This is a genomic window from Pseudovibrio sp. Ad46 (assembly GCF_001623065.1).
Lineage (GTDB): Bacteria > Pseudomonadota > Alphaproteobacteria > Rhizobiales > Stappiaceae > Pseudovibrio.
On record NZ_LMCG01000027.1, the window covers coordinates 170,546 to 228,216 of the forward strand.

At 51.2% G+C, this 57,671-nt stretch carries 50 protein-coding genes and 1 tRNA gene (1 of these 51 cut by a window edge); 29 read left to right on the forward strand and 22 right to left on the reverse strand.

Translation table 11 applies throughout. The features are described 5' to 3' along the window. Positions 1 to 211: 211 nt before the first annotated feature. The 9 genes from PsAD46_RS05885 to PsAD46_RS05925 form a co-directional block, all read right to left on the reverse strand. Positions 212 to 1,300: a TRAP transporter substrate-binding protein gene (locus PsAD46_RS05885; protein ID WP_063286857.1), complete on the reverse strand. Its 1,089-nt coding sequence runs from the start codon at positions 1,298 to 1,300 to the stop codon at positions 212 to 214. A 116-nt stretch (positions 1,301 to 1,416) separates the two neighbouring features. Beyond that, positions 1,417 to 1,968 (reverse strand): TetR/AcrR family transcriptional regulator, encoded by a 552-nt coding sequence (locus tag PsAD46_RS05890; RefSeq protein ID WP_063286955.1) that lies wholly within the window; start codon positions 1,966 to 1,968, stop codon positions 1,417 to 1,419. A gap of 403 nt (positions 1,969 to 2,371) precedes the next feature. Beyond that, positions 2,372 to 2,584: a cold shock domain-containing protein gene (locus PsAD46_RS05895; RefSeq protein ID WP_057461006.1), complete on the reverse strand. Its 213-nt coding sequence runs from the start codon at positions 2,582 to 2,584 to the stop codon at positions 2,372 to 2,374. 336 nt (positions 2,585 to 2,920) lie between these two features. Continuing rightward, positions 2,921 to 3,976 carry a branched-chain amino acid ABC transporter permease gene (locus PsAD46_RS05900; RefSeq protein WP_063306358.1) on the reverse strand — a complete coding sequence of 352 codons (1,056 nt, stop codon included), beginning with the start codon at positions 3,974 to 3,976 and terminating at the stop codon, positions 2,921 to 2,923. A gap of 12 nt (positions 3,977 to 3,988) precedes the next feature. Next, positions 3,989 to 5,017 (reverse strand): branched-chain amino acid ABC transporter permease, encoded by a 1,029-nt coding sequence (locus PsAD46_RS05905; protein ID WP_063304187.1) that lies wholly within the window; start codon positions 5,015 to 5,017, stop codon positions 3,989 to 3,991. Further along, entirely contained in the window at positions 5,014 to 5,739 is a 726-nt protein-coding gene (locus PsAD46_RS05910) for an ABC transporter ATP-binding protein (RefSeq protein ID WP_063306359.1), read from the reverse strand. The genes PsAD46_RS05905 and PsAD46_RS05910 overlap by 4 nt, the downstream gene beginning before the upstream one ends. Beyond that, positions 5,732 to 6,529 (reverse strand): ABC transporter ATP-binding protein, encoded by a 798-nt coding sequence (locus PsAD46_RS05915; protein ID WP_063291414.1) that lies wholly within the window; start codon positions 6,527 to 6,529, stop codon positions 5,732 to 5,734. Before PsAD46_RS05915 ends, PsAD46_RS05910 begins: the two co-directional genes overlap by 8 nt. 11 nt (positions 6,530 to 6,540) lie before the next feature. Further along, positions 6,541 to 7,440 carry a bile acid:sodium symporter family protein gene (locus PsAD46_RS05920; protein ID WP_063306360.1) on the reverse strand — a complete coding sequence of 300 codons (900 nt, stop codon included), beginning with the start codon at positions 7,438 to 7,440 and terminating at the stop codon, positions 6,541 to 6,543. A gap of 173 nt (positions 7,441 to 7,613) precedes the next feature. Then, on the reverse strand, positions 7,614 to 8,816 hold the full coding sequence (locus PsAD46_RS05925; RefSeq protein ID WP_063306361.1) for a substrate-binding domain-containing protein: 1,203 nt from the start codon (positions 8,814 to 8,816) through the stop codon (positions 7,614 to 7,616). 885 nt (positions 8,817 to 9,701) lie between these two features. On the opposite strand from PsAD46_RS05925, the gene PsAD46_RS05930 reads away from it, so the two are divergent. After that, positions 9,702 to 10,097, forward strand: a complete 396-nt coding sequence (locus PsAD46_RS05930) for a hypothetical protein (protein ID WP_153039676.1) — start codon at positions 9,702 to 9,704, stop codon at positions 10,095 to 10,097. Positions 10,098 to 10,151: 54 nt separating this feature from the next. Here the strand turns inward: PsAD46_RS05930 and PsAD46_RS05935 are convergent, their stop codons facing one another. Next, complete coding sequence (locus tag PsAD46_RS05935; protein ID WP_063306362.1) at positions 10,152 to 10,565, reverse strand: rhodanese-like domain-containing protein; 414 nt, start codon at positions 10,563 to 10,565, stop codon at positions 10,152 to 10,154. Positions 10,566 to 10,788: 223 nt separating this feature from the next. Here PsAD46_RS05935 and ftrA point away from each other — a divergent pair, with 223 nt between their 5' ends. Further along, on the forward strand, positions 10,789 to 11,778 hold the full coding sequence (gene ftrA, locus PsAD46_RS05940; RefSeq protein WP_063306399.1) for a transcriptional regulator FtrA: 990 nt from the start codon (positions 10,789 to 10,791) through the stop codon (positions 11,776 to 11,778). Here ftrA and PsAD46_RS05945 read toward each other — a convergent pair. Continuing rightward, positions 11,769 to 13,001, reverse strand: a complete 1,233-nt coding sequence (locus PsAD46_RS05945; RefSeq protein WP_063306363.1) for a TIGR03862 family flavoprotein — start codon at positions 12,999 to 13,001, stop codon at positions 11,769 to 11,771. The two genes, ftrA and PsAD46_RS05945, sit on opposite strands and share 10 nt — an antisense overlap. 218 nt (positions 13,002 to 13,219) lie before the next feature. On the opposite strand from PsAD46_RS05945, the gene PsAD46_RS05950 reads away from it, so the two are divergent. From PsAD46_RS05950 to PsAD46_RS05960, 3 genes are all read left to right on the forward strand, one after another. Then, a complete protein-coding gene (locus tag PsAD46_RS05950; RefSeq protein ID WP_208981689.1) occupies positions 13,220 to 14,347 on the forward strand; it encodes a glycosyltransferase family 4 protein in 1,128 nt (375 codons plus the stop codon). A 61-nt stretch (positions 14,348 to 14,408) separates the two neighbouring features. Continuing rightward, the gene (locus PsAD46_RS05955) at positions 14,409 to 14,846 is read left to right on the forward strand and encodes a VOC family protein (protein WP_063306364.1); all 438 of its coding nucleotides are present in this window, start codon (positions 14,409 to 14,411) and stop codon (positions 14,844 to 14,846) included. A gap of 169 nt (positions 14,847 to 15,015) precedes the next feature. Next, entirely contained in the window at positions 15,016 to 15,933 is a 918-nt protein-coding gene (locus tag PsAD46_RS05960) for a tetratricopeptide repeat protein (RefSeq protein WP_063306365.1), read from the forward strand. A 59-nt stretch (positions 15,934 to 15,992) separates the two neighbouring features. On the opposite strand, the gene PsAD46_RS05965 is transcribed toward PsAD46_RS05960, so the two are convergent. Further along, positions 15,993 to 16,955, reverse strand: a complete 963-nt coding sequence (locus PsAD46_RS05965) for a glycosyltransferase (RefSeq protein WP_063306366.1) — start codon at positions 16,953 to 16,955, stop codon at positions 15,993 to 15,995. Positions 16,956 to 17,078: 123 nt separating this feature from the next. Next, a complete protein-coding gene (locus PsAD46_RS05970) occupies positions 17,079 to 17,993 on the reverse strand; it encodes a glycosyltransferase family 2 protein (protein WP_063306367.1) in 915 nt (304 codons plus the stop codon). Between the two features lie 376 nt (positions 17,994 to 18,369). Here PsAD46_RS05970 and PsAD46_RS05975 point away from each other — a divergent pair, with 376 nt between their 5' ends. The 3 genes from PsAD46_RS05975 (at position 18,370) to PsAD46_RS05985 (ending at position 22,491) form a co-directional block, all read left to right on the forward strand. Continuing rightward, the gene (locus tag PsAD46_RS05975; RefSeq protein ID WP_063286869.1) at positions 18,370 to 19,533 is read left to right on the forward strand and encodes an acetyl-CoA acetyltransferase; all 1,164 of its coding nucleotides are present in this window, start codon (positions 18,370 to 18,372) and stop codon (positions 19,531 to 19,533) included. Between the two features lie 172 nt (positions 19,534 to 19,705). Then, positions 19,706 to 21,958, forward strand: coding sequence for a hypothetical protein (locus PsAD46_RS05980; protein ID WP_063306368.1), 2,253 nt, complete (start codon positions 19,706 to 19,708; stop codon positions 21,956 to 21,958). Between the two features lie 134 nt (positions 21,959 to 22,092). Continuing rightward, positions 22,093 to 22,491, forward strand: a complete 399-nt coding sequence (locus PsAD46_RS05985; protein WP_063286871.1) for a RidA family protein — start codon at positions 22,093 to 22,095, stop codon at positions 22,489 to 22,491. 20 nt (positions 22,492 to 22,511) lie between these two features. On the opposite strand, the gene PsAD46_RS27870 is transcribed toward PsAD46_RS05985, so the two are convergent. Next, positions 22,512 to 24,230 (reverse strand): autotransporter outer membrane beta-barrel domain-containing protein, encoded by a 1,719-nt coding sequence (locus PsAD46_RS27870; RefSeq protein ID WP_153040699.1) that lies wholly within the window; start codon positions 24,228 to 24,230, stop codon positions 22,512 to 22,514. Between the two features lie 566 nt (positions 24,231 to 24,796). On the opposite strand from PsAD46_RS27870, the gene cysG reads away from it, so the two are divergent. The 5 genes from cysG to PsAD46_RS06015 are packed head-to-tail and all read left to right on the forward strand — an operon-like array spanning position 24,797 to position 29,534. Further along, a complete protein-coding gene (gene cysG, locus PsAD46_RS05995; RefSeq protein WP_208980824.1) occupies positions 24,797 to 26,266 on the forward strand; it encodes a siroheme synthase CysG in 1,470 nt (489 codons plus the stop codon). Between the two features lie 11 nt (positions 26,267 to 26,277). Further along, positions 26,278 to 26,583: a DUF2849 domain-containing protein gene (locus PsAD46_RS06000; RefSeq protein ID WP_057460990.1), complete on the forward strand. Its 306-nt coding sequence runs from the start codon at positions 26,278 to 26,280 to the stop codon at positions 26,581 to 26,583. Between the two features lie 24 nt (positions 26,584 to 26,607). Further along, complete coding sequence (locus PsAD46_RS06005) at positions 26,608 to 28,263, forward strand: nitrite/sulfite reductase (RefSeq protein ID WP_063306369.1); 1,656 nt, start codon at positions 26,608 to 26,610, stop codon at positions 28,261 to 28,263. Further along, the gene (locus PsAD46_RS06010) at positions 28,253 to 28,996 is read left to right on the forward strand and encodes a phosphoadenylyl-sulfate reductase (protein WP_063306370.1); all 744 of its coding nucleotides are present in this window, start codon (positions 28,253 to 28,255) and stop codon (positions 28,994 to 28,996) included. Before PsAD46_RS06005 ends, PsAD46_RS06010 begins: the two co-directional genes overlap by 11 nt. Before the next feature lie 7 nt (positions 28,997 to 29,003). After that, the gene (locus tag PsAD46_RS06015) at positions 29,004 to 29,534 is read left to right on the forward strand and encodes a DUF934 domain-containing protein (protein ID WP_063306371.1); all 531 of its coding nucleotides are present in this window, start codon (positions 29,004 to 29,006) and stop codon (positions 29,532 to 29,534) included. Between the two features lie 59 nt (positions 29,535 to 29,593). Here the strand turns inward: PsAD46_RS06015 and PsAD46_RS06020 are convergent, their stop codons facing one another. Further along, on the reverse strand, positions 29,594 to 30,802 hold the full coding sequence (locus tag PsAD46_RS06020; protein ID WP_063306372.1) for a hypothetical protein: 1,209 nt from the start codon (positions 30,800 to 30,802) through the stop codon (positions 29,594 to 29,596). A 249-nt stretch (positions 30,803 to 31,051) separates the two neighbouring features. Between PsAD46_RS06020 and PsAD46_RS06025 the strand changes: the two genes are divergently transcribed. The 3 genes from PsAD46_RS06025 (at position 31,052) to PsAD46_RS06035 (ending at position 35,271) form a co-directional block, all read left to right on the forward strand. Continuing rightward, positions 31,052 to 32,920 carry an ABC transporter ATP-binding protein gene (locus PsAD46_RS06025; protein WP_208981690.1) on the forward strand — a complete coding sequence of 623 codons (1,869 nt, stop codon included), beginning with the start codon at positions 31,052 to 31,054 and terminating at the stop codon, positions 32,918 to 32,920. An 89-nt stretch (positions 32,921 to 33,009) separates the two neighbouring features. Next, positions 33,010 to 34,488 carry an aldehyde dehydrogenase family protein gene (locus PsAD46_RS06030; RefSeq protein WP_063306373.1) on the forward strand — a complete coding sequence of 493 codons (1,479 nt, stop codon included), beginning with the start codon at positions 33,010 to 33,012 and terminating at the stop codon, positions 34,486 to 34,488. A gap of 30 nt (positions 34,489 to 34,518) precedes the next feature. Next, the gene (locus PsAD46_RS06035) at positions 34,519 to 35,271 is read left to right on the forward strand and encodes an SDR family oxidoreductase (RefSeq protein WP_063306374.1); all 753 of its coding nucleotides are present in this window, start codon (positions 34,519 to 34,521) and stop codon (positions 35,269 to 35,271) included. Between the two features lie 19 nt (positions 35,272 to 35,290). Here PsAD46_RS06035 and PsAD46_RS06040 read toward each other — a convergent pair whose 3' ends face one another. Both PsAD46_RS06040 and PsAD46_RS06045 read right to left on the reverse strand, forming a co-directional pair. Then, positions 35,291 to 36,574 (reverse strand): diguanylate cyclase, encoded by a 1,284-nt coding sequence (locus PsAD46_RS06040; RefSeq protein WP_063306375.1) that lies wholly within the window; start codon positions 36,572 to 36,574, stop codon positions 35,291 to 35,293. A gap of 463 nt (positions 36,575 to 37,037) precedes the next feature. Continuing rightward, the gene (locus PsAD46_RS06045; RefSeq protein WP_063306376.1) at positions 37,038 to 38,438 is read right to left on the reverse strand and encodes a glutamine synthetase family protein; all 1,401 of its coding nucleotides are present in this window, start codon (positions 38,436 to 38,438) and stop codon (positions 37,038 to 37,040) included. A 720-nt stretch (positions 38,439 to 39,158) separates the two neighbouring features. Between PsAD46_RS06045 and PsAD46_RS06050 the strand changes: the two genes are divergently transcribed. The 10 genes from PsAD46_RS06050 (at position 39,159) to PsAD46_RS06090 (ending at position 46,850) form a co-directional block, all read left to right on the forward strand. Beyond that, positions 39,159 to 40,250, forward strand: a complete 1,092-nt coding sequence (locus tag PsAD46_RS06050; protein WP_063306377.1) for a polyamine ABC transporter substrate-binding protein — start codon at positions 39,159 to 39,161, stop codon at positions 40,248 to 40,250. Positions 40,251 to 40,324: 74 nt separating this feature from the next. Next, on the forward strand, positions 40,325 to 41,494 hold the full coding sequence (locus tag PsAD46_RS06055) for an ABC transporter ATP-binding protein (RefSeq protein ID WP_063290784.1): 1,170 nt from the start codon (positions 40,325 to 40,327) through the stop codon (positions 41,492 to 41,494). A gap of 10 nt (positions 41,495 to 41,504) precedes the next feature. Continuing rightward, positions 41,505 to 42,506: an ABC transporter permease subunit gene (locus PsAD46_RS06060; protein WP_063306378.1), complete on the forward strand. Its 1,002-nt coding sequence runs from the start codon at positions 41,505 to 41,507 to the stop codon at positions 42,504 to 42,506. Further along, positions 42,506 to 43,327, forward strand: a complete 822-nt coding sequence (locus PsAD46_RS06065; protein ID WP_063286886.1) for an ABC transporter permease — start codon at positions 42,506 to 42,508, stop codon at positions 43,325 to 43,327. The genes PsAD46_RS06060 and PsAD46_RS06065 overlap by 1 nt, the downstream gene beginning before the upstream one ends. Positions 43,328 to 43,629: 302 nt before the next feature. Further along, positions 43,630 to 44,325, forward strand: coding sequence for a CoA transferase subunit A (locus PsAD46_RS06070; RefSeq protein ID WP_063290782.1), 696 nt, complete (start codon positions 43,630 to 43,632; stop codon positions 44,323 to 44,325). A gap of 15 nt (positions 44,326 to 44,340) precedes the next feature. Further along, a complete protein-coding gene (locus tag PsAD46_RS06075) occupies positions 44,341 to 44,970 on the forward strand; it encodes a CoA transferase subunit B (RefSeq protein ID WP_063306379.1) in 630 nt (209 codons plus the stop codon). Between the two features lie 71 nt (positions 44,971 to 45,041). Further along, positions 45,042 to 45,755 (forward strand): YrbL family protein, encoded by a 714-nt coding sequence (locus PsAD46_RS06080; protein ID WP_208981693.1) that lies wholly within the window; start codon positions 45,042 to 45,044, stop codon positions 45,753 to 45,755. Between the two features lie 17 nt (positions 45,756 to 45,772). Continuing rightward, positions 45,773 to 45,916, forward strand: coding sequence for a hypothetical protein (locus PsAD46_RS28250; RefSeq protein ID WP_206599612.1), 144 nt, complete (start codon positions 45,773 to 45,775; stop codon positions 45,914 to 45,916). 9 nt (positions 45,917 to 45,925) lie between these two features. Next, positions 45,926 to 46,150 (forward strand): RidA family protein, encoded by a 225-nt coding sequence (locus PsAD46_RS28255; protein ID WP_206599613.1) that lies wholly within the window; start codon positions 45,926 to 45,928, stop codon positions 46,148 to 46,150. Positions 46,151 to 46,223: 73 nt separating this feature from the next. Next, a complete protein-coding gene (locus tag PsAD46_RS06090) occupies positions 46,224 to 46,850 on the forward strand; it encodes a LysE family translocator (RefSeq protein WP_063306403.1) in 627 nt (208 codons plus the stop codon). An 80-nt stretch (positions 46,851 to 46,930) separates the two neighbouring features. On the opposite strand, the gene PsAD46_RS06095 is transcribed toward PsAD46_RS06090, so the two are convergent. The 4 genes from PsAD46_RS06095 to PsAD46_RS06110 all read right to left on the reverse strand — a co-directional run bounded on the left by PsAD46_RS06095 (position 46,931) and on the right by PsAD46_RS06110 (position 54,303). Further along, positions 46,931 to 48,670: an iron ABC transporter permease gene (locus PsAD46_RS06095; protein ID WP_208981695.1), complete on the reverse strand. Its 1,740-nt coding sequence runs from the start codon at positions 48,668 to 48,670 to the stop codon at positions 46,931 to 46,933. Between the two features lie 33 nt (positions 48,671 to 48,703). Further along, positions 48,704 to 49,690, reverse strand: coding sequence for a Fe(3+) ABC transporter substrate-binding protein (locus tag PsAD46_RS06100; protein WP_244273179.1), 987 nt, complete (start codon positions 49,688 to 49,690; stop codon positions 48,704 to 48,706). A 359-nt stretch (positions 49,691 to 50,049) separates the two neighbouring features. Beyond that, positions 50,050 to 51,018: a threonine dehydratase gene (locus PsAD46_RS06105; protein WP_063306381.1), complete on the reverse strand. Its 969-nt coding sequence runs from the start codon at positions 51,016 to 51,018 to the stop codon at positions 50,050 to 50,052. A 39-nt stretch (positions 51,019 to 51,057) separates the two neighbouring features. Then, on the reverse strand, positions 51,058 to 54,303 hold the full coding sequence (locus tag PsAD46_RS06110) for a PAS domain-containing sensor histidine kinase (RefSeq protein WP_063306382.1): 3,246 nt from the start codon (positions 54,301 to 54,303) through the stop codon (positions 51,058 to 51,060). Positions 54,304 to 54,867: 564 nt separating this feature from the next. Between PsAD46_RS06110 and PsAD46_RS06115 the strand changes: the two genes are divergently transcribed. The 3 genes from PsAD46_RS06115 (at position 54,868) to PsAD46_RS06125 (ending at position 56,366) form a co-directional block, all read left to right on the forward strand. After that, positions 54,868 to 55,254 carry a phasin family protein gene (locus PsAD46_RS06115; protein WP_063286892.1) on the forward strand — a complete coding sequence of 129 codons (387 nt, stop codon included), beginning with the start codon at positions 54,868 to 54,870 and terminating at the stop codon, positions 55,252 to 55,254. A 300-nt stretch (positions 55,255 to 55,554) separates the two neighbouring features. Further along, positions 55,555 to 56,058: a phasin gene (locus PsAD46_RS06120; protein ID WP_057464801.1), complete on the forward strand. Its 504-nt coding sequence runs from the start codon at positions 55,555 to 55,557 to the stop codon at positions 56,056 to 56,058. A 231-nt stretch (positions 56,059 to 56,289) separates the two neighbouring features. Beyond that, a tRNA-His gene (locus PsAD46_RS06125) sits at positions 56,290 to 56,366 on the forward strand. A gap of 82 nt (positions 56,367 to 56,448) precedes the next feature. Here the strand turns inward: PsAD46_RS06125 and PsAD46_RS06130 are convergent. Next, on the reverse strand, positions 56,449 to 57,671 hold the 3' portion of the coding sequence (locus tag PsAD46_RS06130) for a carboxylesterase family protein (RefSeq protein WP_063306383.1). The gene runs 598 nt beyond the window's last position; only the last 1,223 of its 1,821 coding nucleotides appear in the window; its start codon lies beyond the right edge, outside the window — the gene reads right to left on this strand; it ends in the stop codon at positions 56,449 to 56,451.

Consider the following 57,671-nt stretch of genomic DNA (forward strand, 5'->3'; position numbering starts at 1 on the left):
CTTATTCTCACCTAAGTAATATAAGTAGGTGAAATACTTAGTTCCTAAGTATATGTGTAGATTGCAATTGATTACTATTTCGGAAATATACTTGAGTTTTCAGCGAGTACAAGAGCATCGACGATAATTAGTGAGCTTTTGATGATTCGTTTAAGCAGTCTATGGAAAGGGAAGCAAAACTCCCCATTCCAAAATCTCGGTCAAGTGATGCTTACGTAGACCACACCTGCGCACGGTCCTGATAAAGCTGTCCCTCCATGCGCGCACCGTACAGAGAACAAGCTTTCACGTAGTCCATGTAGGAACCGTGGATTTTCTCGCTCATCGCGTCCCCGGCAGGATACGCCGCAATCACTTCACGCGCAGCCGCGCCAATCGCTTCAATCACATCCGGTGGGAAGGAGGAGAGAATGGCACCGCGCTCCACCAGTGTGGAAAGAGCGATGGTGTTGTTATAGCGGAATTCCGCCGTGCTCTCTTCAGCCTGTGCTGTCGCCGCTTGCGCCAGAACTTCCTTCAGCCAAGGGCTCAGGTTCTCATAGGTGTTCTGGTTTACGATCATTTCCAGACCCGGACCCGGCTCATGGAACGCTGGCAAATGGTAGTACGGCGCAATCTTGTAAAGGCCGAGAGCAAGATCGTTCCACGGGCCAACAAACTCAGCCGCATCAACCACACCAGACTGCAGGGCAGGGTAGATTTCTGGTGGAGGTGTGACAACAGTGGTCGCACCCACTTTGCGCAGAATGTCGCCGCCAAGGCCGGCAATACGCATCTTCAGCCCGACAAGATCATCCAGAGACTTGATTGGCTTCTTGAACCAGCCACCTGCCTGAGCGCCTGAGCTGCCCGCATAAAATGGTTTCACACCATGCGGTGCATACGCTTCGTCCCAAAGCGCCTGTCCGCCGCCATGACGCAACCAGCCGGAAAGTTCGGTCGCATCCAGGCCAAACGGGAGGGTGGTGAAGTACATGGTCGAGCGGATCTTGCCCACCTGATAATAAGGCGCGTTGTGACCGATATCAGCAGTGCCAGAGGAAACGGCAGAGAATGTTTCGAACGGAGGAACCAGTTCGCCGCCACCAAAGTACTTGATGGAAATCTTGCCGTCAGAAAGCGCCTCAATGCGTTTGCCCAGTTGCTCAGCTGAGGTGCCCACGCCCGGGAAGCCCTTTGGGAAAGAGCCGACGAGTTTCAGGTTCAATGTGGCGTTTGCAAGTGCTGGCGCAGCAAGGACAGAAGCGCCGCCTGCAGCACCAGTTGCCATTGCTGTTTTCAGAAAGTCACGGCGTTTCATCTGCCCGTCTCCGCTAATTCATAAAATACGTAGGTATTAATGCTAGCAGAGGGCAGGTGGGTCTGGCGATATATTTCAGCAGTCAGGGCTGAGAAGAAATCAAGTCAGAGAGAGCTTTACTTGAGTATCTCGAACATGCGCTCGAGTTGCTCTTCCACATTCAGCTGGTCCTCATCAAGTACCTGAAACATCCCGTTGCTGTGAATGCCTTCAACAGCCAGATAGACAAGGGTTGCCAGCTCTGGGTCTTCAGACTCGTCCTGAATGCGCGCGTACATGTCTTTGTGGAAGACGCGGACGGGGTCAAGCAGGCTCGGGTCGTCTGCAATGGCGGCCAGCATACCGGAGGCTGCCTTGTTGTCTTCTTTGAACTTGCTGCAAAGCCCCTTCAGGAATGCCCGCATAAGTTTATGACGATAAGGATCATCAGCAAGCTTCTGCTCTTCTGTGGCAATGTTATCGCGCGTGCCATCTACATGGTATTGAACCATGGAGCGGATAAGAGCTTGTTTGCTTGGGAAGTTATAGAGCAGCCCACCTTTGGAAACACCTGCATGCTTGGCGATTGCATCCAACGAAAACTGCCCACCGCCTTGTGCTTGCACATAGTCGATGGCCGCTTCAAGAATGCGATGCTGCGTTCTGCTGGCTTTGGTCGTGCCCTTCACAATGAGTCCCTTGCCCAATTCTGCGAGAGGTCGCAGAGAAAAAAGTTGTTCTTATAAGCGCAGATCTGCGACTTTTGTCAGTATAGGCCATCAGTGGCAACTTTGCGAGGCCAAGTCGTCATGTGAACCACGAAATTTATGAAGTGAAAACAACGATGTTCGTTGAGCCAGATAAAATAGCCGTGATTGCGGCTCTTTTAAGAAGTTCTCAGCTGAAAGATGGGGGAGAGAGAGCATTAGGCAAGCTCTGATCAGAACAAGGAGACGGCTGGTCTGATGTAAAAAATAAAAGGCCTGACGGCGCCTGGCAATTGCCGGCGCGCATCAGGCCAATTATGTGGCGGTCACAAAGTTCATTCAGCTTGCGCTGAAACAAACTCTGGAGCCTCGCAAATCGTACAGATTAAGCAAGCTCAATCTGGGAAGCCTGCAAACCGCGGCCACGACGATCTTCTTCAGCAACAAAAGTGATCGCTGCACCTTCAGCAGGAACTGCGATGCCAGAGCGTTCGAAAGCTGTGATATGAACAAAGATGTCTTTGGAACCGTCAGCTGGAGTAACGAAGCCGTAGCCTTTGTCGTGGTTGAAGAATTTGAGGGTACCGTCTTGTCGCATGGAAACGTCCTTTAAGCCAAAAAAGTCAACTCGCCTGGTTAAGGCGGGTCAGTCGTGACGAGCAATGTAATCAAAGGCAGAAAAGGACATTGTTCCGATACATGCACCGCAACATTGCCAGCCGTGTCTCTAATAACAGCCCGCAGTCATAAGGTCTGAGCTCTCATTCTTTCTAAAAGAAATCAGTCCTAATGGTTCATATAGGGAGGCGGGTCATATGTCGCCCCTCTAATACTACGGGATAAGCAAATCTCTTAGCTTGCTCGTCCCTACCGATGTAGTTGCTCCTTAAGAAATCCACAAGGTGCAATTTAAAAAAAGAGCCCAATTGAGGCATTATGTTCCTCTTAAACGGCCCACGATGCCCTTAGGGAACCAGTAAATACTGCAGATAAATAACATTCCCAACCAAAGCAGCCAGCGTTCCGGTGAAACCACCTCTGACACTATAGGCAGACTACCCAGCGATTCCTGAAGGAGGCCCAAGAGGTTCTGCAAATAAGACTGGGTGAGAAGGAACAGGACAGCCCCGATAACGGCGCCGTACATGCTCCCCATTCCGCCAATCACAACCATCAACAGAATGTCCACCATTATATCCATGGAGAGCGTTGTCGCTGGTCCAGTGTAGCGCAGCCAGAGGGCCATCAGCGAACCTGCAAGTGCTGCCATCACCGCAGACAGAATTGTCGCCACACTGCGATATCGCACCACCTTGTAGCCAATCGCTTCCGCACGGAATGCATTCTCTCGGATAGCTTGCAGAACACGGCCAAACGGAGAGTTCACCATGCGTAGCAAAACAAGGAACAGACACAGGCTGCTGAAGAAGACCACATAGTACGTGATCAGCTTGCCATTGAGACGAACCCCGAGCACCTTCTCCTTCACCACCTTGAACGCAGGCGTCATCTCCCGCGGGATACGATAGCTCAGCCCGTCCTCGCCACCAGTGAAGCCGGAAAGTTGCGAGACCAGCACCAGAAACGCACTCGCTACGGCCAAAGTCATCATGGCAAAGAAGATTGCTTTGACCCGTAGTGAGAACAGCGCAATCACAAACGCAAAGGCCCCGGCAACCAGCGCACCGCACACAGTGCCAAGTGCAATCGCACTGTAAGAGGCGCCCATGTTCACCAGTGCAATGGCCGTCCCATAAGCCCCGATGCCAAAGAACATCGTATGCGCAAAGGACACCACGCCCGTATACCCCAGCAACAAATCATAACTGGCCACCAGCACAATGAAGATGCAGATGCGAGCAGCCGTATCTAACGAACGCGTGCCGGGAAACAGAAAGGGCGCAAACAGCAACCCAAACAGAATGAGCAGCAGAACAGCACTAAGCATTTTGCTGCGTGGACGGTCACCGGAAAGGAGCTTCACAATCATCAGACAAACTCCTCAATGCGCTTTGACGACGGGGTAAAGCCCCTGAGGTCGCCACATCAGCACAGCCCCCATCAGCAGAATCGTTGAAACCAACGCCAGTTTGGGGATCAGGAAGCCGGTGTAGTTGGTCAATAAGCCCACCAGCATCGCGCCGATGAAACAGCCTTCAATGGACCCAAGCCCGCCGATGATCACCACGATAAACACGGAGATCATCACCTCAGCCCCCATATGAGCACTAATGGTTTCCTGATACATGCCCCACATCACACCGCCGAGCCCCGCTAAAGCACAGCCCACCATGAACACCGCCAGAAACAGCTTCTCTATCGGATACCCCAGAGCTTCCACCATCTCGCCATTCTGAACCCCAGCCCGCACCAGCAACCCGATGCGTGTCCGGTTCAGCACCAGCCGCATGGCAACAAACAAAGCCAGCCCGATTACAATGGCCAACACACGGTATTTCTCAATGGCAGCTCCCAGCACCACAAAAGAACCCTGAAACGCAGCAGGCCGCGCCAGCACGATCTCATCCGGCCCCCAGATCACATAGATCAGCTGCTGCGTCACAACCAGCCCGCCCATGGTCACGAGGATCTGCTTCAGATGTTGCCCGTACACCGGCTTCACAATCAGCCGCTCAAAGCCATAGCCCGCAAGGCCCGTCACCAGCATGGCAAACGCCACAGCAAGCAGAACAGCCCCCAGATTAAGCGCAATACTGGGGCTCTCAATCCAGCCACCCAGCAGACCCAAAATGGTAAACCCTGCAAAGGCTCCAAGCGAAATAAACGCCCCATGCCCGAAGTTGATCACGTCCATCAGGCCGAAGATGACAGTAAGACCGGATGCCATGATGAAAATCATCATTCCCATCGCCAGTCCCGCCGCCGTCAGCGTCAACCAGGTGGAGCCGGAACCAATCGCGAGCAAGCCGATCACCATCAGCACAGGCACAAGCAGCAGCGGTGCCTTGGCTTCGATAGTCTGAGAGAGAGAAGGGCGCTCGATGCGCGGTTTAATCAGGCTGTCGCTCACTGGTGTGCCTCCAGTGAAAGTCCCATCAGCCTCTCCTGCAATCCTGCATCAGCTGCCAGCTCTGCCATGGCGCCGGAATAAACAATCCGCCCGTCATCCATCACGGCAACGGTGTCTCCCACTGCGCGCGCCATGGAAAAGTTCTGCTCCACCAGCAAAATCGTGGTCTGCATCTCTTTCAGTTCTTTCAGGGCTGCAATCATGGCGTTGATGATTGCAGGAGCCAGCCCCTTGGTTGGCTCATCAATCAGGATCAACTTCCTCGGCTCAATGATTGCGCGAGCCACCGCCAGCATCTGCTTTTGCCCGCCGGAAAGATTACCCGCAGCACTCTGCCAGAATGTTTTGAGGGGAGGGAACAGGCCAAAGATCCATCCCAGCCGTTCCTCATCAATCGCACTGTTCCGTGCAGCCAGAAGCATGTTTTCATGCACGGTCAAATCGGTGAAGATGCCCATATCCTCCGGCACAAAAGCAATCTCACGCTGGGCAATGGCAGGTGTCGTCTCTTTCTGGATCTCCGCTCCATCAAACTGGATCGTCCCTTTTGAGGCCTGCCACAGCCCCATGATGGTCCGCAGCGTTGTGGTCTTGCCAGCGCCATTCCGCCCCAGCAGAACCGTGACACCACCGCGTGGAACTTCCAGATCAACGCCCTGCAAAATGTGGTAGGGGCCAATATGCGTGTGAACGCTGTTTAGACTGAGAAGAGCATCAGACATGCGCACCCTCTGTTTTCTCTTCAGGTGCAACACCTAGATAAGCCTGCTGAACCACCGGAGAGGCGATCACTTCAGTAGGATCCCCATCTGCCACCAGCTCTCCGTTGTGCAGCACAATTATCCGGTCAGCCAATGAGCGGATCACATCCATCTTGTGTTCAACCAGCAAAATCGTGCGGTCCTTGTCCTGCTTCAACTCACGGATCAGGTCCAGCACAACCGGCACTTCATCAACGCTCATGCCTGCTGTCGGCTCATCAAACATCAGCACCTGCGGACCAATGGCAATCATCAGCGCCACCTCCAGCTTGCGCTGGTCTCCATGTGACAGCTCGGATGTGATCTGCTCGGCCTTATCCAGCAAATGCACCTCTGCCAGAATGTGCTCTGCTCGTTGGATCAGCTCCACATGGCTGTCCGCCATGGAAAACAAATCCATACCCATCCGCTGATGAGCCTGCACCGCCAGCCGAGCATTCTCCCGAACGCTCAGGCCGGGAAACAGATTGGTCATCTGAAACGCCCGCCCGATGCCCCGCAGGGTCCTGTCGGCAACTGAAAGGCGCGTGATGTCTTCGCCATTAAACCAGACATGACCAGCACTGGCGGCTAATTGGCCGGAAATCAGGTTGAAGTAAGTGGTCTTGCCAGCACCATTCGGCCCCACAATGGCAGTCAGCGTTCCGCGATGAAAATCACAGGACACAGTATCTACAGCCACATGCCCACCAAAACGAATGGTCAGACCATGCGTACTCAGAACCGGCTTTTCGTCTTTCTGTAATTCCAAAGACCTGCCCTTTATGAGAGTTCATTTTGGGCGCGAAGGCTCGGGTTTGCCCGCGCTTTCCGCCGTGCCCAGAGGATGAAGAGGAAGGCACAGCCATACATGGTGATGCCGTAAATACCGGAGGCCAGACTGTATGGCGGCAATGCTTCGCCGTTCATTGCGATCAAAGCCCCAACGGTGATCCCAAGCGTGGCATTTTGGATGCCCACCTCCATAGCAATCGCAACACTGTCAGGATGCGAGAGCTTCATAAGCTTGGCGCCGCCATACCCAACCAGCAGCATCACAACATTCAGCAAAATAAGGACTGGCCCCAGTTCCAGAATGTTGGCCGTCAGCACAGACCAATTGGTGGCAATGGCTCCAAGCACGATCACTACAAACAGTACGGAAGCCAACAGCGACACTACTTTGGAAATTGCGGCGGTGAACGATGGCGCCATATGATTGACGAGAACCCCAATCGCAACGGGAACAGCCGTAATCAGTGCCATGGAAATGCCAATAGACGTCACATCAATCTTGGGCATGGCCGCACCAAGAAAGTAGTTTGCGGATGCCGCTGCAAAAACCGGCACCGTCAACACACACAGCACACTGGTCACGGCTGTGAGCGACACCGCCAGCGCGACAGAGCCGCCGCTGAACCGTGTCAGCATGTTGGAGGTGACACCACCCGGGGCGAAGGCAAGCAGCATCACGCCAAACGCCATGGCCGGCTCCAACTCCACCACCTGTAAAATGAGAAAGGCAACAACGGGCAACAAAAGCAACTGCCCCAGCATGCCAATGCTGAACGCACGCGGCATCTGCACCACGCGTTTAAAGTCCTGCAGTGTGAGGGAGATGCCGAGAGAAAACATGATGAACGCCAGCGAAAGCGGCAAAAACAGCTTTAAGAGAATGTCCATGGTCTTGTACTTCGCTCTTTGAGGCCCTGATATTCCGTAAGCGGGACAATCTGCAACTGAGGATGAGGTCAGTAATCCTGCAAAACCCCCTCACGGCTCCAAAGCGTTATCTTTTGCGATTTAGGAGAGCGAGCGAGTAGCCCGCTCCCTCTCTGAGCTATGAAAACGGGGACCTACTGGTTCTGAACTGGGATATCCATGTCCTCAATCTTGAGTTCGCGCACCAGCTCAGGAATGCCCCATTCAACCTCTGGATCCACACGGATCTTGAAGTGATACATGGACTGCAATGCCTGATGATCCTCAGCGCGGAATTTCATCAGCCCCTTCGGACCTTCAAACTCCATGCCTTCCATCGCGGTGATCAGCTCTTCCGTATCCGTGGAGCCAGCTTTACGGATCGCCTCGACAGCAGCAATACCTGCCGCCATACCACCCGCCGTAAAGAAATCTGGCGGCGAGCTGTAACGAGCCTCATGTTCCTTCACCAGCCAGTCATTCACTGGGTTCTGAGGGATCTCGTAGTAATAGTAGGTGGCGCCTTCCATACCCGGCATGGCCTTATAGGCTTTCAGGGCCGCCAAAATGTTGCCACCCGTTGCGATCTCAATCCCGTGGCGTTCAGGGTTCATCGCGTTGATCTTCGCCAGCGGGTTTCCGCCACCAGCCCAGATCACAAACAGGAACTTGCGTCCTTCCTGACCCTTCAGAGCCTCAAAGATGCGCTGGGCACTCGCGGTGAAATCCTTGGTGTCTGTCGGTGCGTACTCCTCAAACACCAGCTTGGCATTGGTCTTTTCAATCGCATTGCGGAAAGCAGCCACACCATCACGCCCAAACGCATAATCCTGCGCCAGCGTGGCAATAGACGCACCATCTTGCCCAAGGGCAACAGCATTTGCAATCGCATCCTGAGAGGAATTCCGTGACGTGCGGAAGATGTAGCGGTTGAAGTTGGCTCCCGTGATGCTGTCAGCAACGGCAGGCTCCACGATCAGCAGCTTCTCGTATTCCTCGGCTATCGAGAGCATCGCCAACGCAACACCAGAGGAGACCGGCCCAATTGCCAGATCAACCTCATCGTCGCCGTAAGCCTCGGCCAGCATGGCACGTCCAATATCGGGCTTGAGCTGGCTGTCTTTTTCGATGACCTCAATTTTGCGGCCATCAATCTCCATGGTTCCGCCGGTGGCATATTCCAGCCCCATCATCAAACCCACATGAGATTGCTTGGCATAGGCCTCAAAAGGACCGGTTTTACCATAGACGTGGGCAATCTTGATCGGCTCTGCCGCAGAGGAAATATTTGATGAAACAGAAAGCGCAAACGCGCTGGCCGCCAGGCTAACCGCCGCGGCCCTAAGTAATTTTTGCATAATGAAACCCCTCCCACGTTGCCCAGGGGCCTCCGTAAACGCAAACACCGTCTCAAAAGACTTCGCAAGCCTGCCCTCAAACAACGTAAATAGAGTTGACGCATGTATTCAGGAAGGAGTCAATGATTCCAGATTGAGCCAAATTGTTAAAATTTGAACGGATCACTTGTATTTGCTTATCCGGAAAATAAATTTCAGCTGTCCAGAATTTTATATCAAAAAATCGATTTTCATGATCGAAGCATCAGTCCAATATTTGCAAATACTCTTTGCAGCTTCAGTTTAAAGAGATGCTTCTTGCGACTTACTGTAAGTCGTTGTGACTACTCCTGCTTTCACTGCGACAAGCTGACGGCCATACGCCATGGAAAAGCCGTATTTCGCCCTGTTTACACCTCAATTAGCCGTTAGGCCGCGTCTCTCTGCAGGTGTGTCAGATAAGTGTTTGTTCACCATCTCTGAAAACCTGATGATAACAAGATCCTGATACCTTCAATAGCAATAAGAACACTGGTTTAACAGGGCGTCATTAAGTACTGAGTGCGTAGCAGTCAGTATTACCAAAATAACAATAAGTCCTGAAAAGGGATTATCTGCATATCACTATGCGGACAACTGAAGGGTGACCCGTTTCCATTGCTTGGTGGGTCCTCCTTGTTTCAAGGCAGGTTGTCTTGCCCCGACGATTTTAAAGGCCGTACCTCCCCCTCCCAATCGGCCTTTTTATGCCTGCTTTGTTTGGCACCGAGGTATCCTCCCACCTCGGTGCCTTTTTTATGCACAGATGCAACCTTTGAATTAAATGGAAGCATCCTATTCATCTTAAAATTGCAAAATGTTCCTAATGCATCTAATTAGCTCTAACTTACGATAGGAGCTAATATTTTGAAAAATTATCTAAAATTATTTGTATTGCTAGGTGCTGCAGTTCTGTTGAGTGGGTGTGTAACCACACGATCTTCCTTGCCGGATTTATTCGTTGAGCAGGCGGATGATGTTGCGCGAGCAAATTACATCGACAAACATTGTCCTTCCATGGAGATGAAGAACCAGGACTTGCTAGCTCAATCCGCGCTGCTTGTGTGCCTGACCAGCAAAAAGGCAAATAGGAAATGTGCTGTTAAAGAGTACATTACGATCTATGCAAAGCGGTATGAGCACTACACCAAAACGTACAAGGGAAAGACGTCAGCTCAGCTCTGCAAAATGGCGCGTGATGACGCTGAAATGAAGACCATGTTTCAAAAAGCCCGCAAGAAGAAAGCTAAGAAGAAAAGCTAGGCTTGGCGTAGTAAACTAATGGTGGCACCGAGGCTAAGCCTCGGTGCTTGTAATTTAAGCGAGCTCTGAAGCTTTCGAGGAAACCAACTCAAAGCCTTCGTCGATCCAGCCGGTCATACCGCCCAGCATAATCTTCACGGGACGTCCCAGCCGGGAGAGGTTATAAGCCGCCTTGTCTGCCCCGTTGCAATGCGGCCCAGCGCAATAGACCACAAACACGGTGTCCATCGGCCACTTGGCAAGGTTCTGTTCGGTCAGATCGCGGTGATGCAAACAGATCGCACCATCCACGTGTCCTTTTGCAAAGCGGGTAGCACCGCGAACATCAATCAAAACGAATTCTGCAGTGCCATCGGCCAAATCTGCCTGCACATCAGAGCAGTCTGTTTCGAACTGCAGGATTGAACGGAAATGCGAGAGTGCCAGCTTTGGGTCAGCTGGCGAATATTCGAGCGCGCGTGAGGACATGTATTTCTCCAAATCTGCGAGGATGCTCCTGATTAGGGAGAGGAGCACCAAAAACACTTATTTTAAAGCAGTTTGCAGGAGAGATGCCTCCGCAAACAGCCTTGGGTGATGACAGGAATTTCGCCTGCCCCCGTAATCTGAAGAATTTCCCAGTTGCGAAAAACTGGCTCAAATGACTATATTCGTAAAAAATACGCCAATCTCTTTCGAGTTGAATTTCCCGATGGTCCAGCCCACACCCTGCAGCCCAGAAGGCCCACTTGTCGCAACGCTCATCTACGACGGCTTGTGCACCTTCGAGTTCGGTCAGGCTTACGAGTTGTTCGGCCTGCCAAGACCAGAGTTCGGCGCGAACTGGTACAGGTATGAGACGGTCGCCATCGAGGACGGCCCTATCCGTGCTGCGGGTGGTCTGGAGATCAAAGCCGAAAAACAGCTGGATGCGCTGGATCACGCCGACATCATCCTCATCCCCGGCTGGCGTGGCATTGATACCCCGGTGCCGGAGGACCTGATTGAGGCGCTCTGTAAGGCCTACAATCGCGGAGCCCGTGTTGCTTCCATCTGCTCCGGTGCTTTTGTACTGGCGCGCTCTGGCCTGCTCAATGGCCGCACAGCCACAACGCACTGGCGCTATGCCGAAGCGCTGCAAACCGGGTTCCCGTCCGTCAACGTGGAAGAAGACCGGCTCTACTCTGAGACCGACAGGGTATTCACCTCCGCAGGTAGCGCAGCAGGCATTGACCTTGCACTTCACATCATCCGGCAGGATTACGGCTCACAGATCGCCAACAGCGTTGCCAAACGATTGGTTGCACCTCCGTTCAGAGAAGGAACGCAAACCCAGTTTGCAGAACAGCCTGTACCCGAGGAACGGGAAAGCAAACGCTTCGCCTCGCTTTTTGAAGAACTGGAGAAGAAGCGCGCCTACACCATGTCCGTGCCAGAAATGGCAGACCTAATGGGTATGAGCCAGCGCACCTTCATTCGCAAATTCTCAAAGGTAACCGGACTTGCACCCGCAGAGTGGCGGCGCACCAAACAATTGGAAACAGCCAAGCACCTTTTGGAAGCGGAAGAGGCGATGGACATGGAGAATCTGTCTCACCTCTGCGGGTTCGGCTCAGCAGCAACCTTGCGGCATCACTTCAGAAGCAAATATGGCACCACGCCAACAGCCTACAGGCGCCAGTTTCAAACCCGTCAGTCCTGAAGGTACGCGTTCATGCCAAGTGCAGCTGAGCGACCTGTGGCAAACACCGCCTGCAGCAGATAGCCACCCGTCGGCGCTTCCCAGTCCAGCATCTCGCCTGCCACAAACACACCCGGCAGTTTGGTGAGCATGTAGTGCTCGTCAACCTCGTCAAACGAGATACCGCCCGCGCTGGAAATCGCACGGTCAATGGGGCGCGGAGCAGTCAACTGCAATGGCAGAGCTTTGATATGCGCCGCCAGTTCATCCGCCTCAACCGGCAGCGGCCCTACTTCCCACATCAAAGCGATGGCGGCAGCAGGCAGACCGGTTGCTTTGCGCAGGAAGTTGCTCATGGATTGCTTACCACGTGGCCGCGCCAGCTTGGCCGCGAGCTTGTCAGCAGAGACATCCGGTTTCAGGTCAATCTCAATCTGTGCCGTCCCTGTTGCAAGGATTGCATCACGCAGATCAGCTGAGAGCGCATAGATCACGCCGCCTTCAATCCCACAGGCATCCAGCATGGCATCACCAACAACACGGCGCTCTCCGTGAGAGACAGCTATCTTCTTCAGGGGAGTACCTTTGTGGCGGTCCTTGAAGTGATCCGAAAACGCGATCTCGAATCCGCAATTGGCAGGGAGCAGCGCGTTCACGTCAATCTGCTTGTCACGTAAAGTCGAAACCCACGCGCCATCAGAGCCAAGCTTCGCCCAGGAGCCGCCTCCAAGCGCCAGCAAGACCGCGTCAAACACCTGTGCTTCAATGGACTCATCGCCTTTTTGAAGCAGGACTCCTCCGGCTTCATCAAATCCGTGCCATCGGGTGTTCGCATGCAATGTTACGCCTTGCTGATCAAGCAATTTCAACCAGTTACGCAACAGCGGAGAGGCTTTGAAGCTTTTAGGAAACACCTTGCCGCTGGAACCTTCAAAAGTCGGCTGCCCCAACTCTGCGCTCCATTCCCGTAGAGCAGAAGGAGGAAAATCCCGCACCGACTGCAGCAGTTGCGCATGTGCTTGACGGTAGCGGCTCAGAAAAACCTCCAGATCCTCACTGTGAGTTAGATTGAGACCACCAAGCCCAGCCATTAAAAACTTGCGGGCAGGGGACGGGCGTTGATCAAAGAGGCTCACGCGCACTCCGGCTTCTGCCAGATGTTGAGCAGCAAACAGTCCGGCAGGGCCTGCTCCGATGATTGCAACATGCTTTGTCAAAGATCCATCCAGTCCGCTTATGGTCATTGAGGCTCCTGCCAATGACATTTACAGCTCTAATGCCTTTGTTTTCCGCCAATTACAAGCCGGAAGAGCGCTACATCCCACAGATGGAGAGCAGGGCACATCAGGGATTTTCACCTCCTTAAAGAAGCACCCCTGATATTAGAAGGAAGACTTCTAAGGAATGTACAGTCCCCGCACTTCAAGCTTTGCTGAATGCAAACAGTAAAGTGGGGGCCGCATTGAGAACTGCAATCGTAATGCCGCGTAATATGCATTTTTGCCAGTCTCGAGCCACATCAATAGATCTGTGCGCTCATGATCTTGCGCTTCATAGCCAGAACAAAAGCAACCTGCGTATTTTTGCAGGCGGCGAGGAGGATCTGTTTGAAGACGTTGATGTTTTTGCAGTGACAGAACCGGGTAGAAAGCCGACGCCCGCAAAGTTCTATGATCCGCTGTCAGAGTTTGGACCGCAACTGATCGTCGTGCATCAGCATCTAGAAACGGCGTTTCAGATCATCACCGACTTTCCCGGCACCCCTGTAATCTTGCACAGGCATGGCAGGTTTGAGCGCAACAGCGCGTTCAAACGCTGGAAGTACACCCGCAAAATGAACCGCCTTGCAGGCATCATCTGGGTTGGCGAAGATGCCCGCAATAACTTCTGCGAAAATTTCACGGGTGTAAAAGCCCGCAGTGTGGTGGTGCCCAACGGCATAGATTGTGAGCTCTGGTCCCCAGTCCCCAAAGAAAACTCTGTGATCTATGTGGGTCGGGCAAGGGAAGACAAAGGCGTGTTCGATCTGGCGCAGGCTTGGCTTGCCTGTGCAGACCGTTTGGATCGGACGGGGTGGAAACTGAACCTGGTACTGGCCGTTACCGACGAGGGAGAGCAATCAACAGCAAACTCTCTCCGGCAGATGCTTTCAAGCCACGCGGACAGTGTCTCAATTGAGACCAACCTCAATGCCTCAGATGTTCAAAAACGCCTCGCAAGATCATCCATCGCAGTGGTGCCCTCCATCGTGGCAGAAGGTTTTGGCCGCACCGCGATTGAAGCCATGAGCTGCGGCGCTGCGGTGATCACCACACACTCTGGCGGCTTATGGGAGGCGGTGGGCGAAACTGGCAAGGTGATCAACCCAAGATCCCCCAAAGAGATTGCATCTGCACTGCTCGATCTAGCTGATAACCAGCCCCTGCGCGAAGACATGGCAGAAGCAGGACGGGAGAGAGTGCTTCGTCTCTTTAACATTCACCAGATCGCAGAAAACTACGACGACATGCTCATGAGCCTGTGGGATGACTTTGTCAGCGGCTCCGATAAAACACAGGGCCTCATCGACCACATGCTCATGTCAGAATGAGGACCGGGACTGGTACAGCAGGGCGAAAATCAGATCGGCCGCAACCCAGGAGATCAACAAAATGCACCCTGATCATGTGACAGTGGTTGTCCGCAATCTGGATGAGGCGTGTGCTTTCTTCAACCTGCTTGACTTTGAAGAAGCAAAATCCCTCGTTATCTCCGGTCCCGTGTTTTCAAAGTACATGGGCATTTCGAACCTGGAAGCAGAGCACGTCACGTTGGTTCTGAAAGGCCATAGCCCCAGGTTCGAAATCCAACTGCTACACTACCGCTATCCAGAGCCACGCAGCGAGCCTTACCCTGAAGACCTCTGCCGAACAGGCTACAATCACTTGTGTTTCGCGGTCGATGATCTGGAAGACAGACTGTCAAAACTTCAAGCCGCCGGGTTCAAAGCCCGTTCCGAAGTCATGGAGTTTAACGACAGAAAACTGGTGTTCCTGTTCGGGCCAGAAAAGATCACGATAGAATTAGCGCAGTGGACCAAGCCCACCTAAAGCGCAGCCCCGAAGAAGAGCCTTCTCGGTTCCAAACAGGCTATGCTGCAGGCACTAAACTGCGCAAGCACCGTGAGCGCAACGTCCCACCAGCAACGTCTTAACCGAACAAGAGATTTGATTAGTAAGGTGCAATCTTTGGTAGTTAAAGTCAGTGGTAAGGGAAGTTATGTTTCACAACAAATTACTATTCTTGCTTTCTCTGTTTGCTTTTATTGGCTGGAAAACAGCAGTAAGTTCGCAAACTCTTGAAGAATGTCGACGTGATCCTGTGGGGGGGAATAGAGAAAATCTATCATCCTGCATCAAACTGGCGAATGCAACTGGTGATGGTCGTCTTCAATTTTGTCTTGGAGTAATATTTGCCAATGGTGAAGGGGTGCAGCAGGATTATGTTAAAGCACTTGAATGGTATCGCCAACCTGCAGCACAGGGCTCTTCTGGTGCACAATACAATATAGGTGTCATGTATCACAACGGTCAAGGAGTGCAGCAGGACTACGCAAAAGCGCTTGAGTGGTTTCGCGCAGCAGCTACGCAGGGGCATTCGAAAGCGCAGTATCATATAGGTTTTATGCATTACTATGGCCAAGGGTTGCCTCAGGATTACGCTAAAGCCTTTGAATGGTATCGCAAAGCCTCAGTTGATGGCCTAAGTCGGGCACAGAATTATTTAGGTTTTATGTACTCTAACGGCCAAGGTGTCCCGCAAGATTATGCCAAAGCCCGTGAATGGTATCGCAAAGCTGCCACCAATGGTCATCCGAAAGCGCAGAATAGCTTAGGCTTAATGTATGTAAACGGTGCCGGAGTGTACAAAGACTATGCAAAAGCGTTTAGTTGGTTTCGCAAGGGCGCAGAACTTGGTGATAGTGAAGCCCAGAGCAATTTAGGTGTCATGTATCAATTAGGTGATGGGATACCAAGAGATTATGTAATGGCTTATATGTGGCATAGTCTTGCTGCAAAGCAGGGTAATAAATTAGCGATAAGAAATCGCACTGAAATCGTGAAGCATCTTACCCCCGAACAAATCACTGAAGGACAGCGCATGGTTCGTGACTGGATTAATGCCCACAGTGATTAAAAACTAAACCGCCTAGAGTTCACATAAGCACAACTCGCCCAAATATCGTGAGCGCAGCCTCACACCAACAACGCCTTGGCCGCTTCCTTGTAATTCTGTGCCTTTGCGTTCTCAACAAACAGCAGTCCTTTCAGGTACTCCAATCGTGCCTTGGCTTTCTTGATACGTTGTGTCATGTGCCGTGCCACTTTGGGCGAGATCTGTGAGAAGCCGCGTTCCCGAAGTTCGGCACGCAGGGCTTGGCCCACATCATTCGCCAGCGTGTCCTTGCTGAAACTCGGCTCCTCTTCATCGTACAACCGCGCAACAGCACAGAGCAAAGCCATATCAGCCACCATCCGATAAGGGCGACCACTGCGTGCTGTCACCTGACCGGGATGCAGCCGATACCGGACAAGCCGCTCGTTGAGAGCACCAATCTTCCCATACTCCAGCAGGCGCAGATAAAGGTCATAATCCTCCGCGCCATCAAAATGCGGACGATAGCCGCCAAGGGCCAACACAGCATCACGGCGAAACATAATGGTCGGGTGGTACAAACAGCACTTCTCAAAGAGGCGCTTGCGGATCTCAACCGAGCTTTTCGGGCACTCCATCTGGTCAATGATCTGCCCGGCCTCATCAATCACAGAGACTTCTGTCCCGCACAACTGCCAGTCAGGGTTCCGGTTCATAATCCGAACCTGCCGTTCCAGACGAAGCGACTCTGACAAATCATCCGCATCTAGGCGGGCAATCAATGGGCTCTCAATCACCGCAAGCCCGGTATTAAGCGCGTTTGAGATACCCTGACCTGGCCCTTCAAGAATCTGAAACCGGCCCTTCGGAAAATGGCCTGCAAAATGCTCCGCAATTTCCCGGGTTTCATCGGTGGAGGCATCATCCACCAACACAACAGCAAAGTCTGTGAAGCTTTGTGCCAACAGGCTGCTCAGCGTCTCTCCAAGCGTGTTTGCGGCATTGCGTGCAGGGATCAACACGCTGACAAGAGGGGCGGGATCCTGCTGTTGCTTTTCAGCCATTGAATAAGCCACCTATCTGCTTAAGCTCTTTTTGCCTTCCAGCTCAGGCTGCGAAGGAAGCTAAGCGTTTGTTGTGTTGCGTCGTTTCTTTGAAAAATCAGGAACATCGGGTGGAAGGCTGGGTCAGGTCTTATCCTGCCGTGCAGCAGTCGCCCCCCTCTGAGATGAATGGGTCTGTTCCAGAAGATCTGCTTCAATGGATTTCGCGACCCGCAGATATCGCCCAACCGCATAGTTGGTGGAGGCAATCAAACCCCACCAGCCATATCGGCAGTACCCGCGCACCAGATAGCCCTTCAGAAAGGCTGCGGGAAACTCATAGAGCAGTCGCGACTTCGGCATCTTGCGACCCCGTCCACGCATCTCATGCACTTGCATGGTGGAATAGCGGTTCATCTTCTCAAAGTGGAAGGCAACGCTGGGAATGCTGCGGTGGTCCATATGCCCCTTCAGCATGCCTATCTTGGCATCGCTGGGCGGACGAACCGTGTCATGCACCGAGCTGGCAGAAAAACGGCCTACACTCCTGCGGTAAAGCCGGATTTGCTTATGAGAGTAGGCGTGTTTTGCAGCGGTCGTTTCGTGAGGCCACACATCGCAGATGTCCACCTCCCAAAAATCGTTCTGTGCAAGAACAGAGGTCTGGAACAAGCCCAATATCTCATCACGCAGTGCAGGTGTGACCACCTCATCGGCATCAATGTTCAGGATCCAGTCATTCCGGCACTGGTCCTCGCCAAACCGCTTTTGCAAGCCATAGCCATTCCAGTCATTGTGCAGCACACGGGCGCCCATGCGCTGGGCAACAGTGAGGGTCTGGTCCGTAGACCCGCTGTCAATCACGATGACCTCATCAGCCCAGTGAATGCAGCTGGCAATCGTCTGCCCGATCCGGTCTTCCTCATTCTTCGCGATGATGAAAACAGACATCGGAATGCGGGCCTCATCAGATCGCTCATTAGCGGTTGGCTTTCCTTGCTGGGCCCGCTTTGCTGCAATGTCGATGATTTTGCTCTGGGTGGAGATATCGGGCCTCAAACTCTTGGATTATCCGCAATAATCTAGAGTTTACTCCCCCCTACACATTCCGAAATTCGTCCAATATGAAGGACTGTTTTCACCCAATAGAAACCCATCAATATCAAATAAGGGGAGATGACTGAGAAAGTCGCCGCGCACCGCCAGTCAAACCCTGCTTATGCGGAGAAGCCAGACCAATACCCATCACTCAGCTTGGGTGAAAAGGACTGCCAGATCGACAAAACCTAGCATAAAGTCCCTCGGATAGCCCCGTTCACTACAACTTCCGTATGATTGCATCTCGCGCGCAGGGGTGAAACGATTTGCGCGCATTTGAGAGCCGGGTTTGAGGCGAGACTTTCGGCACCCACTTTAATTTCTTTGGGAGAAGAAAATGGCCGCAATTATTGGTTGGGCACACACACCGTTTGGCAAACTGGCAGATGAGACTGTAGAGACACTCGTCACAAAGGTTGCCAAGCAAGCGATTGCCGATGCCGGTCTCGCCGCTGAAGACATTGATGAGATCGTTCTGGGTCACTTCAATGCAGGTTTTTCCAAGCAGGATTTCACAGCAAGCCTCGTGCTTCAAGCAGATGACAAGCTGCGCTTCAAGCCAACCACCCGTGTTGAAAACGCATGTGCGACTGGCTCAGCAGCCGTGCATCAGGGCGTCAAATCCATCAAAGCAGGCGACGCTAAGTTCGTGCTCGTCGTTGGTGTTGAGCAGATGACCACCACGCCGGGCCGTGAAATTGGTGCAAACCTGCTCAAAGCCTCTTACCTGCCAGAAGATGGCGATACTCCGGCTGGTTTCGCTGGTGTCTTCGGCAAAATCGCAGGCATGTATTTCCAGAAGCACGGCGACCAGAGCGAAGCGCTGGCCCACATCGCTGCGAAGAACCACAAGAACGGCGTGGAGAACCCATACGCACAGATGCGCAAGGACCTCGGCGTAGAGTTCTGCCTCAATGAGAGCGAGAAGAACCCGTTCGTGGCTGGCCCGCTGAAGCGCACAGACTGCTCACTTGTGTCTGACGGCGCAGCAGCCATCGTCCTCACGGACACCACCACAGCGCTCTCTGCCAAAAAGGCTGTTGCCTTCCGCGGCATGGGTCATGCACAGGACTTCCTGCCAATGTCCAAGCGCGACATCCTCAAGTTCGAAGGCTGTACGGAAGCTTGGAAGCGCGCGCTCTCCATGGCCAACATCACCGTTGAGGACCTGTCCTTTGTTGAAACCCATGACTGCTTCACCATCGCAGAACTGATCGAATACGAAGCCATGGGGCTTGTGCCAGAAGGTCAGGGCGCGAAAGCCATCCTAGAAGGCTGGACCCAGAAGGACGGCAAACTGCCGGTCAACCCATCTGGCGGTCTGAAAGCCAAAGGCCACCCAATCGGTGCAACCGGCGTGTCCATGCACGTCCTCACATCCATGCAGCTGGTGGGCGAAGCTGGCGGCATTCAGGTGGACGGCGCAGAGCTTGGTGGCATCTTCAACATGGGCGGTGCAGCCGTTGCCAACTACGTTTCTGTCATGCAGCGCCTCAAGTAAACCCGGCAAAACCAGACAAATGAGTATCAGAGCCCCGGTCCGCCGGGGCTTTTCTTTTGCATTGTGGCCTTGCAGCTCACCAATCGCTAACTAAGCCCTCAAACCAGCATCATCACGCCAATGTGATCGTGGTAAACCTCTTGTCTGACGCAAGGTTAGGAGAGGTGTGTCGATGCCAGGACAAGAGTCAGCCCCCAAGTACGATGATTGGCTGAAAAAAGTCTATTCAGAGATGAACTGGAAGTTCCATGATCTCGTTGGCGGTGGCCGGAAGAAACGCTCTGCAAGCGTCACCAGCAAAACCTCTGAGGCAAGCGCGGCGATTGGCTCGCAAGTGGACGAAGACACACCAGAGTGGACCACAGAACCTGATATCGCAGATTACATCGTTGAAGGCACACCGGCTGCGGAACGTAAGAAACGCCCTCTCTCAGCAGCTTTGAAAGACGCCGGCATCAAATCCACCGAAGGCTTCACCCAGCGCCTCAACTCCTACCAGTCCCAAAAATCCCATTATGATGAAGACCCGTTGGGCGCAGCCTACGCAGACCCGGAGGCGGTCAAATGGGATCGGCTGGTTAAAGGCACTCTGGGGGAGAGCGATAATAAAGCCCGGCAAATGGTGCTGATGCAGCACGAAATCGAGCTGAAAAAACAATCCCGTCAATTGACCCGCGAAGTGTTTCAGGATCAGTCAACTGCACCTGAGTTCAGAGCCTATCTCCGTCAGGCCAGCGATACCCCCTCCAACCAGATGGACACAGCACAGCGTGAAACCATCATGTTCTTCAGCCAGAACATGAAGGTGTTGGGCAATGAGCTAGTAGCCTCAACCAAAGAGCTGATGCGCGAAAAAGCCTTTGGCGACACCATGATGAAGACCCTGCATGAAGCCAAAGCCAATGCGGTGTCTGAGCGTGAAAAGAAACGACTGGCCGAGCTGGAAGAAGAGGCCATCGCCTATGGCACCGCCACCTCCAAGCAAATGGCCTTCGCGCTCAATTGCACCAACTGTGTGGAAGCTGCAATTAACCGGGGAGCTGAAGTCGAAGCAGCCGTCCTGCAATTGTCAGATGAGCGGCCCAAAGCCGTTTTCGCCACCTCTGGCTTACAGCGCACGGCAGAAGAAATGGTGCTGGCTCATCTGGACAAAAGCAACAACATGAAGAAGAGCCTGGCCTGGGCAGAAACGCAGCCATGGGCCCAGATGGTGAAGGTCAATATTAAAAAGGAAGGCCGCAACTTTTCCATCACATCAGAGACGCGAAAAGCACCGGAAATACCGGCAAGCACCGGTGACCCGATGGTCGATAACCACGTGGACATGCCTCACAAAGCTGTAACCAAAACCGAGCTCGCAACCACGCCGGAGCTGGTCTTCAACGGCCTTCGCTCAGGCCAGATGATGGCCTCCATGTCTCACCGCGAGACTGGTGAAACAGGACCGGACGGCAAACCATTTGTGGGCATTCCCAGTGAGGCCTCCATGGCATGGGCAAAAACTTTGCTGACAGCTCAAAAAGAAGGACAGGACATATCGGATCAACTGCCAGACTATATGGAAGTGAAGGAAGTCTGGTACCGCGAAAACCGCTCTGGCCTCAAAGGGAAACTCAAACGCGGCAAGCCTGAAAAGAAAGTCCATGTGGTGACGTATAAGGAGACCTCGGAGTCTGTTCAGGCGGCCCAAAAGCTTCGCGCAGCACCCAAAAACATGGCTGGAGATCTGGCAGAGCTCGCAGATAACATTGCTGACCTGAAGGCAGATCAGGCCCGCAAAGCTGAAAAGCTGAAAGCACATAAAGAGGAACTGGAGAAATTCCTCAGCTCCAAAGGCGAGGGCATGCTGGAAAGTTTCGGTGAAGCCCATGAAGCCTTCAACGCCCTGCAGGAAAACATTCTCCAGCAGGTGATCGCAAAAATGAGCAAGGGCACCAGTCTCAAGAACATCAAGAAATGGGCCAGCAAACAGCCTTGGGTAATGATGTTCGAGATCGAGTTCAAGCCTGACGAAAGTGGCAAGAAGAACCATTACAACGTCGTCGTTAAAGAAAAAGAGGAGGAAGTAGAAGAGACCGACGGAGCACCAGAAGGGGGCCGTACAGAAGCAGACGGCAGAACAAAAGACCAGGAAGCCTCACTGACAGGTGCATTAGCAGCCCTCTCAAAGCCTGCAGTTCAAAAAGAACTAATCCTCAAATACACTGGCGAAAAGCACAACGGCGTACCTATCGTCGAAAAACCAAGTGACCTGGCAAAAAAATGGGCAGATATGATTATGAAGGTCTATGGCTCCAACGCCAAACTACCAGCCTATCTGGTGCTCAAGGATGTCGTCTACAAATCAGCTTCCCGAAATCTGATCCGGCGCGGTAAATACATCTCTTGCAAGGCCGTGGAGTTTATTCCTTCCGCCTTCAAGTAAAAGAAGCAAGCCAGTCTCACGACAACATCATTTGGATTTTCACCGCCCTCTGCTAGGTTCTGCGGGCGGTTTTATAGTTTGCATGTCTTCTGTTCGTTTGAAGCTCCCGAAGGCACGTGCAAGAAAGGTATTTCATGGTCAAGCGTTTAGTGCTCCCACACGAGTTTCAATCCGTTTCAGAACAGCTCAACATGTCACCAGCCATCTTCTCGGGAAACCACATCTTCCTGAGTGGCATGACCGGTGCGGATATGAGCGGCCAGATGCCGGAAGACCCCGAAGCCCAGTTCCGCAACACCTTCAAAAAGATCGAATGCATCCTGCGTGAAGCCAACGTCGATATGGATGCCGTTGTTGAGATGACCAGCTACCACATCGGCCTGCGCGATCACTTCGAGCTGTTCGACTCCATCCGCCTCGAGTTCTTCTCCAAACCCTACCCAGCCTGGACCGCCATCGAAGCCGCCGGCCTCCGCCGTGAAGGCGCCCTGGTAGAAGTCCGCGTCATCGTCAGCGCACACTATGGCGGGTGAGGTGGACTCCTTTACCAATTCTAGAATGGAACGTTGAGACGTAAGTCACCTCCATAATTGTAGAAGTTAGCGATACCAAAGCCGTCATAGTAGCCTTTGACGCCAAGGCTCACCCCACGACGGAACACACCAGTTAAGCCACCATCAACACGTGCTCTTATATCTCCAGACTCCAAAACAGGGCTGGCTATGGAACTTGGATTTTCAACGCCGAAGTTCCACCGTCCGGTAATCCCGATACTGGGCAGGAGGAAAGTGTCTTCATCCAAACGATAGGTGTATCTGACATAAGGGCCAAACAGGACTTCGCCTTGTGCTGCTGTTTGGCCAGCGATATGAGTGCCCGCACTATCAAAGAATCCATCTGCTTCTTCACGAAAGTAGCTGACACCTACTTCTGGAGTGAAACGCCAATTCTGATAATCTATAGGCCCGGATAGCTTGCCTGCGATCAGCCAACGATAACTATCAAAGTTGCTTTCTTCATTCGTTCCAATCGCACCAACATCATTACTTCCCCGCCCCCATGAGGCGTTGAAGTCCAGATAGAGGCGCTGGTCAAAGAAACGGGCAGCAGCATACGGGCCGATCATCCACCCGCCGCCACGTCCTTGTTGACCAATTGAACTATCGCTGGTGCTCACCCAATCCAGTTGTAGAAGGCCACCTACAATAAAGTCTGGATTTAAAAATACATGGCCACCTACATGCCCAATCCAGAAGTTGGATGAGGCATCTCCGTTCTTTCCTCGGTTTCCTGAAAGGCGGATCCAGACATCATAATCAGCACCATAAGGCACTGCAGTGAATGGTTCAGGTTCAGGCTGTATCTGTCCTGAAGGGCTGGGACTATCCGATTCGCCTATCGCATTCTCAATAGCGGCTTGTTTGGTATCTTGTGCTCTGGGAGCCATTGTCAGAAGTGGGGCAAATGCACCTGTGCTGAGTGATTTCTGAGAAAGAGGAGCAAAAGCAAGTGATGGATTAGCTTGGTTGGACCTCTGGTGATCAGCTGGTTTTCGCTCTCCTGCCGCCATGCCAATGCGTATCCGATTCAAACTGGTCATGAAGAAAACATTTTGCCCAGTCTCCGATCCATTAAGCGCAAGATACCCCATCGGGTTGGCTGACCTTGAGGGAGGCTGCTGCATTAGGCTGGAAAAACTGGGTTGATTACCAAGAATGAGCGTCGTGCGAGCAACAGAAAGATTGGCCGCAGCAGTTGCGGAAGGAGAAGCATTTCCTTGAACACTCGCACGGGTGATTATGACACTCGAGTTTACAGCAATGAATGATCCAACGGGTAGGCTCGCAGAGAAAGTGTATCGATCTCCATTCTCTGTTTCATCCGAAAATGAAAAATTACAATCACTGGTGGAGTTGTTACATGTCTTGGAGTGTCCACTGCCATAGTTAGTCCAATTCCCAGAGCTAATAGTAAAAGCGGAATCTGCTGCTAAAGCACCGTTTTTCCGTAGTTGAATTATGAATGTTCCCGGGCCTGAGTACTCCAATACAAACCCATTTTGAGAATTGGAATACGTGGAGTAGACATCGTTGCATACCTCGGTTTCCAAACTAAAAGTAATACGGCCATCATCTGGGCAGGTAACCGTTTGAGCATGGCTCACAGTTAAAAAGCCTCCAGTGAGTTGAAGGCCCGTAATTATGAGTAGATTAAAGAAAAGTGCCTTGATGACTTTGAACATGCCAATGTGGTTTGGAAGGGCAACTTGCATGCAATCACCTGCTCTATGAAATCTGATAAGAAGGCTAAGTGCTAAATGAGCGAATGGTCCGTAAAGTCGTCTGTTAGTCAATCATAAGCTCAACTGACTTTAACCTGACGAAAGCCCGGGAAATAATTCCTAAATATCAGAGTTCCCACCACTAACTATTGGAAACTAAAGGATAATATGCGGGGCGTATACATTTTCAGATGATTGAGCAAAGCTCTTGGCCACAGAAGTTGGGGACCTCTCTCACGTGACCCGGAGATGTAGTGAGATTGGCCTTTTCTCAGTTGAGAACATCCCGGCCGCTACTGAAGCAAAACGTACTAAACTTGGTCAGTATCTGTGATGTAAGTGAAGATAGAATCGAATTACCGAGAGTTTTTGTAGAATAATTTTCTCATGGGGAATGGCATGTTTCCCGCATTTATGCGCTCGCACTTTTCTGCATTTTCTGTTTGAGAAAAAATCTTTTCTACGCAGTCATCCAGCTTTGGAATGCCATACCGAGCTTAGAGGAACTCTACTCTGTAAACTCGCTCCCAATGATCCCAAAACGCTTGGAGAGCGCAATGGCTTTGGTAGAGAGCTTCAACACACAGCAGGACGAGAGCAATAAACTCGCTGTCTTTCCAACCTTTCACAAGGTTGAAGGCAAAATGGTTGTTGTTGTTGGCTGTGGTGATGAAGCTGCTGCGAAGGTGAGGCTTCTGGCGCAAACCAAAGCGCACATCCGCGTTGTCAGCCATGAGCGCCCTAGTGCAGCTTTGGCCGAAGCGGTGGCAGACGCGGACGGCGTCTTCATGCTTAGCGTGTTCAACCCGGCTTATCTGGATGGCGCAGCCCTGGTGTTTGCTGCCACTGATGAAGAAGAGCTGGATCGTGAGATCGTAGAAGCTGCTCGTGAGAAAGGCATCCCGGTCAACGCGGTGGACCGTCCTGAACTTTGTGATTTTTACACCGGTGCGATGGTCAATCGCGCACCTGTTGCCGTAGCGATCACCTCAACAGGCGTTGGCCCTGTTTATGCCCGCCACATCCGCGCACAGGTTGAAGCTCTGTTACCACGTGAAGCCGGTCAACTCGCAAGGTTGGCAGACAGCTTCCGTGCTACAGTTGGTAAGCTGATGCCTTCGGGAAGTGCGCGTCGTCGCTTTTGGGCTGAATTTTTTTCAGGGACTATAGCTGCGAACATTTTTGCTGGTGAGACACAAAAGGCTCTGACCGAAGCGCATCGCTTGCTGAACAGTGAGCAGGATCAGCGGGGATATGTCTGGCTTGTGGGTGCTGGCCCAGGAGCAGAAGACCTGCTGACCCTGCGCGCACAGCGTGTCCTGCAGGAAGCAGATGTTATTTTCTATGATGCATTGGTACCGGATGCCGTGGTTTCCATGGGCCGCCGCGACGCAACACGCATCAGCGTAGGAAAACGCAAAGGAACGCACAGTTCAACGCAAACGCAAATCAACCAGTTATTGGTCTCCGCTGCCAAGTCCGGCAAACGGGTTGTCCGCCTGAAAGCAGGGGACCCAATGGTGTTTGGCCGCGCTGGAGAAGAGATCGCCGCGCTGCGTGAGCATGATGTGGACTTTGAGATTGTACCCGGTGTCACCGCAGCGTTTGCTGCCGCCGCCAGTGCGCAAATTCCTTTGACATTACGGGGTGTTGCCTCCTCACTGGTGTTTGCTACAGGGCATAACCAGCATGGTGATGTCCTCCCGGACTGGGCGGACCTTGCTCTGAATGGAGCGACAACCGCTGTCTACATGGGGCGCACCGTTGCAGGAAAAGTTGCCAACTTGCTGGCAAAATCCGGGTTGGACTTATCCACGCCCGTCATGGCGATTGAGAACGCAGCCCAGACAAAAGAACGCAATTTTGCAGGCACCCTGCAAGACCTTTGTAATTTTGAGCAGCACGACAGTGTCACCGGACCCACACTTATCATCATTGGTAAGGCAGTGGCCCACGCAGATCAGTCGCGCTCGCTCCCTCTAAGTCCAATTAAATTCGAGAAGTTACCGGCTGTTGTCGCAGCCTAGGGAGAGACCCGATGAAAACTATTACCGCCAACAGACTGGTCGATGGTGATGTCGTCTGGCTCGGCCACAACGGAGAGTGGGTCGAGTTTGTTGAGGCCGCCTGGATCCTTAACACCGACGAAGACATGGCCTCAGCTCTGGATTTCGCGAAAGCCGGTGAAGATAAACAGTACGTTCTCGGCACCTACGCGATTGATCTGGAACTGAAAGACGGCCATTTGCAGCCAAAGAGCCTGAAAGAGCGCATTCGCGCACAAGGGCCAACCACTCGTCTCGACCTCGGCAAACAAGCCGAACGCCATCTGCGTTCGGCCTAAGTCCTTTTAGATTCAGGAGTTTCCATGTACCGCTACGATGAATTTGATCGCGACTTTGTTAATCAGCGCGTGAGCCAGTTCGAAGATCAGGTCCGCCGCCGTATGTCTGGCGAGCTGACCGAAGACGAGTTTAAGCCGCTCCGCCTGATGAATGGTCTTTACCTGCAGCTGCACGCTTACATGCTGCGTGTCGCAATTCCATACGGCACGCTCAATGCAAACCAGATGCGTAAACTTGCCCATATCGCAAGGACTTACGACAGAGGTTACGGCCACTTCACAACGCGCCAGAACATCCAGTTTAACTGGCCAAAGCTCTCTGATACACCGCAGATTCTACATGAACTTGCCGACGTCGAGATGCACGCCATCCAGACCTCCGGCAACTGTATCCGCAATGTCACCTCAGACCAGTTCGCAGGCGCAGCCGCGGACGAGTTCGCAGACCCACGCGTTTACGCCGAAATCCTGCGTCAATGGTCCTCTCTGCATCCGGAATTCCTGTTCCTGCCACGCAAGTTCAAGATTGCGATCACAGGTGCTGAACATGACCGTGCAGCCGTACAGGTCCATGACATCGGCCTGCAGCTGACCCGTAACGAAAACGGGGAAATCGGCTTTGTGGTCTTCGTGGGTGGTGGCTTGGGTCGTACGCCGATGGTTGGCCGTAAGGTACGGGATTTCCTACCAGAAAATGACTTGCTGGCATACAGCGAGGCGATCCTGCGTGTCTACAATCGCTATGGTCGCCGCGATAATAAGTACAAGGCTCGCATCAAGATCCTGGTTCACGAAACCGGTCTGGAAGAGCTGAAGCAGGACATTGAGACTGAGTTCGAGGCAACCAAAAACGGTATCCTCGATCTGCCAAATGAAGAAGTCGTTCGCATCAACGAATACTTCGCCCCACCATCTTTTGAAGCCCTGCCGAAGATCAGCACAGAGCTGGAAGCAGCCAAGCGCGAAGACCGCGATCTGGCCTTGTTCTCCAGCCGCAACCTGCATGCGCACAAAGCTGAGGGTTACACATCTGTCACCATCTCACTCAAGCCAATTGGTGGTGCGCCGGGGGATGCAACAGCCGATCAGATGGACGTAATTGCTGATGTAGCACAACGGTTTGGGCATGATGAATTGCGCGTTACACATGAACAGAACCTCGTTCTGCCACACGTAAAGCTGCAAGATGTCCCCACTGTCTACAAGATCCTGAAGGCAAACGAGCTCGCAGATTCAAACGCTGGCCTGATCACCGACATGATCGCTTGCCCGGGTCTGGACTATTGTGCTCTGGCAAATGCTCGCTCTATCCCAATTGCTCAGGAAATATCCAAGCGATTTGAAGAGGTTAAGCGCCAGAACGAAATTGGTGATTTGAAACTGAAAATCTCCGGCTGCATCAACGCCTGTGGTCACCACCACGTCGGCCACATCGGCATTTTGGGCGTAGACCGTAAAGGCGAAGAGCTCTATCAGATTACACTGGGTGGTTCTGCGGATCAGAACACATCTATCGGCAAAATCATCGGTCGCGGCTTTCCGGAAGCAGAGATCACCGATGCTGTTGAGACTGTTGTCGATACCTATTTGGCGAACCGTCTGGATGAGGAAGAAAGCTTCATCGAAGCCTATCGCCGCCTGGGTGATCAGCCATTTAAGGACGCTCTTTATGGAGCATAGTCAATCACATAAGGCCTCTTTGGAGGCACAGGTGAAGCTGCTGAACCGGATGTATTCTGAGCGCGATGCTCAGGACATCCTGCAGCACGCGCTCACAGAGCAATTCTCTGGAGAGATAGCTCTGGTGTCCTCATTTGGCGCGGACAGCTCCGTGCTGCTGCACATGGTCTCTCAGATCGACGTGCGTACACCGGTCCTGTTTGTCGACACCGGCAAACTGTTCGGTGAAACAAAGCGCTATCGTGACGAACTGGTTGAGCAACTTGGGCTTTTAGACGTACGTGTCATCACGCCTGAACCAGAAGATCTTGTTGAGAAAGATCCAAAAGGTGCTCTCTGGGCGTCTGATACTGATGCGTGCTGTCACATCCGCAAAGTGGTTCCACTCGCAAAAGCGCTTGGTGGCTTCGAAGCTTGGATCTCTGGTCGCAAACGCCATCAGGCTGACACTCGAGCCAGTCTGGAGCATTTTGAGGTCGAAGAAGGCCGTATCAAAGTGAACCCGCTGGCCAACTGGACCGCTGCCGAAGTCCTTCAATACGCAAAGGATAATGGCCTGCCACCACATCCGCTGGTCGCAGAAGGGTATCCCTCCATCGGGTGTATGCCTTGCACAGACAAGGTTGCTCCGGGCGAAGACCCACGCTCAGGCCGTTGGCGCGGTCAGGACAAAACTGAATGTGGAATTCATTTCTCAAGTGCGTCCAAGGGCGGCGCAGCCCAAAGCATCTGAGGTTCAAATGACAACAGAACTCAAAAAGACCACTGAGATCTTCAAGAACGACGAGATCGTTGCTGATGACTGGGCTTACACCACCGAGGATGAAGCCCTGCCAGCCGAGGGGAAGTTTATCTTCTCTCTGGAGCGGTTTCTGGCGGAAGAACAACAGCTTAAGCAGACAAACCTGACTTTGGGTGTTGTTCTTCGTGCTGGTGAAAAAGCGGAAAAGCTGGCTGATCATCTTGAGGCGCTGGAACTCATCGCAGTGGACTTCCCAAGCTTCGCAGATGGCCGAGGTTTCTCTGCTGCCCGCATCCTGAGAGATGGATTGCGCTATGGTGGCGAGATCCGTGCAGTTGGTCCGTTCATTCTCGATCAGATCGGCTTCATGCTCCGCGTCGGCATCAACAGTTTCGCGCTGGACAACCCACGTCTACGCGCTGATTTGGAGTCCGGCAACCTCAATGAGGTCACCGCCTATACGCAGCCAGTCTTTGCGCGAAAAGAAGCGCCCGCTGGTACGAGACCATGGGCGCGACGTCCGATTTGATTTTAGAGCAAGATACTCAAACTCAATGAGAAAAGGCGGGTCAAACACCCGCCTTTTTCTTATTCCGCGGGTTGAACCTGCAACTGGTTGGACGCTGAAAGCATCTTTCCGTTGAGTTTAAGGAACAGCCAGACTGTTGCGATCTGGATTACAATCAGCGGGGCGTACAGCGCGAAGTAAGCGATGGACATGGAGCCAAGAACACCAAGCTTCACAAGACCCGCATTGATCACGAAATTACCGAAGACGAACAGTGCAACACCAGGGCAAACCAGCGCGTAAGAACCTGGAGACTTGTCCGGACCAGCAATCCAGCGGTCATAGTAGCCAACCCGCTTCATGACTGCCCAGCCGATCAGACCGAACAGGATCTGGATTGCGAACAGGCTGATCAGGAAAACATAGATACCGCCAGCAGTTACCGGTGCATCGAAGTTATGTGCAAGGCTCATTTTTATGCGGTAGATTGCAATGCCAACAACGGTCAGGAATGGGATGATGATCCAGAGTGTTGGTGTGGTCTCACCCGCAGCCTTGTGTTCCATCATAGAACGGAAGCCGAGGATCAGTTTGATTGTCCCCATCACAATCGCTGCACCGATGAACAGGGCACTACCAGCAATGCCGATTGCCGCAATCACCTTGGTTTGACTCATAGCTGCCGGAGCAGAGAAGCCAACGCCAATCATGGCAAATGCGAACACGGAGATCATCTGACCGAGGCTGTTGTTCTTTGCGCACTCATATCCACCCTCTGTCAGGACACGGGAGATGAAGTCCAGATAGATGCGGAAGCCCAACACTCCGATGGCTGCAAATGCCAGCAGGGAGAAGGGGAACAGGATTTCGCGAATGCTCCAAAGGCCTGGCACAAACACCGCACCCGCGATGAAGCTGACATTGACTGTCATGGCAAGAGCCAGTGGAATAGTCATCAGTTGGCTTTCCGCGTTGGAGTTTTTAAAGCCTTCAAAAACCTTGGTTTGCTTCCACTTTCCGTACTCGGAAAAATTCCAGAACAGCAAGCGAAAGTGCAACACTGAGAAGAAGATAATACCAACCGCGGCGACAACAATCAGCGCCTGCATAGCGATGGAACCGTTGTTGAAGGCCTCAGTCAAAGAGGCAACGTTGGCGATAGGAGATCCCTTATGTGGTGTCATCCACATCAGGTACATAAAGAAGCTAATTGCCAAGCCACCTGCACCAACGGCGGACAAAAAGTACAGAGGAGAATACCGCTCACCTAAATTAGAAAGATAACGCATTGGGCTAATCCTTTTTTGAAGTTGAAATTAATATATTAGAAAATACTAAAATAACAATACATAAAATTAGAAAAATCTAATATAGAGATAATGCATTGAATTTAATAAGATAAAATATGCGTAATGCTAGAACCTCCGCAAAATGACACAGTCTCGAGTTCAAATTTGAGTAGATGAATTCTTCTGGGTTTTCACAAGCCGAGTCGCACGATAGTCTAAGTGTTCTCTTTTTGTCTCCCGGAGCAGATCGTGCTGAATGCGCTTTATGAGTGGGCAACCAATCATGTTGACCCATTTGCCAAAAATCATATGGAATGGGAGAGCAAAACGCATTTGCAACAACTGCGTTCTCTCGTGTTCATCTTTCCAAAGCACACTCTGGTTCTATTGCTGGTGGTGCTGGTCGAAACCATTCTGACTGTCTTCCTGCTGTCATTTGTTGGCTTCCTGATTGATCAGATGGAAGCGAGTGGACCAGAGCTGTTCTGGCAGCAGAATATGTGGCTGATTGTGACTGCTGCGGTCGCATTTCTTATTGCAAAGCCAGTATTTTCAATTGCTTATGAAGTTCTGATTTCACTGACACTTCACGTTAATATTCTCACCTCATCGCGTGTCACGTTCTTTGATCGACTGCTCAATCAAGACATGACGTTCTTTCAAAAGGAGTTTGCGGGAAACCTCGCCAGCAAAACCTTTGGAGGTGGGCGAGAAGTTGCAGAACTGTTCTGGGCGGGGATTGGAATTGTCATCCCAAACTTTTTCTTTGCAGGGTCGCTCCTGATCGCATTGTCATGGCTTCATTGGTATCTTGGGGCAGTCATGCTCGTTTGGATCGGATTGTTTGCTGTCCTTGCGTATATCCGCGTGCCAATCATTCGTGATGCTTCAAAAGAAGGAGCAGATATCGCGCATGCCGTGAATGGTTCTGTTGTTGATGTTTACTCCAACATTCAGACTGTGAAACTCTTTCAGGGTAATGATCGTGCGCTTGGCCATTTCACAAATCAGCTCAGAGGTTTCAAAGAGGCAATAGTTAGGTTCCGCTCCACAGTGGTTACATCACGGATGCTTGTTGCACTCGTCGGAGCATGTGGTCTTGCTGCATTTACGGGCCTAAGTCTTGCGTTGTGGCATCAACAGGCAATCACAACGGGTGAAGTTGCAATCGTCCTTGGTTTTGCCATTCGCCTGGAAGGCAAACTGCTGGAAATATTTGCTCAGTTAACCGGTCTTTTCCGCTCTTATGGCTCATTTAAATCCACCGCCAGAACCATGGAGCACTCGCTTGGCCTTGTTGACGATTCTGAGGCCAAGAACTTTCGCTATGAGAAGGGTCTCATTGAGTTCAACAATGTCGACTTTGCCTACGGCCAGCAAACTGCGATTGTGAAAGATCTGAATTTCATCATCCAACCCGGTGAGAAGGTAGGTATCGTCGGTCACTCAGGTGCTGGCAAATCAACCGTCGTGAATCTGCTGCTGCGCATGTACGACGTTGAAGGTGGAGCTATCACCATTGATCATCAGGATCTGCGAAGTGTCACGCAGGAATCTCTGCGTGTAGAAATCGGATTGGTGACACAGGACACCTCGTTGTTTCATAGGTCTATTTTCGACAACATCTCGCTTGGAAAAGATGATGTCGAGATGGAAGGTGTTCGTGAAGCTGCCCGCCGAGCGCATGCGTTGGAGTTCATCGAGGCACTGGAAGACAACAAAGGCCGAAAAGGCTTTGAGGCATTCGTAGGTGAGCGTGGCATCAAACTATCCGGTGGGCAGCGCCAACGGATTGCATTGGCCCGTGTGTTCCTGAAAAATCCACCAATCCTGATACTGGATGAAGCAACCTCGGCGTTGGATACCAAGCTGGATGCGGATATTCAGGAGATCCTGAATGATGTGATGAAGGACAAAACCACCCTCGCTATCGCCCATCGCCTGACCACAGTTGCCAGAATGGACCGTCTGATTGTGATGGACAAAGGGCAGATTGTTGAAGCAGGAACGCATGCGGAATTACTGGCGAAAGACGGGATATATGCAGAGCTGTGGCACAATCAGTTTTATGGAGTAAAGAGCTCGGTAACAGATTTGACACCAACAGAAACCCAGTAAAACTCCCCCAAGAAGAGAATTGCGCCGCCCTCTTACATGATCTAGCGTTTGGATGACCAGCACAAAGCTTATCATCCGAGGGGGGCGGTATGACAGAGTTTAGCGCGACACTAAATTCTCAGAATTTAAAAAAATACCAATCAATTATCAATGGCTTACAGTGTGATGCATCCTCTGGAGAAACCATTGATATGATCTGCCCAAGCACGGGCTTGCCATACGCAACGATTCCTCGGTGTACTGCATCTGATGTCGGGAAAGCGGTGTCTTCTGCAAGAACAGCGCTCACCTCAAAGGAATGGGCCTCACTATCTGCCGGGCAACGCGGAGAGCGGTTATTAAGGCTTGCGGAGTTGATTTCGCAAAACCGGGATCATCTGGCAGAGCTTGAGGCACGTGACACCGGTAAACCCCTAAGCCAGGGCTATGGGGACATCGATGCTGCCGCCCAGTACTTCCGGTTTTATGGTGGGGCGGCTGACAAAATCACGGGTGAGACACTACCGATCGCGGTTGATTACCTCGCGATGACAGTTCGCGAGCCGCATGGCGTCGTCGCCTCCATCGTGCCATGGAATTACCCCATGCAAATCTTCGCGCGCGTTGCGGGAGCAGCGTTAGCCATGGGCAATACACTGGTCGTCAAACCCTCCGAAGATGCCTGCTTATCCATTATTGAAACAGCCAATCTTGCAGTCGAAGCTGGTTTTCCAGCTGGAACACTCAACGTTTTGACAGGTTTAGGAGAAGAGGCTGGAGCTGCGCTCTCCTACAATCCTGAAGCGGATTTCATCACTTTTACAGGATCGCCAGATGTGGGGACTCTGATCCAATCCGCAGCCGCTCGCAATCATATCGGGTGTACATTAGAGCTTGGCGGCAAGTCACCGCAAATTATCTTCGAAGATGCTGATCTGAACAAAGCACTACCTGTCATTCAGGACTGCATTTTGAAGAATGGTGGCCAAACCTGCTCTGCCGGATCTCGTGTTCTGGTGCATCAAAGTCGTTGGGAAGAGACAGTTGATACACTCAGAACCGCTTTTAGAAGCACTGTCTCAGGCCAATACAAGGATAACCGGGATCTCGGCCCACTGATTAACACAAGCCAACTCCGCCGTGTAAACGCTTTCTGTGAGCAGGCGGAAACAGACGGCATTCCGTTGATTGGGGAGGGTACAATCGCTCCGGATGCGCCGACAGAAGGCTATTACACCACAGCAAAAGTCTATGGTCCGGTTCCAACAGATCACCCACTTGCTCTGGATGAAGTTTTTGGCCCGGTTCTTTCACTCATTCCGTTTCGGACGGAAGAAGAAGCAATTCGCATTGCCAATGGCACTCCCTACGGGCTCGTGGCTGGCATTTGGACCAAAGACATCGCAAGAGCAACGCGTGTTGCCAAAGCCATCCACTCTGGTCAGGTCTTTGTAAATACCTACGGTGCAGGTGGAGGAGTTGAACTGCCATTTGGTGGGGTCAAGAAATCTGGTCACGGCAGGGAAAAAGGCTTTGAAGCACTTAAAGAATTCTCTGTTCTGAAGACCATTGTTGTCAGTCACGCTTAAGGCGGACTTTCACACTTGGGGAGGAAAAGCGTGTCAGGACGATTGGAAGGAAAAACCGCGATAATCACGGGTGGTGCTGCTGGTTTTGGGGAAGGCATCGCTCAAAAATATGCGCAAGAAGGTGCAGCGGTCATCATCGCTGATCTCGATGGAGTTGCAGCAAGAAACCTTGCAGACGCAATCGGGGACACAGCGTATGCCATCGAGACAGACGTGACCGTGCGCTCCGATGTGAAAGCGATGGTTGCTTATGCAATTGAGAAAACTGGGCGGCTGGATGTTGTCGTCAACAATGCTGGCTACACTCACCGCAATTGCCCTTTAGCACAGGTAGATGAAAACAACTTTGACCGCATTCTAGAAGTGAATGCCAAAGCCATCTATCTGACAACGCTTGAAGCTTTGCCTGAGCTGGAAAGACAGGGCGGTGGTGTCATCATCAACACCGCGTCCACGGCGGGCATCCGTCCTCGTCCCGGGCTCACCTGGTACAACGCTTCCAAGGGCTGGGTCATCACAGCGACTAAATCCATGGCGGTAGAGCTTGCTCCTCACAACATTCGCGTCAACGCTTTATGTCCAGTGGCCGGAGAAACCGGCATGCTGGAACTCTTCATGGGCGAAGATACCCCTGAAAAGCGCCAGCAGTTTCGTGACAGCATTCCTCTGGGGCGCTTCTCTAAACCAGAAGATATTGCAAACGCGGCACTCTGGCTTGCTTCAGATGAAGCTCAGTTTATCACCGGTGTAGCTTTGGAAGTCGACGGAGGTAGGACAATCTGACGGCAGAAGTGCCGCCAGACTACATGGCATCAAGAGTGGTTGCAGAAGACGTTACAATGCGGTTGCGGCCAGATTTCTTGGCTCTGTACAGGCAACGGTCCGCAACCCTGAGAGCGCTCGCCAGTGAGTTCTCAGTACCCGCTGAAAGGCCGACGCTGATCGTCGGTGCAAACGTATGTTCGTCATTACCGGGATCTGTGACTGGCATGGAACTTCTGAGTTCAGAGAGAAACTGCTTGGATGTGGGCTCATCAATATCAGGCAGTGCAACGCAAAACTCGTCTCCACCAATTCGAATGGCGACGCTTCTTGGCGGCAGGAGATCCGAAATGCGATGCGCGACAGAGATAATCAGGTTGTCTCCGGTTTCATGGCCAAACTTGTCATTGATCTGCTTAAAGCGATCAATGTCGATCATGGCATATCGCATCTCCTTGCCAGCGAGCATTTGGTCTTTATGAAGCTTATCGACGACGTTGTAGAGGTGGCGACGGTTAAACAGGCCTGTCATCGGATCACGATGAGCCATCTCGGTCAGTTCACTTATGCGGTCCAACTGATTGAGGTTCTGCGAAACCCGCAGCATCAGTTCTTCAGGTGTGCACGCCTTGTTCAGGAAGTCGTTAGCACCGGATTTTAGAAACTTCGCAGTAAGGGCTGGGTCATCTGTTGCTGAGATTCCGATGACTGCCAAAGTACTGAAGCTATGCCTCCGTCGGATCTGTGTCATGACTTCAAAGCCAGTCGCTCCCGGCAGTAAATGATCAATGATCAGCAGCTTGATATCAGGGTTTTGATTGAGTGTTTCCAACGCTTCTTCGCCGGAAGTAGCCGTGATCACCTGAAGGCAATAGAGCTGAAGCCGCTTCTTTAACAACGCCAGTGCATGCGAGGAATCGTCCACGATCAATACTTTGGTGCTGAGGTTCCTATCGACGCGATTGACCAACTCACCAAGGTAACCAAGGCTCGCAGGAGAATCTTTGAGGACGTAATCTACAATCCCCTTCTTCAGAATTGATCGTCGGGTACCCTGATCAAAACGCCCCGAGAACACGATTGTCGGTAGTCCGGCGTCGATAGTGAGATCTACAACCTCACCATCCGGCGCATCTGGAAGCGTCAGATCAACAAGAGCAAGGAATGGCTTTACCTTACCTTCTTTTAAAATAGTTTTTGCCTGAGCATACGTTTTCGCTGTCGTGACATGATAATGCCCCGCACGCTCAATCTCGCTTTCAGTTACGCGAGCAAAGAAATTGGCATCTTCAACGAGAAGAATGCTCTTTTTCTGATCTGGCATGTGATGTCCTCAAAAACCAGCAAATGCGATTTAAATTGCGTTTGCAACCTATTAACCGCCATCAATAGCCTCGAATATGGTTTGTAATAAACAACATTTGAAATGTATTTAAAATTAGACATAAAGTTGTGATAAAATTAAATAAAATCAAAAATTGCATGATAGACTAGGAATTCTGAAATTAAATACCCAGTGAATTCAAAAATATGTAAGTATAATTTCGTATAATCTCACATTTTTGTGATGTTTTGACGAAAATTCGATCCGCATATGTATTTGTAATTAGTTAAATTCGAAATATAAATCGGTTTAAATTAAGTTCCCTGGAAGTATCTCTTGGGAACTATGCTGTGACTGGCTCTAGTAAATATTATGAAAGTTAAAATTGCTGGACATCATCCACTCAACTAAGGGGTGTGGTATCCACAGTTTCGCGTGAAAGTCACACCCCATCCAGTGAGAATCAGACGTTCATCAGCAGGTATTCTCGTTCCCAGGCGCTGATAACGGACATAAAGGTCTCGTACTCTTCAAGTTTGATGGCTCGATATGTGGCAACAAACTGTTCGCCGAAAATCTCCAGCAAATCATCGTCTGCTTCAAACTCATCAACGGCATGAAGCAATGTACGCGGGAGTTTGCTCATCACCTCACTGTTGTCGGTGTCTCTCGGCTTATCAGGCTCAATCCTTTTCTTGATACCCAGGTATCCGGCGGCAAGGCTGGAAGCGATAACGAGATACGGATTGGCATCAGACCCCGGCACCCGATTTTCTAACCGTCGCGCATCCGGAGACGAACTAGGAACACGAAGCCCCACAGTGCGGTTGTCGTAGCCCCAGAACAGGTTGGTCGGAGACCCACTATCCCGCGCGAAACGGCGGTAGGAGTTCACATAAGGCGCCATAATCGGCATTAAAGCGGGCATGTAACGCTGATGCCCACCAATAAAATGATAGAAGGCAGGCGTTGCCTCGTTCTCTGCACTGTTGAAGATGTTTTGTCCTGTCTCCCGGTCAAGGATAGACTGATGAATATGCATAGATGACCCTGGCTGAGAGGACATCGCCTTGGCCATGAAGGTGGCGTAAATGTTATGGCGCAACGCGGCCTCGCGGATGGTGCGTTTGAACATAAACGCCTGATCCGCCAGCTCCAGAGGGTGACCGTGTCTTAAGTTGATTTCCATCTGAGCAGCACCCTCTTCATGAATAAGGGTGTCGATCTCCAGTCCCTGAGCCTCAGAAAGATCATAGATGTCGTCAATCAACTCGTCGAACTCATTAAGAGCGGAGATTGAATAAGACTGCCTGCCAACTTCAGGGCGACCAGAACGACCAACTGGAGGCTCCAGCGGATAATCGGGATCGGTATTGGGCTTAACCAGATAGAATTCCACCTCAGGGGCGATAATTGGTTGCCAGCCCTCAGCATCATAAAGCTCAAGAACGCGCTTTAGAACATTACGCGGAGCAATCGGGAAGGGCTTCCCATCCTTGGTGAAAGCATCATGCAGGAGCTGAGCTGTCGGGTCAGTCTCCCAAGGGACAATGGCCAGCGTTGAATAATCGGGCTTGAAATAAAGGTCGCCATCCGTCGGATTATATTGAAACCGATCATCATCCTCAGGGTAATCGCCAGAAATAGTCTGGGCGAAAATAGAGGAGGGCATTGTCAGCGTGTTGCTGCTGAAAAACTTGTTTGTCGGCATCATCTTGCCGCGTGGTACCCCGGCAACGTCAGGTACAACACACTCAATATCTCCAATGTTCCGGGCTTGCAGCCAGGTGCGGGCTTCTTCAAGGTCGCTCACACCGCGCATATTAAGCGCCGCTTCATCATCCGGATTAATTTCAGAACTCATAGGACTTCCAATTGGGTTTGCCACCAAATGTTCGTGGCAGCGTTTCACTCATGAAAAGTAATTCAGCTCTTTCCGGCTGCTATAAGATCCAGCTTGCTTCTGGTTGGTATAGTAGTCTAGCAGAGGTCAACTCAAGTCGGAAACTATGTTGTTTTGTGGAAGTTTAATTGTACCTTCTCTTTAATCGTTTCGAGTGTGTAATTACGCCTCATCCTAACAAAATTACAATGCTTACTTAAGGTGATAATGTGGTCATCTAAGCCAGCCTACAGCATTGAGAACTGGTTGTTTTCTTGAATTTTGGATGATGAACAAGAGCCAACAATGTCTGAGGACACTCTGTGGCTTCTTTCAGGTTCCTAGCACAGTTGAAGACACTTCAGAGAACGTACCGTTGACCAGACAGCAGTGATGAAGAAGTTTCTAGTGCTTCTGAGATTAAAGTCGGAATCATTGTTCTCAATAAAACCTTTGATTCTAGCCAACAGCTTCTGGACATGGGTTAAGGCTGCACACTAAAAACCCTGATACTGTTGAGAGGACCTGAGAGCTGGGTGCCTGAGACACCCAACGAACCTACGGCATTCCTGTAAAATATTGGGTTGGAATGTAGGCCGAAATTAATCTGCCACCAGAAGGATATACCATGGCGGCTATATGCAGAGGCTCGCTTCGCCAAGGTGCTTTGAGCCCCTGTGTTTGAGATTGGAGTATTTGAGAATGAAAACCGTAATTTTGCTATCGGGAGCAGTAGCGCTGGCTCTCTCTTTGTCTGCCGCCAATGCTAAGGATCGTATTGTAAATGTCTACAATTGGTCCGACTACGTTGATGCGCAGGTTCTCAAAGACTTCGAGAACGAGACCGGTATCACTGTGAACTACGATACCTTTGATTCCAATGAGGTTTTGGAAACAAAACTGCTGACTGGCAAGACTGGTTATGACGTTGTTGTCCCAAGTGCCACCTTCCTTCAGCGCCAGATACAGGCGGGCGTCTATCAGAAGCTCGACAAGGACAAACTTCCAAATCTCAAGCACATGGATCCACTTCTGCAAGAGCGTACTGAAGTGTTCGATCCAGGCAATGAGTTCTCCGTCAACTATATGTGGGGCACCTCTGGCTATGGGGTAAACGAGGAAAAGGTGCGTGCACTCAATCCAGATGCTCCAATTGGCAGTTGGGATTTATTGTTTGACGTTGAAGAGCTCTCAAAAATCGCGGGATGTGGTGTATATGTGATGGACGAGCCGGATGAAATGTTCCCGGCTGCGCTGCATTATCTCGGTCTCAATCCCGACTCCAACAGCCCGAAAGACATTCGAGCGGCTGGCGAACTTCTGGAAACAATCCGCCCTTACATTCGTAAATTTCACAATTCTGAATTCGTAAACGGCCTTGCCAACGGCGATATCTGCTTGGCTTACGGCTGGTCTGGTGATGTATTGCAGGCAGCGGACCGTGCTGCAGAGGCTGATAAGGGCGTTGAAGTCACCTACATCCTGCCGAATGAAGGCGCACAGATGTGGTTTGACCAGATCGCAGTTCCCGCTGATGCAGAGCACGTTGAAGAAGCACACGAATTCATCAACTACCTGATGCGCCCGGAAGTGATCGCGAAAATGTCGGATTATGTCTACTACGCCAACGGCAACAAAGATGCGACAGTTCTGGTGGATGAAGAAGTGACTTCAAATCCGAACATCTACCCGACAGATGAGGTGAAGCAGCGCCTTTACACCATCGGAGCCAAGCCGCTTAAAGCACAGCGCCTGATGAACCGCACCTTCACAACTGTCAAAACCGGTCACTAAAAACTACGGGCCTGCGAATGTAGGGTTGCTCAGTAACACGCAACCCTACCTTGAACGATTGACCACGCAGGCCGCTGAAAAGGATTGGAGTATTGGCGAAAAAACCGCTTGGCCCCGTACGTCGTGCATTTTCACCTTGGGACGACCCGAGCGAGCAGCCTTTTATTGAATTTCGGAATATCATCAAGCGTTTTGGCAATTTTGTTGCCGTTGATAACCTTTCTCTCAAAATCTACAAGCGTGAGTTCCATGCCCTGTTGGGCGGGTCTGGGTGCGGTAAAACCACTTTGATGAGAATGCTTGCAGGGTTTGAGGCCCCATCTGAAGGTCAAATCTTTCTGGAAGGGCGAGACCTCGCCAACGTGCCGCCATATAAGCGCCCGGTCAATATGATGTTCCAGTCCTACGCGCTCTTCCCGCACATGAACGTCGAAAAGAACATCGCCTTTGGCTTGGAAATGGACGGCCTGCCTTCCAAAGAGATCAAAAGCAGGGTCATGGAGATGCTTAGTCTGGTCAAGCTGGAAGGATTTGCCAAACGCAAGCCGCACCAGTTGTCCGGTGGTCAGCGCCAACGCGTTGCACTCGCGAGATCCCTCGCCAAACGCCCCAAAGTACTCCTCCTCGATGAACCTCTTGCTGCGCTCGATAAGAAGCTTCGTGAAGAAACCCAGCTGGAATTGATCAATCTGCAAGAACAGCTGCGGATGACGTTCCTGATCGTGACCCATGATCAGGAAGAAGCGATGACCGTGGCAGATCGCATCTCGGTTATGGATAAGGGCAAGATCCTTCAAAATGCGACACCGGGAGAAATCTACGAGCAACCCAATTCCCGATTTGTGGCGGAATTCGTTGGTGACATCAACGTTCTGGACGGGCAAATCACCAATAAGGAACTTGAGGACGTCAAGATGTTCTCATCTGTTCTGGGTAGCCATTTGGATGTTTGCTATCCAACCTCTGCAAACGTGGGCGATCATGCTGCTCTAGCCATCCGTCCGGAAAAGATGCGTATCTCCTTTGATAAACCAGAACGCTTGGGTACCAATGCCATACAAGGAGAAGTCTGGGATATCGCCTACATGGGCGACGTGTCCATCTATCATATCAAAGTGGCTGAGACAGAGACGCTGCGGGCGATTGTTGCCAATACAGCACGGCTGGTTGAAAGACCGATCACTTGGGAAGATCAGGTCTGGCTGTCATGGGACAGCGATGCCGGCGTGATCTTGACACGATGAGAGGTGCCAAATGACTGACCCTAACCTCTCATCAACCGACCTCATGAGATCAGAAACGATCCCACCACCACGTCATGAACTTCAGGCACCGGAGAACTCACCGACCAATCCAACCGGAAAATGGGGCCGCTTCGCACTCATCTGTGTGCCATACGTCTGGCTGCTGCTCTTCTTCCTTGTTCCGTTTGTGATTGTTGCAAAGATCTCGTTGTCTGAAGCAGCCGTTTCAATTCCGCCTTACTTGCCGGTAATCGATTGGGGAAGGGGGCTGCTTGGACTTTGGGAAGCTGCGCAGCGCTGGTCGCTAGATAATTACATCTGGCTAACAGAGGATGATCTCTACTGGCGCGCCTATGTCTCTAGCCTGCAAATAGCTTTCATATCCACATTACTGACCTTGCTCGTTGGTTTCCCACTTGCTTACGGCATGGCAAGGGCACCAAGAAGCTGGCAACCAACGCTGGTTATGATGGTCATCCTGCCGTTTTGGACCAGTTTTCTGATCCGGGTCTATGCGTGGATCGGCATCTTGAAAACTGATGGTCTGCTCAATCAGGCACTAATCACGATCGGTGTCATTAATGAGCCTCTGGTTATCCTCAACACCAGCATCGCCGTCTACATTGGCATTATCTATTCTTACCTGCCTTTCATGGTCCTCCCGCTCTATTCATCTTTGGAAAAACTGGACACGACCCTGATAGAAGCTGCAGAGGATCTGGGTTGTCCACCCTGGAAGACCTTCTGGCGGGTAACAGTCCCTCTTGCCATGCCCGGCGTGATTGCAGGGTGTTTCCTGGTCTTCATTCCAGCCGTGGGAGAGTTCGTCATTCCCGACCTGTTGGGAGGCTCATCAACTCTGATGATTGGGAAAACCCTATGGGTCGAGTTCTTCTCCAACAGAGACTGGCCAGTTGCGTCTGCGGTGGCAATTGTTCTTCTGGTATTGCTTGTGATTCCAATCTTGCTGTTTCAGCGGCACGAGACCCGACGCAACGAAGGGGACGTGTAATGCCGTCAAAACCGAGTTGGTTTAATCTCACATCACTGGTTTTGGGGTTCAGCTTCCTCTACTTGCCCATCGTCATTCTGATTGTTTTTTCATTCAATGAATCTCGGTTGGTCACGGTTTGGGCCGGCTTCTCCACCAAGTGGTATGCATCCTTGCTGCAAAACGAACAGCTGTTGGAAGCTGCCTGGGTCACATTCCGTATCGGTCTCACATCTGCAACTCTGGCAACGGTTCTTGGCACATTGGCTGCGCTGGTCTTAGCCCGGCAAGGACGCTTTTTCGGACGGACTTTGTTCTCAGGGATGATCTACGCACCACTTGTGATGCCAGAAGTCATCCTCGGGTTGTCATTGCTGCTTCTGTTCGTGGCTATTGATCAAAATCGCGGCTTTTGGACAATCATGATTGCCCACACCACATTCTCCATGTGTTACGTAGCGATCGTTGTGCAATCCCGCCTCTCTGGATTTGACCGCTCCTTAGAGGAGGCTGCAATGGATCTGGGCTGTCCTCCTGTCAGAACATTCTTCCGCATCACCCTCCCTCAGATCCTGCCAGGAGTGCTCGCAGGTTGGATGCTGGCATTCACATTGTCACTGGATGACTTGGTGATCGCGAGCTTTAATTCCGGACCCGGATCAACCACTTTGCCTATGAAGATTTATTCTCAGGTGAGATTAGGCGTGACGCCAGAAATCAATGCTATTTGCACGATACTGGTCGTTATCGTGACGATTGGCGTGATCTTGGCATCTCTCCTCACCAAAAGGCAGAGGTTCAAACGCATGGAAGAAGAGCGACTCGCAGCAGCTCATCTTTAAGAATTTTCATGGGTCTGAGTGTTACATTCTAAAAAATTGTGCACCGCAAACACCCATTCCTCCCAGCTTTGTGGTTTTCACCTCAATAAATAGTAGCTCTCTGTACAAAGAGCACTTGGCGAGGACATAAAACACAGCTATCAACATTGCTGTCGCTATACCTATTTTCCCTAGGAGGGAACGGCAGGATGCTGATCCGGATGGAGGGTCAGGTCCCATTGCCAGCATGAAAAGGCGGTATTGCTTGCGTTCTGGAGAATGAGAAGCGTGAGTTCTACCAACTCATGTATTGGGAGTTTATAATGAATAAAGTTTATCCAAGTGCTGCCGCTGCTCTGGAAGGACTTACCTTTGATGGCATGACCGTCATGGCAGGTGGGTTTGGTCTCTGTGGCATTCCTGAAAACCTGATTATTGCGCTGCGAGATTCTGGTGCGAATGACCTGACTGCCATCTCTAACAACGCAGGCGTTGATGACTTCGGTCTGGGCCTGCTGTTGCAGACGCGCCAGATCAAGAAGATGGTGTCGTCTTACGTTGGCGAAAACGCAACTTTCGAGCGTCAGTATCTGGATGGTGATCTTGAGCTGGAATTCAACCCTCAAGGTACCCTTGCTGAACGCATCCGTGCAGGCGGCGCAGGCATCCCGGGTTTCTACACCAAAACTGGTGTTGGCACCCTGATCGCCGAAGGTAAAGAGCACAAAGATTTTAACGGTGAAACCTACATCATGGAAACCGGTCTGGTTTCAGACGTAGCTCTCGTGAGTGCATGGAAAGCTGACAAAGAAGGCAACCTGATCTTCCGTAAGACAGCGCGCAACTTCAATCCGGTCATGGCAACAGCTGGTAAGACCACTGTCGTAGAAGTTGAAGAGCTCGTCGAGATCGGTGAGCTGGATGCGGATCAGATCCATACTCCAGGTATCTTTGTTGACCGCATCGTTGTTGGCACATTTGAAAAGCGCATCGAGCAGCGCACTACGCGCGAAGCTTAAGGGAGGGCAGTAATCATGGCTTGGAATCGTGACGAAATGGCCGCCCGTGCGGCAAAAGAACTGCAAGATGGTTTCTACGTTAACCTCGGCATCGGCATCCCGACACTGGTCGCAAACTACATTCCAGACGGAATGAATGTAGCTCTGCAGTCAGAAAATGGCATGCTGGGCATGGGCCCGTTCCCGACTGAAGATGAAGTCGATGCAGATCTGATCAATGCAGGTAAGCAGACCATCACTGAACTGGATCGTACCAGCTATTTCTCTTCTGCAGACAGCTTTGCGATGATCCGCGGAGGTCACATTGACCTCTCCATCCTCGGTGCTATGGAAGTCTCCGAAGAGGGTGATCTCGCAAACTGGATGATCCCTGGCAAAATGGTCAAGGGCATGGGCGGTGCAATGGACCTTGTTGCAGGCGTTAAACGTGTTGTGGTCATTATGGATCACACCAACAAACGCGGCGACAAAAAACTCCTCCATAAGTGCGCCCTACCGCTCACCGGTGTAAAATGCGTCGACCGCATCATCACCAACCTCGGCGTCTTCGACGTAGTCGACGGCGGCCTGAAGGTCGCAGAAATGGCTGAGGGTATTACTCTGCAAGAGATCAAAGAGAAAACTGAAGCTAATTTGGTAGAGTAACAAAACTTCACTTAGACAAGACAAGAGAGGGCAATTTGTCCTCTCTTTTTATTTGTATGTAATGAGAATAATTGTTAAATACTCTCCTTCTCAACGAAGGTATTTGTTCTGTGATCACTCTAAATGAAGAGCTGTTGATTGCGTCTGGCGGGATCCGCAATATCTACCAGCACCCAGAGAATTCGAAGATTTGTATCAAGGTCGATCGCAATTCCAAAGGACCAGCTGCAGGGTCTACATTGGCTGAAGCTCGCCTCTTTGAGAAATTGATGAATCAGAGAGAACAGAAGGAGTTCTCAGCTATTTCGAATTACAGAGGTAGAGTTGAGACGAGTCTTGGCTTTGGTGCAACCTTCGATCTGATTACTGACGAAAATACAGAGCGCCCCTCTCAAATATTGATGAAGATACTGCAGGAAGATCAATCATTTATTCAAACTGATCGCTTTAAAAAGGCTTTGAGGATCTTTCGACGGGATTTGGTGCGAGATGCTGTATTATGTCAGGACATTCGCCCATGGAATATTTGTGTTCAGAAACGATCAAACGGAGATCTCAAGCTCATTCTGGTTGATGGTGTTGGACATAATAAGAAGCAGTGGTTCGACGGCATCAAGCCGTTTATTCAGCTTAAGATGCTTTATTATTTCTTTAGCAAATACATCTATCCGGAAAATCGGCTTCTGCAATTCTACAACAATCGCCGGAAGAATTATTCTTGGAAACCTGGCCCTTTGTTCTCTAAGAACACAGACGTCAAAGATGAAGCCGATGCAAGTTTATAGATTTCGGAACTCTCAAGATGCCACTTCAAAGAAAAAACTATCTCTGCATTCCTGAGGCAGTTGGTCGATATGTACATGCTGTGGCCCATCAGGGAACACTGCATATCTCGGGCCTGACTGCTTTTGCAACCATGGCTCAGGCGCAGGAAACAGATCTATAGGCAAGAGAGATTGTCTCTCAGATTTCCGCAATTGCTGAAGAAGAAGGTGTTAGCTTCGCGAACCTTATTAAAGTGATGATCTTTGTTACTGATTTGTCAGCTTTGGGAGAGCTGCGCTCAGTTCTGGTTGATGCTTATGGTGACCACCGTCCAGCAAGTTCACTCGTAGAAGTTCAAAAGCTTTTCCATCCTGATCTTAAGATTGAAATTGAGGCGACATTAGCGCTCACATAAAGCTAAGAAACTTGCTCTGGTCGGGACGTTGAGGCATTGTTCGCTTCGGTTTTCTGAACGGATGGAGCACTATGTGATCCCAATAGACGTACTGGCTGGTTTTTTCACTGTCACTGTTTTGCTGGCATTGGCACCAGGCCCTGATAATATTTTCGTGCTGACACAATCTGCAGTGTGTGGTCGTATGGCGGGTATCGCGGTGACGCTTGGTCTTTGCACCGGCTTGATTTTTCACACGACGGCTGTGGCGCTCGGTGTATCCGCGATTTTTCAGGCGTCCGAGTTGGCGTTTACCTTCGTCAAGGTGCTTGGTGTCGGGTATCTGCTTTATCTCGCGTGGGGAGCCTTCAGAGCGAAGCCTGAGCCGGTACAACAAAATAAGGTCGATCATTCTGCTTTGATTCCTTTGTACCGTCGCGGCGTGATCATGAACATCACCAATCCCAAGGTCGCGATCTTCTTCCTTTCGTTCTTTCCGCAATTTGTTGATCCTGCCTACGGTCCTGTTATGCCGCAGTTCTTGCAGTTGGGCGCTGTGTTTATGCTCTCTGCAATTCTGGTCTTTGGCTCAGTCGCCTTCGCAGCAGGTGCCATCGGCGATCGTTTGAGCAAGTCTATAACTGCTCAGAAAGTTATGAACCGGATTGCCTCTGTTGTCTTTGTCGGAATGGCGCTGAAACTGGCAGCTGCAACCAGATAACATCGGATACAGATGCATTGGATACCAAAAAAGCCGCTGAACATTTTCAGCGGCTTTTTTATTGCAAATTCTTTCTGTTCTTATTCGGCAGGCACCATTGAGGTGTCTCTGGAAAAGCGCTTATTGCCGCGTTTCTCGCGGAACGTATCGGCACTCGTCTTTGCCAGCATAATCACCGGAATGATGCCCACCAACACGATACACAGAGCTGGCAGAGCAGCATCTTCAAAGGCTTCGCGAGAAGCTGCATTGTAAACCGTTGTTGCGAGTGTCTCGAAATTAAACGGGCGCAGAAGCAACGTTGCAGGCAGCTCTTTCATGCATTCCACAAAGGAAAGCAGTGTCGCGGAGAGAATGACTGGCTTCATCAACGGCATGTGAACGCGGCCAAGGGTGCCCCAAGCGGTTTGTCCCAGGCTACGAGATGCCATATCATAGTGCGGGGTAATTTTGCCAAATCCGCCATCTATCTGTCCGTACGACATAGCCAGAAAACGGACGACATAAGCGTAGATGAGCGCCGTACCAGATCCAATCAGAAGCAACCCAGTACCAAACCCAAACAGGGCTTCAAAACCCTCTGAGATCATGTTGTCCAATGCTGCGACTGGGAACAGAATACCAACGGCCAGAATAGTACCAGGAACAGCGTAACCAATCGAAGCTACCCGGCCCAGTGTCGTTGTTACTCTGCTTGGAAACAGGCGGCGGCGATAGGCAAGGGTCAGGCTGATGCCGATAGAAACAGCAGCGGCCACCGCAGCCAGCCAAAGAGTGTTGCCAGCAGCAGCCCAAAGGGCTGGTTCAAACAGATCTTCCACACGGCGACTTGCACGGCTCAGGAGCAACAATGATGGAAAGACAAAGCCCAGAATGATAGGCAGCGCACAGACAGCCATAGCAACCCAGCCACGCCAGCCCTTCAGCTCGTAGCTTGGCAAAGCACGATAAGTACCCGTTGTCTGATGAAAACGCTGCTTGCGGCGGCCATAATACTCAATGAACATCAGCGCCAGCACAAACACCAGCATGATTGTTGCGATCTGAGCTGCGCCCGTCAGATTAGAGCGATTGAGCCATGTGTCATAAACCGAGAATGTAAGCGTCTGCACACCGAAAAAGGACACTGCACCAATGTCGTTCAGGCACTCCATCAGAGCAAGGGTTACACCAACCACAATAGCAGGCCGAGCCAGCGGCAATGCGACCTTCCAGAACAAGCGAAATGGGCCTGCGCCGAGGGTACGGGACACATCCAATGCGCAAGCTGATTGAATAAGGAACGAGGCGCGTGCACTCAGATAAACATAAGGGTAGAGCACAAACCCCATAACAAACATGGCACCACCAAGAGAGCGGATCTCAGGGAACCAATAGTCACGAGAGGTCTTGAAACCAAAGATATCGCGTATCAGTCCTTGCACCGGACCAGTGTAATCCAGCAGTTCAACATACGAAAACGCGATAATGTAGGTCGGGACTGCAAAGGGCAACAGCAGCGCCAGATCAAACCAGCGCCGCCCGGGAAAACGGCACATGGTAACCAACCATGCCGTGCTGACCCCAACGACAAACACGATCACACCAACACCGACCATCAGCTGGAATGTGGTGGCAATCGAACGCGGTAGAATTGTTGAGACAAGGTGCGGCCATAGATTGCCCGAAGAGCCCATAGCCATAATAACAATTGCAAGAACCGGCATCACAACGAGGCCGGTTAGAAAGTAGGTCCCAAACGCAAGAAGCCGCTCCCCTCGAGAAGAGGGGGCGGCGGTTCTGTATTGTGGCGATCCACTATGTCCGTGTCTGGATGTCATGGAATGGCTTCAACTCAATTTACCTGTTGGAACTTAGCTGGATGGACCGTTATCAAAGCCAACGATATCAACCAGCTCACTCGCTTTTGCGCGTTGAGCAGCAATCTCGTTGAGAGAAACTTCATCAGCTTTGAAGGAACCCCAGGAGGCAACCAGTTCAGATGGTGCGATGCCTGGCTCTACTGGATACTCGAAGTTCTGTGCAGCATAGATAGCCTGCGCTTCATCGGAAGCAAGGAATTCCATCAGCTTTACAGCGTTGTCTTTGTTCGGAGCATTTTTCGCCAGAACCATGCCGGAGATGTTCACGTGAGTGCCACGACCTTCGGTGTTCGGGAAGAGAATGCGAACTGACGCTGCCCAATCCTTCTGCTCAGGATCTTTCTCGTTGGTTTGCATTTTGCCCATGTAATAGGTGTTGCCCAATGAGATGTCGCATTCACCTGCGAAGATGGACTTAACCTGCGCACGGTCGTTGCCGGTTGGCTTACGTGCCAGGTTGTCACGAACAGCTTCCAGCCACTTCTGTGTCTCAGCTTCACCCTTGTGAGCAATCATGGAAGCGATCAGACCGATGGAATAAACGTGTTGACCAGAGCGGGTGCAAAGGCGGCCTTTCCATTTTGGATCAGCAAGCTCTTCATAGGTGATGCTGTCTTGGGCAACGCGGTCTTTGGAAGCATAGATGACACGAGCGCGCGTTGTCAGACCAAACCAGTGGCCTTCAGAGTCACGCAAGTTTGCCGGGATGTTGCCGTTGATTGCATCGCTAACGACTGGCTGAGTAACACCGAGGTCTTTTGCACCCTGTAGGCGGCCAATGTCTACGGAAAGAAGAACGTCAGCTGGAGAGTTCTTACCCTCAGCCTTCATACGCTCGCCAAGACCTTTCTTAGCGAAAACAACGTTTGCTTTGACGCCAGTCTCAGCAGTGAATGCATCGAGAAGTGGTTTGATCAATTCTGGCTGGCGGTAAGAATAGATATTCACTTCGCCTTCTGCCTGAGCTGATGCGACCATACCGGTTGTACCAAGTGCAAAACCAGCTGCTGTCAGCCCAATTCCCTTAAACAACGACTTCATCGGAACATCTCCTGAGTGATCTTATACGCGTCTGCAAACGCTTGTCATTTGCCGTTATATCGGAAACTTGACTTTCTCTGTCAACTAATAAACTTCGTGAAAACAATGAGATAGAACTATTCTAAACTGTGAAATTCAGCTTTTAAGGTGCTATCCATCTGCAATTGCGAATGATTTTCAATTGCGGCTCATGTCAGCCTCAAGGAAAAGTTTACTGAAAAACTCAGAGTTGTTGAAAACAAACGGGTCTGAAGGGAGTGCAGTACCCACGTTCATATGCAGAAACGATTCCAATTTTAAGGAGTTGGAGTGTCTCCTTGTAGCACTCGTGCCATCCAGATGCGGTTCATGTTTTGCCCGCAAAGGATGAAAGAAGCCTTTTTGTCTTGCAGATTAGCGCGCTCTTTTGAAAGGCCTGCCAGACCAGCAGCAGCAGCACCTTCGCACGCATTGTGCGTTGTGCGATAAAGCAGACGGATTGCTTCTGCAATCTCATCCTCGCTGACACGGATAATGCGCTCAGCGCCTGATCTGATTAAGGCAAAAGCTTCCCGGGCAGGCCCTCGCACACAAATCCCCTCAGCAAAGGTATTGGCTGAATGTGTGAGTGCATATTCACCAGCTTCAATGGAGCGCGCGCACCCATCCGCCTTTTCTGCGACCACGCCGATGATCTTCGTCTTCAGGCCAAAGAGGTCGCGCACAGAAATTAGTCCGCATATGCCAGTGCCCAAACCAACAGGCACATAGATGGCATCCAGGTCCTTAATCGCGCGGAAGATCTCAAGCGCGTAAGTCGCGGCTCCAAGAACAAGATCATAATCAAAGCCGGGGGAGAGCACCTGCTTAGAATCCTCGGCCATTTGGCAGGCAAATGTATGAGCTTCCTCAAAGTCTTTGCCGTGCTCAATCAAAAATGCGCCATAGCTTTGGATAGCCGCTGTCGTTTCTTTGGAAGTACCTTGAGGAACAACAATTGCTGCGCGCTGGTGCAGCATTTTGGCTGCCCACGCCATGCCCAGTCCAAAGTTACCGCGTGTGGCGGCAACAAAGCTTGTAGAGCTGACATGTCGTTGTGATTGGCGTAAGAGATAAAGCAAAGCGCACCGGGCCTTAAACGATCCGGTGGGCGCATGGTTCTCGTGCTTGATGAAGACTTCGCAACCCAAGGCGTCATTGAGCAAGGGCCAGCTGTAAAGCGCTGTCGGGGCCATATGGCGCCGCAGTTCCTGCGAAGCATCTTCCAAAGCAGCCAGTGTGAGCATGCGAATCTCCTGCGATGGTCAGGCCACCACAGGAGCGCGTTATTCGGCGAGAACTCGCTGAGGTGGGAAAGTGACTTCAGCCAGCGTACCTTCATCCTCTTCAGAATTTATTGAAAACGAAGCACGGTTCGCTTCCACAAGGGCTTTGGTTAATGGAAGACCAAGACCGGACCCTTCTGTTGAAGCAGAGGCATTAAGGCGGCGGAACGGTTGAAGCGCAGCTTCCAGATCAGCCTTCGACATCCCGTGGCCAGTATCCCGAACGCGCAAGTGCACTTCACCACTCGGATCAAGCACAAGCGAGATGATTACCTGACCACCGGACCGGTTGAACTTGATGGCGTTAGACAGCAGGTTCAATGTGATTTGGCGCAGCGTTTTCGGATCCGCCACAATCTTAGGAACAGACAGAGGTGTACTGGCGCGAATAATAACGCGTTGATCATTCGCCTGAGGCTGCAACAGTGCCACGCACTCATTGATTACATCGGCTGCAGAAACAGCTTCAAACGCCAGATCCATCTTGCCAGCTTCAATCCTGGCCAGATCAAGCAGGTCGTTGATCAGCGTCAGCATATGGGAGCAGGAGCGATGGATATCGCGGGCGTACTCTTTGTAACGCACATTCCCAAGCTCACCAAAGCGCTCTTCCTGCATCACTTCTGAGAACCCGATCACCGCATTGAGTGGCGTGCGGATTTCATGGCTGATTTTAGTCAGATACTCAGACTTGTGAGTGTTGGCTTTCTCCGCCTTGTACCGGGCACTCACCAACTCTTCTTCAGCTCGTTTGAACTGCGTGATATCGCGCAACACAGCACAGAAAAGCTGCTCGTTTGCGTGGCTGACACGTCCCATGCTTAGGAACGTTGGGAAGATGTCACCATCCAGTGTTTGGCAAATGACCTCACGTCCGTCATTGAGCACACTGGAAACGCCATTAGCGACCAATCCATCCAGATAATCCAGCGCTGCAATGTGGCTCTCATCCGCAAGGAATGTCGTAAATGGAGCACCTAGAAGGTCATCTTCGCCGGCATTAAACAGGGCTTCTGCAGAGTGATTTGCACTGCGGATGATGCCGCGCTGATCCATCACCAGCACGCCGTCTGTCGCAGTTGCGAGAACGGATTCCAGCTCTTCAATGCGCGTGTGCAGATGTTTGATTTGAGTTTCGGAGCCAGTTGCAGCCTGAACGTGAGCCGAAGCTGCAGGGGCATCTGCTTCACCCTGTATCTTCTCCACCACAGAGATCATGAGCGCTTGCGCACCATTCCAAGGCACAGCATGCATACGCGCATCAACGGAAAGCACACCGCCTTCTGCGAGCCGTACGTGTACGATACGGTCTACAGTTTGAGAGCTTGGAGTAGGGCACTCTTCAGGTTCTGCGAAGATTGCTTCAAGGCCTCCTGCCTCATTCAATCCTTCAAAGCGCTCGTAACCAAGCAGCTCAAGCAGAGTGTCGTTTGCATAAACAACATCGCGGTCGCGAACAACGGCGACCCCAATCGGAAGGCGGTCCAGAAGGCGGGGATCGATTGGCGCTACAATCGGCTTGTCTGGAATACGTCCAGTCTTTTCGCGAGCGCGTTCTGCAGCTTCTTCAATATCTGGTGGAACACGTGGCAGAACCACATGGGTTACGTTGTCCTGCTTTGGCTCAGTCGCAACGGTTTCATCACGTGCCGCAGGTTCAGCGGGCAGCGGAATAATGTTGTTAGTTTTCGTCGCTGTTACAGGCTTTGGTTCTTCGTGGAACTCAGTCTCCACCACATCAGTTTCAGCTACGGCGACAGCTGCTGTCTCTTCGGGTGTAGCAGGAACTGTTTTTGCTTCAGCTTGTGCCGGAACAGCAGTTTGCTCATCTTTCTTCTCAGCACCCAATGCCCGCGCAATCTTGTCGAAGGCATCTCGCTCTGGTTTGGAAAGTCCAACATTCTCTCTTGGAACAGGATGTTTATCTACCAAGCGAACAATGCTGTTGGTCAATTCCGCAAGGCTGCGTGGACCAGTTCTGACTTTCTTTTGCGGTGCGTCCGGCAAGTTTGCAATAGCACGCTCAAAGTCATCTTTACTGGTTGGCTCGGGAATTGACGGAGCAGCGCTCACCTGTTCTGCGGTTTCTGGTGGAGCTTCCTCAGCCTCAGTAAGATCTTCTTCAAAAGCCTGCAAATCAGTTTCAGCCGTCACTTGCTCAGGACCTTCCGAAGCAGGAACAGTCTGATCAGCTATTTCAGGCTCAGAAACCTCCTCAGGTTGCGCTTCGACCTCAACGGGAGCCGCAATTTCAAGAGGGTCTGTCGGATCGCGAAGGACGTCAGCATCCGTCAGCTGAAGGAACCCTTCATTCTCCTCAACAGCAATTGCTTCTTCGTCATGAAGAAAGTGCAATCCATTTTCATCTGACTGTGTGTCTGATGCAGGTAGATCCGGTTCTGCTGGGAGATTGATTTCAGCATTAGCATCAGCATCAGCGTCTGATTCAGGCTCATGAGCCGCCGCGACTGTCACTTCTTCAACCGGAGCAGCCTCAGGAGAGGTTTCCGGCTCAGGATGTTCGGCACTCTCAACTACTTCCTGCTCTTCTTCCTCTGCATCCTCGCTGAAATCAACGATCAACTCTGGAATCTCAGGTTCACTCTGTAAGAAACCTGGCGCCGTAATGCCATCAACCAGTGGTGCCTCAACAATTTCCGTTACCTGACGTGTCTCAGTCTCGGAAAGTGCTTCGATTGGTGCGACGTCTCCCTGCACAAATCGTTCTGGCTGATCGTGCTCAAGCGTCAGCCCAACATCAGGCTCACTGACAGGAGCTTCTGTCTTTGCCGGTTCAGAGGTAGCTTCAGTATCTTCGCTTTCCTCTTTTAGCGCGGCACGTAACTTGGTCAGAACTGTAAGCGGATCAACAGGTTCATCGGATTTCTTTGCATCGACGCTGCGGATAACCCCAAATCCGCGCAAGCCGTCATACTCGCCTGATTTTGTTTCTACCGGTTGAGCAGATAAATCGAGAGGAACAACCTTGTTGGAATTACAGGCAGGCCAAAGCAGTGTCGCACCGCTGACGGCACGCTGTTTTTTGATCGCCTTTGAAATTGCCGGGACCTTACCAATCCTCAGCTTTTTGCGGACAGCATCGAACGGGAGGCCGATCAAAGCGGCATCCTGTGGGCCTAATAGCTCGGCGAACTCCTTCGAGAAGCTACGAAAGCAGCCGTTTCGGTCCAGCTCCCAAGTGAAGCGGATCGGCCGTTGTCGGCGTTTGAAGACAAAGTCAGCCACGAGCTCGGTCCCTACTCTGAAGGTTTCCCAAGAAGGGGTTGGTTGAGAAACGCAATCTACTCTCTTTCACAGGCACCAAGACGCAAAATTGGCGGTGCTATCAAATGATATCCGGTTTTAAACGGGCATGTAAGCGACTTCAGCGGTTTTGCTGTAAGCTTACTAAAGAAACCTGCCTCAATTTATCAGGGGTACATTTTTCCAATTATAGCCCCACCCTACTTTATCTGTAAGCTTTGAAAAACCAGAGCCTGCCATTTATGGCAACCCACCCACCGGCAATTTCAAAAGCTAAATCCTGATAAAGGCTTAGAGTTTAACAAATGAGCGCCGAACTTCGCATCTGTCAATTCCAATAGATACAAGCCGCCCAATTATTCACCCCACAATTCCTGTATACTTAAAGTACCGTAAACTGCAGTGCTCGTCTAAGCTCCTATTTTCTTTCCCTATGGTTAAGTATAGCATTGCCACATCAGAGTAAACGAGTTGCAAATAGGGGAGGGAATAGGCCCTTTCCACAATGCGAATGAAACCTTAATCAACAATGGTGGAGGCTTGAGCATGGCAGATACAAAAGTTCCTTTTGAAGTTTCGGATCAAATGCGTGAATTTGCTGATCGAAGCATTGATCAGGCACGCAAGGCTTTTGATAATTTCATGGATGCAACCGAAAATGCGGTGAGCAGCATGGAAGATGCATCAAGCACAATGCATGTCGATTCCTCAGACATGCACCGTCAGGCCCTTTCATTTGCAGAGCAAAATGTGAATTCCGCTTTTGAATTAGCGCAGCGCATGTTTCAGGCGCGCGACATGGAAGAGCTTGTGGGCTTGCAGCAAGAGTACTTGCACAAGCAGATGGAGCAAAGTGGAGCACAAATGCGAGAGATGGGTGAGAAAGCCTCCCGCGCTGTAAAGGATGCAGCAAAAAAAGCAGGAGACTTCTGAGGAGCCTTGGTTTTAAGGGGCTGATTCCTGCCCAAACAACGGTGGAATGAGGCGTATCAGCGCCTCGTTCGAGGTATGCCATTAAAACCCACCGCTGCAAACTCGCGATTTGCACCACCAGAATAAAAAAGTTTTCTTCTTCGTTTCAGCAGCTTAAGCGCAATCGATATTGTTGCGCTGCAAAATAATGTTGCAATGCACAAAATAGCTCCTATATTAATCTCAAGTTGACCTAAGGGGAGACGGTTCTCTCCCCCTTGATCCTTTATGTTTCTCCCAAGACGATAAGGAGCAATCCAAATGACTACTGCGAAAATTGATACTGCTAAATCCGAGAAGAAAACTGAACAGGCTGCTCCAAAAGCTGCCAAATCTGTAGAGAATGAGGTGTTTGCAATGAACAAGATGGAAGTGCCTGCATTTATCCAGGAAATGACTGAAAAGAGCGTTGATCAGGCGCGTGAAGGTTATGCCAAAGTGAAGTCTGCTTCTGAAGAAGCATCTGCAATGCTTGAAGAGACCATGGAAGTGACACGTGACAGCTTCATGGAAATCAATCTGAAAGCTGTCGATGCAGCGAAAGACAATTCCGAAGCTGCATTCTCTCACATTCGCGACATGTTCGGTGTGAAGAGCTTGTCTGAAGCAATCGAGCTTCAGTCTTCTTACAGCCGCAAACAGTATGATGCGATGAGCCAACAGGTGAGAGAGATGCAGGAAACTGCAACGAAACTTGCGACCACGATGTCTCAGCCTGCAAAAGAAGCTTTCGACAAATCTATGAAAGATATGAAGCTGGCATAATTCCGGCTAAATTTTTTCAAGAACGTACATATCCTCCCGATTGGATTGCATAGCAACTTGCAACTCATGCGGGAGGATTTTGCGTTTAAGCCTCTGAAAAACAGAGTGAAACCACCTAGTTGCAGTGTGTAACTGGCGATTTTTTATCAGTGTTGTGGACTTTTTTCATTTTGATGTTTCAAGGGACTTGCCAACCTTAAAAATTCTACCTATGTTCCGCGCCACTGGCAAGCAGACGTAGCTCAGTTGGTTAGAGCGTCGGATTGTGGCTCCGAAGGTCGGTGGTTCGAATCCACTCGTCTGTACCATCTCTTCTTAAGGCTCTTTAGTGAGATAGTTGAGATCATCTGCTTCGCCAGTTCTTTTCCTTATTTCCTTGAAAAGACTGGATTATTCCTCAGGTATCTGCTTGGGAATAAGAATGGCGTTTGCATTCCTTTCAATAACTTCCCCAAGCCAGAACGCGCAATCGGATTGCTCAAAGAGATCCTCATAAGTTGCCTCGATGTTCGCACCCTGCAGGACATTGAAGTTTGATGGGTTGCCGATTTTCGGCCAGCTCCACAATTTCCAGTCTTTGGATGGTCCCTCTGTGGGTGTCTTTGCAAATTGCGCCCAAAGCGCGTTCATCTTCACAGCAAGGTCTTTGTCTTCTTGTGTCGCATCCGGCGGCATAGTGTTGAATACGAATGGCAATTCCGAAGCGTGACAGGCGTTGTCCCACTGGTTGTGTGGGCCGCAAGCATTATTCACCTTCGGGTTTGTAGGTGGCTTTTCCATGTTCTCGACAGATGTCTGCGCGAAGAAATAAAGCCACGTGTTATCGCTCGGCTTTTCCCGCTCGATGTTGGCGGACATAGTAGGGCAGGTGAGCACTGAATTCCCAATCAGGTTGGAAAGAGCCGTGGCCGGTGTCTTCGGGCGCAAGCCATATGCAGCAGGAGTTTGCGCGCCATACCCAGCGCGGCCCACAATCAACATCGGGTTTTCGTAATCACGGCCCAAAATCCCATTGAAAGTTACAGCGTTTAGCTTCCCGGTCGCGTCAATAAAGTTCGCGAACAGAACGCCTTCGTTCTTGTTAAAGCCTAACATCAAGGGCTTTTCATTACCCTTTTCCATCTGCACATTGGGCTGCTCTTTAAGGAAACTGCCATCAATGATGGGGGAAAAGGCTATGCTGCCAGGCAGGGCACTCAGGAACACGCCTTTTTTGAAGAGCGTATCCTGAAGCAAAGCCTGAGCCAGAAGAATTTGTCGCGTATTCGCTTTTTCCAGATCATCAAGCTGTGCTGTTAACGCACATTCATCTGAGTCTGGATTGCGAATGACAGCTCTCAGGCATTTTAGATAGAAGTAGAAGAGGTCACGCCCTTCCTCTTTATTGCGATACTTATAGGCAGATGCGCTGCTTTGCATGATGCCAGCGCGGAACAGATCCTTAGAGCTATCAGCGCTGAACATATGTAGGCCAACAGCCATCGCGCCGGAACTCACACCAAAGATCGTGACCTGCTCAGGATCTCCGCCAAATGATGAAATATGCTTCTGCACCCACTTCAGTGCAGTCTGCTGATCCTGCAAGCCGTAATTGCCACCGTTGGAAGGCTCTT

Coding starts and splice junctions, on each gene's coding strand:
- PsAD46_RS05955 (WP_063306364.1), top strand. CDS start 14,409: ATGCACCCTGATCATGTGACAGTGGTTGTCCGCAATCTGGATGAGGCG.
- PsAD46_RS06000 (WP_057460990.1), top strand. CDS start 26,278: ATGAAAACTATTACCGCCAACAGACTGGTCGATGGTGATGTCGTCTGG.
- PsAD46_RS06060 (WP_063306378.1), top strand. CDS start 41,505: ATGACTGACCCTAACCTCTCATCAACCGACCTCATGAGATCAGAAACG.
- PsAD46_RS28250 (WP_206599612.1), top strand. CDS start 45,773: ATGCCACTTCAAAGAAAAAACTATCTCTGCATTCCTGAGGCAGTTGGT.
- PsAD46_RS06010 (WP_063306370.1), top strand. CDS start 28,253: ATGGAGCATAGTCAATCACATAAGGCCTCTTTGGAGGCACAGGTGAAG.
- PsAD46_RS06040 (WP_063306375.1), bottom strand. CDS start 36,574: ATGCCAGATCAGAAAAAGAGCATTCTTCTCGTTGAAGATGCCAATTTC.
- PsAD46_RS05895 (WP_057461006.1), bottom strand. CDS start 2,584: ATGCGACAAGACGGTACCCTCAAATTCTTCAACCACGACAAAGGCTAC.
- PsAD46_RS05935 (WP_063306362.1), bottom strand. CDS start 10,565: ATGTCCTCACGCGCGCTCGAATATTCGCCAGCTGACCCAAAGCTGGCA.
- PsAD46_RS05885 (WP_063286857.1), bottom strand. CDS start 1,300: ATGAAACGCCGTGACTTTCTGAAAACAGCAATGGCAACTGGTGCTGCA.
- PsAD46_RS05910 (WP_063306359.1), bottom strand. CDS start 5,739: ATGTCTGATGCTCTTCTCAGTCTAAACAGCGTTCACACGCATATTGGC.
- PsAD46_RS05925 (WP_063306361.1), bottom strand. CDS start 8,816: ATGCAAAAATTACTTAGGGCCGCGGCGGTTAGCCTGGCGGCCAGCGCG.
- PsAD46_RS06015 (WP_063306371.1), top strand. CDS start 29,004: ATGACAACAGAACTCAAAAAGACCACTGAGATCTTCAAGAACGACGAG.
- cysG (WP_208980824.1), top strand. CDS start 24,797: ATGGCTTTGGTAGAGAGCTTCAACACACAGCAGGACGAGAGCAATAAA.
- PsAD46_RS05980 (WP_063306368.1), top strand. CDS start 19,706: ATGCCAGGACAAGAGTCAGCCCCCAAGTACGATGATTGGCTGAAAAAA.
- PsAD46_RS06075 (WP_063306379.1), top strand. CDS start 44,341: ATGGCTTGGAATCGTGACGAAATGGCCGCCCGTGCGGCAAAAGAACTG.
- PsAD46_RS06030 (WP_063306373.1), top strand. CDS start 33,010: ATGACAGAGTTTAGCGCGACACTAAATTCTCAGAATTTAAAAAAATAC.
- PsAD46_RS06005 (WP_063306369.1), top strand. CDS start 26,608: ATGTACCGCTACGATGAATTTGATCGCGACTTTGTTAATCAGCGCGTG.
- PsAD46_RS06100 (WP_244273179.1), bottom strand. CDS start 49,690: ATGGTCGCATCAGCTCAGGCAGAAGGCGAAGTGAATATCTATTCTTAC.
- PsAD46_RS06095 (WP_208981695.1), bottom strand. CDS start 48,670: ATGACATCCAGACACGGACATAGTGGATCGCCACAATACAGAACCGCC.
- PsAD46_RS06115 (WP_063286892.1), top strand. CDS start 54,868: ATGGCAGATACAAAAGTTCCTTTTGAAGTTTCGGATCAAATGCGTGAA.
- PsAD46_RS06105 (WP_063306381.1), bottom strand. CDS start 51,018: ATGCTCACACTGGCTGCTTTGGAAGATGCTTCGCAGGAACTGCGGCGC.
- PsAD46_RS05960 (WP_063306365.1), top strand. CDS start 15,016: ATGTTTCACAACAAATTACTATTCTTGCTTTCTCTGTTTGCTTTTATT.
- PsAD46_RS06045 (WP_063306376.1), bottom strand. CDS start 38,438: ATGAGTTCTGAAATTAATCCGGATGATGAAGCGGCGCTTAATATGCGC.
- PsAD46_RS05965 (WP_063306366.1), bottom strand. CDS start 16,955: ATGGCTGAAAAGCAACAGCAGGATCCCGCCCCTCTTGTCAGCGTGTTG.
- PsAD46_RS27870 (WP_153040699.1), bottom strand. CDS start 24,230: ATGCAAGTTGCCCTTCCAAACCACATTGGCATGTTCAAAGTCATCAAG.
- PsAD46_RS05945 (WP_063306363.1), bottom strand. CDS start 13,001: ATGACCATAAGCGGACTGGATGGATCTTTGACAAAGCATGTTGCAATC.
- PsAD46_RS06065 (WP_063286886.1), top strand. CDS start 42,506: ATGCCGTCAAAACCGAGTTGGTTTAATCTCACATCACTGGTTTTGGGG.
- PsAD46_RS05900 (WP_063306358.1), bottom strand. CDS start 3,976: ATGATTGTGAAGCTCCTTTCCGGTGACCGTCCACGCAGCAAAATGCTT.
- PsAD46_RS06020 (WP_063306372.1), bottom strand. CDS start 30,802: ATGCGTTATCTTTCTAATTTAGGTGAGCGGTATTCTCCTCTGTACTTT.
- ftrA (WP_063306399.1), top strand. CDS start 10,789: ATGGTCCAGCCCACACCCTGCAGCCCAGAAGGCCCACTTGTCGCAACG.
- PsAD46_RS06120 (WP_057464801.1), top strand. CDS start 55,555: ATGACTACTGCGAAAATTGATACTGCTAAATCCGAGAAGAAAACTGAA.
- PsAD46_RS05920 (WP_063306360.1), bottom strand. CDS start 7,440: ATGGACATTCTCTTAAAGCTGTTTTTGCCGCTTTCGCTGGCGTTCATC.
- PsAD46_RS06070 (WP_063290782.1), top strand. CDS start 43,630: ATGAATAAAGTTTATCCAAGTGCTGCCGCTGCTCTGGAAGGACTTACC.
- PsAD46_RS06050 (WP_063306377.1), top strand. CDS start 39,159: ATGAAAACCGTAATTTTGCTATCGGGAGCAGTAGCGCTGGCTCTCTCT.
- PsAD46_RS05985 (WP_063286871.1), top strand. CDS start 22,093: ATGGTCAAGCGTTTAGTGCTCCCACACGAGTTTCAATCCGTTTCAGAA.
- PsAD46_RS05975 (WP_063286869.1), top strand. CDS start 18,370: ATGGCCGCAATTATTGGTTGGGCACACACACCGTTTGGCAAACTGGCA.